Source organism: Nostocoides japonicum T1-X7 (genome assembly GCF_001046855.1).
Classification (GTDB): domain Bacteria; phylum Actinomycetota; class Actinomycetes; order Actinomycetales; family Dermatophilaceae; genus Nostocoides; species Nostocoides japonicum.
The window spans coordinates 625201-682132 of record NZ_HF570958.1; the positions used below are offsets into that span (position 1 = coordinate 625201).

A 56932-nucleotide genomic window follows, 5' to 3' on the forward strand; every position below is an offset into this window, starting at 1 on the left:
CCCGCCGAGGCGACCGTGACGGCGCCCGCGGCGGCGCTCGACGCGTGGCTGTGGCAGCGGGCCGACGACGCCGTCGTCGCCTGGACCGGCGACCCCGCGGCGCGGGCTCGGCTCGAGCGGGTCGTCCGCCAGCCGATCACCTGAGCCGCACGCCCGACGACTAGCCTCGAGCCATGGTGCGTGTGGGCCTCACCGGCGGGATCGGTGCCGGCAAGTCGACGGTGTCGGCCCGGCTCGCCGCGCGGGGCGCCGTCGTCGTCGACGCGGACCGGCTGGCGCGCGAGGTCGTGGAGCCGGGCTCGGAGGGCCTCGCCGCCGTCGTCGACCGCTTCGGTCCGGGCATCCTCACGGACGACGGAGCCCTCGACCGGCCGGCCCTCGGCCGGATCGTCTTCGCCGACGCCGACGCCGAGGCCCGCCGCGCGCTCGAGGCGATCACCCACCCGCGGATCGCCGCCCGCACGACGGAGCTGTTCGACGGGGCCGCGCCGGACGCCGTCGTCGTCCACGACGTCCCGCTCCTCGTCGAGAAGCGGATGGGCCCGGCATACCACCTCGTCGTCGTCGTCGGCGCGCACGAGGACATCCGGGCCGACCGGCTCCGGGCGACCCGGGGGATGTCCGAGGACGAGGCGAGAGCGCGCATCGGCGCCCAGGCGACCGACGCGGAGCGCCGCGCGGCCGCCGACGTGTGGCTCGACAACGACTCGACGCACGATGCCCTCGTCGCCTCCGTCGACGACCTCTGGGAGCACCGCCTGCTGCCGATGGAGGAGAACGTCCGGCTGGGCCGCCGGGCCGAGCGGTCGGCGCTCGAGGTCGTCGAGGCCGATCCGCGCTGGGCCGCCGCGGGCGAGCGCCTCGTCGCGCGGCTCCGGCACGTCCTCGGCGACGACGCCGTGACCGTCGACCACGTCGGGTCGACGAGCGTGCCCGGGCTCGTCGCCAAGGACGTCATCGACGTGCAGGTCGGGGTCCGCGGCCTCGCCGACGCGGACGGAGAGCGGTTCGTCGAGGCGATGGCGCGCGCCGGGTTCGTCCGCGTCGACGGCGTGACGCAAGACCGGGGCAAGGACGGCCGGCCGTGGCCGAAGCGGTTCCATGCGAGCACCGACCCGGGGCGCGCGGCGAACATCCACGTCCGGGCCGTCGGCTCGCTGGGCTGGGAGTGGGCGCTCCGCTTCCGGGACTGGCTGCGGGCCGACCCGACGGCGCGCGAGGAGTATGCGACGACCAAACGTGCCCTCGCGGCGCGGTTCCCGGCGACCGGTGCGTATGCCGAGGCCAAGGAGCCGTGGTTCGACGCCGCCCACCCGCGAGCCCTGGCCTGGGCCGGGGAGCACGGCTGGCAGGCGCGCGTCGAGACACCCCGGTCGAGCTGAGCGACCGCGCCGGCCACGCGGGCGCCGTTCTCATCCGGCGAGCCACTCGTCGAAGGTCGTCGCTCCGCGTGGGCCGTCGGAGTCCGGGAGGAGCCCTCCGGCTCGCATGGCGCGCCCCGCCCTGCCCGGCATCCGGACCGGCACGATCCGCCGGCCGAGCCCCTTGGCCGCGTTGACCCGTCGGGCCAGGTCGAGGAGGTCGAGGACCGCCGGCCCGGCGAGGTCCGGGACCCGACCCGAGGGACCGGACTCGACCTGGTCGAGGAGCGTCGCGGCGACGTCGGCGGCGGCGACCGGCTGGTCGGGGAAGCGGGGGACGAGGGACACCGGTCCGATGGCGGCGAACCGGAGTGCCTGCTCGACGAACTCGTAGAACTGGGTGGCCCGCAGGATCGTGCACGGGACGGGCCCCGACTCGACGACGTGCTCCTGGGCGAGCTTGGCCTGGTAGTAGCCCATGGACACCCGGTCGATCCCGACGATGGACAGCGCGAGGTGGTGCCCGACCCCCGCGCGCCGCTCGGCCTCCTGGAGGGTCCGCGTCACCGTCTCGAAGAAGGCGGTGGCCTTCGTCCGGGACTGGCTGGCGATGTTCGTCACGTCGACGACCGTGGCGACGTCGACGAGCCGGTCCTCCAGGCCGCTTCCGGTCGTGAGGTCCACACCCTCCGAGCGGGCGAGGACCACGGGCTCGTGCCCACGCGCCCGGGCCTCCCGCACGACGTGCTGTCCGATGGCGCCGGTGCCGCCGGCGACGGCGATCCTCATGCTGTCACTCCTCCCGTGTCCGGGTGACCCGTCCGGCCCGGACGGGGTCATCCCCTCACAGGATGGACGAGACGACGCCGGCAGGTGTGACATCTGGGCCGAGGACGCCGGCCCGCCGTCAGCCCGTCGTCAGCGCGTCGGCGATGGCGGGCACGAAGGCCTTGAGGTCCGCGGGGCTGCGCGAGGTGACGAGGGTCCAGCCGTTCGCCGGGCAGGTGGCGACCTCGGTGTCCTCCCACGTCCCGCCGGCGTTGACGATGTCGGTCCGCACCGAGGCATACGACGTGAGGGTCTTCCCGTCGAGCAGCCCCGCCTCGACGAGCAGCCAGGGGCCGTGGCAGATGGCCGCGACGACCTTGCCGGCGTCGGCGAAGCTCCGGGCGAGGTCGACCGCGCCGTCCTGCAGCCGCAGCTGGTCGGCGTTGATCGTGCCGCCCGGGACGAGGAGGGCGTCGTAGGAGGCGGCCTCGACACCGTCGAGGGTCCGGTCCGGGGTGACCGTCTCGCCGGGGTCCTTGTCGCCGACGAGGGTCACGACGGGTGCGTCCTCGACCGCGGCGACGTCGATGGCGGCTCCCTGCTCGCGCAGCTCGCGGACGGGGACGAGGAGCTCGTCCTGCTCGACGCCGTAGTTCGAGACGAGAGTGAGGATGGTCCTGCCGGACAGGTCGGTCATGCGTGCCTCCTGGGAGTCGGGTCAGAGGGCTCCGGCCGCGCTCGCGGGAGCGCCGGCGGGCCACTGTGCTGGACCACGCGAGGCCGGCGGACGGACGCTCCGCCCGGCCCTCTCCCTCCACCCTACGGCGGCCGGAGCCCGTCCGGGACTCGAGGGCGGCCCGGGTGGCACAGGCCCGGCTCAGGCCGGTGGGTGGAGCAGACCGGAGAGCGTCCCGATCGCCTCCTCGAAGCGGCGCACGGCCTCCTCACGGGTCGCCGGCGGCTCGATGTCGCCGGGTCCGTCGTCCTGGAGGAACGGCGCGACGAGGCCCCCGAGGAGCGCGCCGCCGAAGACCTGGACGGTGGGGTCGGTGGCGGGTCGGCCGAGGCGCTGGCCGACGGCCTCGACGACGAGCCGCATGGGCCGGATGAACTCCTCGAGCAGGCCGCGGCGCAGCTCGGGCACCGACCGGATGAGGCGGTTGCGTCGGATCTCGCGCTCCCACTCCTCGTCGCTCAGCGACTCCATCGTCCGGCGCAGTCCGTGGGCGAGCGCCTGGAGCGGGTCCAGCTCGGCAGGCGCTGCGACCATCTCCTCGAAGGTCCGTTCGTCCATGATGTCGGCGACAACCGCCTCGTCCTTGTTCCGGAAGTACCGGAAGAAGGTGCTCGGCGAGACCTCGGCGGCGGCGGCGATCTGCTCGACGGTCGTCGCGGCATACCCCTGCTCCTCGATGAGGCCCATCGCGTGCCGCTGGATGTCCCTGCGGGTGCGTTCCTTCTTGCGTTCTCGCAGGCCGGGTGGGGTCATGTCGTCGATTGTGGGGTAAGCGACGCCTCGGCCGGACCTGACACGGCCGTCCCCTTCTCCGCCGGGCGGGGGTTCGGCAGCTTCCAGACGGTGAGGACGAGTCCGGCGAGCGCGAGACCGAAGGTGACCCACATCTGGGTGCGCAGGCCGGTGAGGAAGGCCGCTCGCGCCGACGTGGCGAGCGCGGTGTCGCCCAGTCGCGCGGCGACCGTGAGGGCTCCGGCGAGGGAGTCGCGGACGGCGTCGGCGGCCTGCGCCGGCAGGCCGGAGACGTCGACATGGGCCCGGTAGGAGGCGTTGAGCACCGACCCCAGGGCGGCGATGCCGAGGACGCTGCTCAGCTGGCGCATCACCTGGACGAGGGCGCCCCCGGAGGCGGACCGCTCCGGAGAGAGCGTGTCGATGGCGAGGTTCTGGCCGGTGATGAGGACGAGCCCGAAGCCCGCTCCGAAGATCGTGAGCCACAGCGTGAGACGGTCCCCGCCGCTCGACACGGTCGTGCGTGCGCCGAGCCACGAGCCGGCGACGAGGAGGACGAAGCCCACCGCCATGGGGGGACGGGGGCCGACGACCGGGACGAGACGCACTGCGAGCGGGAAGCCGACGAGGATGCCGCCGATGAGCGGCAGGAGCCGGACCCCGGTCTGGAAGGCGTCCGTGCCGAGGATCCCGTGGAGGTAGATGGGTGTCGTGAAGAGGGCGACGAAGCCGACGAGGCTGACCGCGCTCGCCGCGAGGGCACCCCAGCGGAACTCGGGGATCCGCAGGAGGTCCGCGTCGAGGAGGGGCTCCACCCGGCCGGCGGCCCGGACGCGCCGCTCCCACCAGAGGAAGCCGACGAGTGCCGCCGCCCCACCGAGGATCGATCCCCCGACGGTCAGGCTGCGCCAGCCGCTCGTGGGGCCCTCGATGAGTCCGTAGGTCAGGCCGACGAGCCCGGCGGCCGACACGATGATCCCGACGACGTCGATGGGTGCACGGGCCGGCAGGCTCTCCCGCGGCAGGAGCCACCACGACGCGACGAGGGCGGCGCACGCGACGGGCACGTTGACGACGAAGACCGACCCCCACCAGAAGTGACGGAGCAGCTCACCGCCGACGATCGGCCCGAGTGGCATCCCCACCATCGTCGAGACCCCGAGCACGGCGAGCGCCTTCGTCCGCTCCTCCGGCTCGAAGAGGACGACGAGGAGGGAGAAGGTGAGCGGGATGAGCATCGCCGCCCCGAGTCCCATGAACGCCCTGGCGGCGATGAGCGACCCGGGGCCTCCCGCATACGCACACCAGGCCGATCCGACGGCGAAGACGACGAGGGCGCCGAGCATGAGGGGCCGGCGGCCGAGGCGGTCGCCGAGCATACCGGCGGGGAGGAGGAGGGAGGCGAGGACGAGGAGGTAGGCGTCGGCGAACCACTGGAGCTGGCTCGTCGACGCGCCGAGGTCCTGTGACAGCGTCGGGAGCGCGACGTTGAGGACGGTCGTGTCGAGCCCGATGACGAGCATGGCGAGGGCCGTGAGGGCGAGGATCCGCCATCGGCGGTGACGGGTGGGGCCGGGGACGGTGACGTGGGTGGCGGTGGACGGCGTCGGCATGGTCTTCACTCCTTTACGAGAGCGACTCGCGAATAGGAGTCTATCGCAAATACGAGTGACTGTCAGACTGTTCGTGTCGGGTCGCGACGTCCCACCCGTTGCCGTGCCCGGGATCGTGGAGGAGAGTCGGGGACCATGCAGGACGGCGAGGGGATGGCCAAGGCGCTCGGGGGGACCGCTGCGACGGGTGGCAGTCCGACGGGCTGGTTCGACGAGCTGTATGCGCGGGCCGAGTCCGGCGAGGTCGACGTGCCCTGGGACCGCGGCGAGCCGCATCCCCTCCTCGTGACGTGGCTCGGCGACCGACGCCTCGACGGGGTTCGCACCGTCGTCCCGGGGACGGGCACGGGATGGGATGCCGAGCTGCTCGCCTCCCGCGGTGCGGACGTCGTCGCCTTCGACGTCTCTCCGGTCGCCGTCGCGGCGGTCCAGCGGACCCATCCGAGGTCGACCGTCGCCTATGTCGTCTCCGACCTCCTGCAGCTGTCACCGGCCTGGTCGGGGGCGTTCGACCTCGTCGTCGAGGCGATGACGGTCCAGTCGATGCCCCGCCGGGTCCGCCGGGAGGCCACCGCCGCCGTCTGCCGGCTCGCCGGTCCCGGAGCCACCCTCCTGCTCATCGGCGGCCGTCACCCCGCGGGAGGCTCGCTCGAGGCCGGGCCACCGTGGCGGCTCACCGAGGGCGAGCTCGCGTCGTTCGAGGCGGAGGGGCTGCACCGGGTCGGCGTCCTCGAGTCGTCGACCGACGAGGTCGTGCGCTATCTCGTCGAGCTGCGGCGGCGGGGGGAGCGCGAGGCCTAGACCCTCGGCCGCGGGAGACGGCGGCGATGACGAGCCTGGCGGGTGGACGGGAGGAAGAGGGTGGGGATGACGGCGAGCAGGGCGAAGGCTGCGATCAACCAGAACGTGTGCGTGAAGGCCAGTGCCTGCTGTGGCGCCGGGTGGGTGGTGAGCTGGTGTTGCAGGACGATCGCGATCACGGCGGCGCCGAACGCGCCGCCGAGTTGCTGCACGATGCGGATCACGCTGCTCGCGTGGGGCAGCTGGTCCGTCGTCAGGTCGGTGAACGCGCCGACCATGACTCCCATGTTCGCGGAGCTGATCCCGAAGCCGAGCACGACGAGGATCCCCGACAGCAGCAGGACGGGTGTGTGCTGGCCGGCGAAGGAGAACGCCAGGGCGGCTCCGGCGGTCAGGGCGAGGCTGGCGACGATGACGGGCCGGGGACCGGTGTGGTCGGCGAGGGCTCCGACGGGCCGGGCGATGAGACTCCCGAGCCCTTGGGGGGCGAGCAGCAGGCCCGTGGCGATGACGGTTTGACCTCGCAGCTCCTGGAAGAAGAGCGGCAGCAGGAGCAGGGAGCCGAACAGGGCCAGGCCGGAGGCGAAGAGGAGGACGCAGGAGGCGGTGAAGGACCGGGTGCGGAGCAGCCGCAGGTCGATCAACGGGTCGGTGGTATGCAGCGCGTGAGCGACGAACGCGGCCGACAGCAGCGCCCCGGCGGCCACCGGGGCGATGACCCGGGCGTGCGCGAAGCCGCCTTGGTCACCGACCTGGGTCAACCCGTAGGTCATCGCGGCCAGCGCGGGGCAGAGCAGCAGGAGCCCGGGCCAGTCCAGACGGGGTGCCCGCCCAGGCCGGTCGGCGGGCACGGCACGCCACGCCAACAGGAACGCGGCGACGCAGAGGGGGACGTTGACGGAGAAGATCCACCGCCAGCTCAGATGGCCCAGGATCAGGCCGCCGATCACCGGGCCGAGGATCGGCCCGAGCAGGGCCGGCAGGGTGATCACCGCGATGAGCTTCCCGACCCGCCGGCCACCAGCGGCCTGCATGATCATCGTGACCATGACCGGCATCATCAGCCCGGCGGCGAAGCCCTGCACCACCCGGAAGACGATCAACGAGCCGATGCTCCAGGCGTTCGCACTGAGCACCGACCCGAGGAGGAACACCACCAGCGCCGTCAGCCAGATGCGCCTGCCGCCATACCGCGCGTGCGCCCACCCGGTGACCGGCACCGCCACCACGAGAGCCAGCAGGTAGGCGCTGGCGACCCACTGCACCGTCGCCAACGACGCGTCCAGGTCGCCGGCCAGGGTGCGCAGCGCCACGTTGACGATCGTGGAGTCCAGGAGCGGGGCCATCGCCCCGAGGACGAGCACGCCGGCGAGCTTGAGGACGGCCGGGTCCAACCGGCCCGAGGACTGTTTCATCGGAACCTCTCTTCGTTAGAGACGATGCGTCTCTAACGCGAGAGATAGTATCACTCCCAAGAGACGCGGAGTCTCTCCAAGGAGGCGCGATGCCCACACCCGTCCGACCGCCCCGCCGGCACGGCGCCGAGCTGGAGCGCGCGCTGCTGCAGGCCGCCCGGGAGGAGCTGGCCGCCGTCGGCTACGCCAACCTGACGATGGAAGGCGTCGCCGCCCGCGCGCATACCGGCAAACAGGTGCTGTATCGGCGCTGGCACAGCCGGGCGGACCTGGTCATCGCGGCCGTCCGCGCCCAGACCGGCTCGATCGCCGACCACGTGCCCGACACCGGCACCCTGCGCGGCGATGTCCTCGGCGTCCTGGCCTGGGCTGCGAGGCGATGGCACGACTTCGGCCCGGACACGATTCATGGTGTGCTGGCCGACCTGCCCGACCTCGACCCACGCACCTTCGTGATGATGGAGGACGTCATGACGACGATCCTGAAGCGAGCGGCCGCGCGGGGCGAGATCGCCACCGCCGACCTCGAGCCCCGCGTGGTCACCCTGCCCTCCACCCTGATCCGCCACGAGATGCTCCTGACCACGACGCCCGTCACCGAGCAGACCTGCATCGACATCGTGGACCACGTGTTCCTCCCCCTCGTCCACGCGGTCGCCGGCCCTGCCCGGGGTCGGCCACCCGGCTAGGAGCCGCGGCGCAGGCCGAGGATCGCGATCGCGGCAGCCACCGCGAGGCAGCCGGCGCCGCATCCGACGGCCAGGTGATAGCCGTGCGCGAACGACTGGGCCGCGGGGTGCCGGTAGGCCGGCCCGAGCGCGCGAACCACGGCGTCGATCCGCGCCCCGGCGACCTGGTGCGCCTGGGCGTGGGCCGCTGCCTGTTCGGCGACGGAGAGGTGGGCCGTCCTCGCGCTCCAGTCGGCGATGGTGGCGCTCACCCCGACCGTCCCCAGGACGGCGAGCCCGACCGAGGTGCCTATCTGGCGGGACGCGTTGAGCACCGCTGACGCCGCGCCGGAGACGCCGGCCGGCACGTCGCGCATCGCACAGTGCGTGAGCGCCGGCACCAGCATCCCGAACCCCGCACCCGAGAGCACGTACCCGACGGCTGTCAGCGCGAACGGCGAGGTGGGGCCGGCACTGGCCAGTGCCGCGATGCCGACGGCGCCGATCGCGCACCCGCTGCTGACGAGCGCGACCGGGGTGAACCGGCGTTCGAGGCGGCCCGCCAGCTGCGCGAGGAGCAGGAACGGTGCGTTCATGCACAGCCAGGACAGTCCGGTCCGCAGCACCGACCACCCGACCACGTCCTGGTACAGGAGGCTGACATAGAACAGGGTGGCGCTGAAGGTCATGTAGCTGAGCAGGTAGACCGTCGCCGCGACCCTGAAGCTGCGCGCCCGGAGCAGCCGCGCCGGTACCATCGCGTCCGGGGTGTGGCGCTGCCAGAGGGCGAACGCCACCAGAAGGCCGATCCCGAGGACGAGCGGCACGGACACCATCGCGGAGTCCCAGGGATGGGACGCGGCCTCGATGAGGCCGAGCGTGGCGCCCACCAGGCCGGCAGCGCTGAGCAGCACCCCGAGGACATCGAGACGTCGCGAGTGCGGGTTCCGCGACTCGCGCACCACCAGCGCGGTGCCGACGATCCCGGCGACGCCGAAGGGCACGTTCACCCAGAACACCGACGCCCAGCCGAAGGAGGTGAGCAGCACGCCTCCCGCGGCCGGTCCGACGCCGAAGCCGGTTCCGCCCACCGCGGCCCAGGTGCCGATCGCACCCGCCCTGCTCGCCGCCGGGAACGTCTCGGTGATGATCGACAGTGTCAAGGCGAGCATGGCCGCGCCGCCGACCCCCTGGACGGCTCGGGCCACGACGAGCTGCATCGGCGTCCGCGCGATCGCACAGGCGATGGAGCCCAGGGTGAACACGCTCATTCCGGCCAGGAACACCCGCTTGCGACCGTAGTGGTCGCCGAGGGCTCCGCCCACCGGGATGAGCGCGGCCAGACTCAGCGCATACGCGCCGATCACCCACTCCAGCCCACCGGTGCCCATCCCCAGACCGTCCTGGATGCGCGGCAGGGCGACGTTCACGACGGTCACGTCCAGCTGGATCATGAAGGTCGCGACGCACATGAGCAGCAGCGTCCAGCGCCGGAACCGACCGGGCGGATCGTCCAGCCGGCGACGTGACCGGCCGGGTGCGGCTGGCATGAACACGCTCATGGAGCTCTCCTCGTAGCGGTGATGCACCGACCACGGGGTCGGGTCGGCGCGCCGGCACCATCCACGCGGTCGCCTCGAGGGGCGTGTTGTTCGCGTGTCGATGGTTGCCTACTGTGTTGACGGGCGCCGACCGACGAAGGGGACCAGTGAGCGATCTGGATGCGTTGGCCGAGCGCTTCGAGCCCCATCGCGGGCATCTGCGCGCGGTCGCGTACCGGATGCTCGGCTCGGCGAACGATGCCGAGGATGCGGTCCAGGAGTCGTGGTTCCGTCTGACGCGCAGCGATCCCGCCGAGGTGCGCAACCTCGGCGCCTGGCTCACCACCGTCGTGTCCCGGGTATGCCTGGACCTGCTCCGCGCCCGCGCCGGGCGACGCGAGGACCTCGTCGCCGGGCATCAGCCCGACGAGCACCCGGACGTGTCCGCCGCGGGCCGACCTGAGCAGGAAGCCGAGTTGGTCGACGAGGTCGGAAGGGCGCTGTTGGTCGTCCTCGACAGACTCTCGCCCCCCGAGCGCATCGCCTTCGTGCTGCACGACATGTTCGCCGTGCCCTTCGACGAGATCGCCCCGGTGCTCGGCCGCAGTCCGCAGACCACCAAGAAGCTTGGCAGCCGGGCCCGGCTCAAGGTGCGCGGCACTCCCGCGGTCGGTACCGCCGAACTCGCTCGTCACCGCCGGACCGTCGAGACGTTCCTCACGGCGTCCCGAGCCGGCGACATCGAGGCGATCCTGGCGGTGCTGGACCCGGACGTCGTCCGCCGCGCCGACCTCGTCGCGATGCCGCCCGGCCGTCCGGCCCGCGTCCAGGGCGCGCGGGTCGTGGCCGAGGAGATCGCGGTGTTCGGGACACGCTCCCGCCACGCCGCGACCGCCCTGGTCGACGGCGATGTCGGAATCGTGGTTGCTCCGAACGGGCGCCTGCAACTCGTGCTCGTCGTCGAGTACGCCGGAGACGTGATCACCGGTTACGAGCTGGTCGCCGACCCGACCCGCCTCGCGACACTCGAGCTGGCCGACCTGCCGACCTGAGTCGGCGAGCCGACTCGAGTCCGGGACCCCACGTGCCCCTCAGGACACGTCGGTCAGGAGATGAGGTGCAACTCGCGGGCGCGGGCGGCGGCTTCGGTGCGGTTGGTCACGGCAAGCTTCAGCAGGATGTGGCTGACATGCTTCTTGACGGTGTCGAGGGTCACCACGAGCGCATCGGCGATGGCCTGGTTGGAGCTGCCGGCAGCCATCAGCTCGAGTACCTCGAGCTCCCGATCCGTCAACGCCTCGATCATGCCGGGCAGCGGGGCCCGCGATCGTTCCTCGTGGTCACCGGCGAACGCGTGATGCAGATCGGCGAGGTATCCGGTCGGGAGGCGCCCGGACGCCTCGCTGCGCCGTTGCGCGCCGATGAGCCGGGTCAGCAGCTCGGCCATCGGTCGGCCTTCGTCGACGAAGACCCTGATGTAGTGCGCGGGATGGGCGTACCCGAGGGCGTCGGTGAGCGCCTCGACGGCGGCGGCGTCGTCACCGCGGGCTGCCAACGCGAGCGCGCGCAGGGCGCCGGTCTCGATGACGCTGGCGATGCGGCCCTGACCCAGAGCCGCGGCATACAGCCGCTCGAGCAGCGCGAGTGCCTGGTCGGGCTGCTGCCGGGCGAGCAGCACTCGTGCGAGCACGACCTGGCCCGGTTCTCGTGGATAGTCGGGCTCGTCCTCCGCGTCGAGCCCGGACTCGCGGGCCCAGCGCGCGGCCGCGGCCACGTCCCCCTGCAGGAGGAGCAGTCGTGCGCGCTGCGCAGGGACCGGGTTGAACAGGCCAGGAGGGCCCAACGACAGGTGCTCGGCCTCGTGCATCGCGTCGAGTGCGCCGTCCGGGTCTCCACGAGCCTGCCGCACGAACGCCATCGTCGTCAGACATGCGGCGAGTGGCGGGGCATAGACGAACTGACGACACACGGCGATGCCGGTGGCGGCGTGCTCACGCGCGGCGTCGAGGTCGTTGCGCTGGTAGGACACGTCCGCCAACCCGGCGTAGGCCGGGCCGGCCGACGGAAGCGGGGACCGGCCGGGCGGCACAGTGAGTCGTAGGGCATCGGCACAGGTCTGGGCCGCGGCGTCGAGATCACCCCGGGCGCATTGGATCCGGGCCAGCGAGTAGCCACCCCACGCCGCATGGGTGAGCTCGCCAGCCGCGCGCCACCGAGCGACGCCGGCCGCGAACCTGCGCTCGGCGTGCCCGAGGCGTCCTCGCATCCACTCGGCGACCGCCTGGAACCCCTCGACGGTCGAGGCCAGCATCACCTCGTCGTCACGGACGAGCGCTGCAGCACGCGCGGCATACGTGCGGGTGCCCTCGACGTCGTTGCGGAACTGGGCGATGTAGCTGCGTTGCAGCTCGATCACCGCGGGCACGTTCACCAGGAGGCTCGACGCCCGCCCCACGGCAGGCTCGAACGGCTCATCGGTCTGAGCGAGCGACTCACGCTCGGCCGCGTCGATCAGCGGCAGCATGGACTCGATGTCACCGCGCATACCGGCCATCTGCGACTGGGCCAGCAGCAATCGCGGTCGCCGCCTCGTCAGCTCCTCGGGCAGCGCCGGTAGCCAGCGGTGGATGGTGGCCTCCTCCCCGCGCAGATTGAACACGCCGTCGAAGTGTCGCTCGATGAGGCGGGCGGCCCGAGTCGTCTCACGCGCAGCCAGTGCGTGCTGGATCGCCTCGTCGGCCAGTCCACGCTGTTCGTACCAGCCGGCCGCGGCCCGGTGTATCTCCAGAGCCCGATCCGGTCGACGGTGCATCAGTCGAGTGCGCAGCACCTCGGCGAACAGGTGGTGGTAGCGCCACCAGCCACGCACCTCATCCAGCGGCATCAGGAACAGCCCGGATCGTTCGAGCCGCTCCAGGAGGGCTTGGCTGTCCGTGCGGCCGGTGACGGCATCGCACAGCGGCCCGCTGACCCGTTCCAGCAGCGCCGTCTCCAGCAAGAAGCTGCGCACCCGCTCGCTCTGGCGTTCCAACACCTCCTCGGTCAGGTAGTCCAGGATGTACCGGTGGCTGCCGGTGAACGCCGCCACGAAGCTCTGGACGTCCTCGTGGCCGCGCAGCGACAGGGCGGCCAACTGCAGCCCGGCCGCCCACCCCTCCGTGCGTGCCGTCAAGGCGGCCACGGCGGTCTGCGGAAGCGTCGTCACCGTGCAGCGCAACAGCGCCGCGGCCTCGTCGGTGGTGAAGCGCAGGTCGGCCGCGCGCAGCTCGGTGAGCTCGCCGCGCGCCCGCAACCGGGCCAGCGCCACGGGCGGATCGCTGCGACTGGCCAGCACCAGTCGCAGGTGCGGCGGGCGATGCTCGAGCAGGAACTCGATGCCCGCATGGACCTGCGACGAGTCGATCAGGTGGTAGTCGTCGAGGACAAGACGCATCTGCGCGCTGGTGGGCGGTGTCGCGAGCTCGTTGACCAGCGCCGTCACGACCGGCTCGAACGACCGTGGCGTCGGAGGCCCGAGCATCGGATCCAGCCGGTCGCCAAGGCGGGGACGTACCGCGCTCAACGCGGCCGAGACGTGCCGCCAGAAGCGGACCGGATCGTTGTCCCCGACGTCCAGCGACAGCCACGCGGCCTGCTCCGCACCGCGGACCCAGTCGGCCAGCAAGGTGGTCTTGCCATAGCCGGCCGGCGCGCAGACTGCCACGACGCCGCTCTCGTCGAGCCTGTCGATGAGGCGCGACCGCGTCACCGAGCCCGCTCGCGTCGCCGGTGCGTGCAGCTTGGTGGCGAGCAGCGTATCCCGCTCGGCAGTACCAGCCAGGATCACGCCCGTCGGCTCAGGCATCACAGATCCACGTGCTCATCACTCCAACGCGTCAACGCTATACCTCCTGCGGCGCATCGACGTTCCACCACGGTTGGCACCATCGAGTGATGCGGGAACGGGGTGCCGATACGTAGCGTGCACGCATTCGGACCGACGCAGGGAGACCTCATGAACAGCGTGCTCGCACCTGCAACCGCACCAGATGTCGTGATCGACCCGCTGGTGCGCTGCGCACCGATCCACCTGCCGTGTCAGACCCACGACGCGGACCTGTGGTTCGCCGACGACCCGGCCGGGCTGGAGGCGGCCAAGGCCCTCTGCGGCGACTGCCCGGCGCGACTGGGGTGCCTGCTCGGCGCGCTGCACCGGCGGGAGCCGGCCGGGGTCTGGGGTGGGCAGATCTTCGACGGCGGCGCGATCCTCAGGGTCAAGCGCCCCCGTGGTCGCCCACGCAAGCACCCCCGGGACCCGGGATGCTCCGGGGCCGGGTCGCCCGAGGTCCTCCTCGGCCTGCAGGAACGCGTCGACAGGTGCCTCCGTGAGGAATCGTGGTCGGCTATCTCGTGAGCGTCGTCATCCTGGCGGTGCCGACGGCTCTGGCGCTGGCTCCGATGCGTGGCTCGTGGACCAGAGGCCAGCTGAGCTGGCGCCTGGGGTTCCAGATCAACGAGCTGCCGTTCGTCGCCGCGGCCTGGCTCCTCGCCTCGACGGCCCTCGCGATCTGGGACGGCAACCTCGCGACACCCGTGGGTGCGACAGCGGCCGGCCTGGCCACGTCGGTGCTGGCGGGCCTGACGCTGATCGCCGTCCGCGGTGCGCACGCCGGCCGCGCGATATCGGAGGCGCTGGAGGGCGGGCTCGGTGCCGACTGGCCGTCCCACCTGTCGCCGGAGCTGGCGCGAGGTCTGCGTCGCCGCCGGCCGTGGCTTCGGATCGTCGTGGCGCCCCTCGGCCTGCGACGACGTGACGTCGTCCATGAGCGCAACCTCGGGTACGGGCCGGAGGGCCGGCAGAACCTGCTCGACTGCTACCGTCCCCGCGGTGCGACGAAGGGTCCCTGCCTCGTCTACTTCCACGGGGGCGGGTATCGCAGCGGAGCCAAGAACCGCGAGGCGCGCGCGCTGCTCTATCGTCTCGCCAGCGAGGGCTGGTTGTGCGTGAGCGCGAACTACCGGTACGGGCCGGGGGCACGATGGCCCGACCAGCTCGTCGACGCGCACCGGGCCATCGCCTGGACGCGCACGACCGCCTCCGAACACGGTCACTCCGACGCGGACGTCTTCGTCGCCGGCAGCTCTGCCGGCGCCCATCTCGCGTCGATGGCGGCGCTCACCGCACGGTACGAGCCCGGGCGGCCCGACACACGAGTCGCGGGAGCGATCTGCCTGTACGGCTTCTACGGCACGCCGAACTGGATCGACCGCGACCCCACTGCGCCGTGCGCCCCGATCGACCTCATCGACTCCGACACCGTCCCGTTCTTCATCGCTCACGGCACGCTGGACTCCTTCGTCCCGGTCAGCGAGGCGCGTCGGTTCGTCGAACGACTGCGGCGAACCTCCCGGCAGCCGGTGGTGTATGCCGAACTCCCCGGCGGTCAGCACACCTTCGACCTCTACCGCTCGATGCGCTTCGAGGCCGTGGTCGACGGCATCGAGGCGGCCACCGCCTGGATTCGCTCCTCCCACGCGAGCCCGCCGCCCGCTCGGCCCGACTGAGGCGCCGACGTGGCGGTCGACCGGGTCCTGGTCGGCTCCGCCGTCGCGGGTGGCCGGCCCCCGGGAAACCCGGCGTCGTTAGGCTCGCGAGATGGCCCGGAGGAGACCCGTCGTGTTCGACATCGGCAACGTCCTCGTCCGGTGGGACCCCGGTCCGGCGATCGCGACGGCGGTGGGGAGCCGGCGGGCCGAGGCCTTCCTCGCCGACGAGGCCTTCGGCTTCGCGGGCTGGAACCACGCGATGGACGAGGGGAGGGGACCGACGTGGGCGGAGGCGGAACGCGACGCGATGCGGAGGTTTCCCCACTATGCCGAGGAGATCGTGGCATACCGGCGGAACTTCACCACGTCCCTCGTCGGCGCCGTCGACGGGACCGCGGAGATCGTCCATGAGCTGCACCGCGGCGAGGTGCCGCTCTATGCGCTGACGAACTGGTCCGCGGAGCTCTGGCACCACGCTCCGGAGCGCTTCGAGGTCCTCCACCTGTTCGACGACATCATCGTGTCCGGGGTCGAGGGTGTGGCGAAGCCGGACCCGAGGATCTGGGAGGTCCTCGCCGACCGGATGGGGCGTGGCGTCGCGGGCGTGACGTTCGTCGACGACTCGCCCCGCAACGTCGAGTCGGCACTCGCCGCGGGCATGGACGCGATCCTGTTCACCGGCGCGGTCGACCTGCGCGCGGCGCTCCGGGCCCGGGGCCACGCGCTGTAGCGGCGGACGTGCCCGCACCGCGGTCGGTGGCGGGCCGGTCGAGCGTGACGGCATACCATGCACCCGTGGCGAACGGCGTCCAATGGGTGGACTCGGGCACGGGTGAGGCACGACGCCTCGAGGAGTCGGAGATTCCGGACGTCCTCGGTCGCGACGACGGGTGGCTGTGGCTCGACGTCCCGGAGCCGGACGACACGGTTGCACGGCTGCTCACCGAGACGTTGGGCATCCACCCCAAGGCGGTCGCCGACGGCCTCACGAGGAACCACATCGCCCGGCTGCACCACTATCACGACGGGCTCTACCTGGCCCTCCACCGGCCGTTGCCGGGGGAGGCCGGCCACGTCCACTACCTCGAGCTCGACCTCTACATCGCCCCCGGCTACCTCGTGACGGTCCACGGGCCGCGCAACCCGATCGTCGACGTCGAGACCCTGCTCGTCGAGACCGACGAGGTCCGGCAGCGCCTCATCGCGGGCCGGCTCCGGCCCCGGACCCCCATGGCGCTGGCCTACGCCCTCGTCTCCGCTCTCACGAACGCCGAGGAGCGGATCGTCAACACCTTCGCGCAGGAGGTCGGGCTCCTCGAGCAGCGGGTCATGCGGCAGGCCGACGAGGAGAATCCGCAGGACTTCCTCGACGAGCTCTTTACGGTCCGCCACACCCTCCTCACCGTGCGGACGATGGCCGCCCAGGGCGCGGAGGTCATGGGCCGGGCGGCCAACCTGATGACCGACCTCGACGCCGACGACCAGCGGCGCCTCCGCGACATCTACGACCAGTACCGCCGCCTCGACCGCGTCACCGGGAGCCAGCTGGAGTTCCTCGAGGGTGTCACGGCGTTCTACCGGGCCCGCACCGACACCCGGATGACGATCGCCGCCGAGCGGCTCGCCGTCATCGCCGCCGTCACCCTGCCCGTCGCCGCCATCTCCGGCGTCATGGGGATGAACGTCATCGTCAACGCCTCGACCCACTGGACCCTCCTCATCTCGCTCCTCGTCGTCATGGGCTGCCTGTCCGGCTGGCTCCTGCGGTGGGCCCACCGCCAGGGCTGGTGGTGAGCGGCCCGGCCGTCGGGAATGCGGTGTCGGAGGTCGGACTTACCCTCTTGGTATGCGACCTGTCACCGACCTGAAGCGCCGTGTCGCCCCGTTCGAGGTGATCTCGGAGTTCGAGCCTGCCGGCGACCAGCCCGAGGCGATCGCCGAGCTCGCCCGGCGGGTCACCGCCGGTGACACGGACGTCGTCCTCCTCGGTGCGACGGGCACCGGCAAGTCGGCGACGACCGCGTGGCTCATCGAGAAGGTCCAGCGCCCGACGCTGGTCCTCGCGCCGAACAAGACGCTCGCGGCGCAGCTGGCCAACGAGTTCCGCGAGCTGCTGCCCCACAACGCCGTCGAGTACTTCGTGTCCTACTACGACTACTACCAGCCCGAGGCATACATCCCGCAGACGGACACCTACATCGAGAAGGACTCCTCGATCAACGACGAGGTCGAGCGGCTGCGGCACAGCGCGACGAACTCGCTCCTCACCCGCCGTGACGTCATCGTCGTCGCGTCCGTGTCGTGCATCTACGGCCTCGGCACGCCCCAGGAGTACGTCGACCGCATGGTGCCCCTGCGCGTCGGGGACGAGGTCGACCGCGACGACCTGCTGCGCAAGTTCGTCCACATGCAGTACACCCGCAACGACCTGGCCTTCACACGCGGCACGTTCCGGGTGCGCGGCGACACCGTCGAGATCATCCCCGTGTACGAGGAGATGGCGCTGCGGATCGAGTTCTTCGGCGACGAGATCGAGCGGCTCTACACGCTGCACCCCGTGACCGGCGAGGTCGTGCGGGAGGAGGACGAGATGTACGTCTTCCCCGCGTCGCACTACGTCGCCGGGCCGCAGCGGATGGAGCGTGCCATCGCCGGCATCGAGAAGGAGCTGGAGGAGCAGCTCGCGCTCTTCGAGAAGCAGGGCAAGCTCCTCGAGGCGCAGCGGCTGCGGATGCGGACGACCTACGACATCGAGATGATGCGGCAGGTCGGGTCGTGCTCCGGCATCGAGAACTACTCGATGCACATCGACGGCCGCAGCCGGGGCTCGGCGCCCAACTGCCTCCTCGACTACTTCCCCGAGGACTTCCTCCTCGTCATCGACGAGTCGCACCAGACCGTCCCGCAGATCGGGGCCATGTACGAAGGCGACATGTCCCGCAAGCGGATGCTCGTCGAGCACGGCTTCCGGCTGCCGAGCGCCATGGACAACCGGCCGCTGAAGTGGGAGGAGTTCCTCGACCGGATCGGACAGACCGTCTACCTGTCGGCGACCCCGGGTGACTACGAGGTCGCCAAGAGCAACGGCGTCGTCGAGCAGGTCATCCGGCCGACCGGCCTCGTCGACCCCGAGGTCGTCCTCAAGCCGACGAAGGGCCAGATCGACGACCTGCTCCACGAGATCCACGAGCGGACCGCCCGCAAGGAGCGCGTCCTCGTCACGACGCTGACGAAGAAGATGGCCGAGGACCTCACCGACTACCTCCTCGACAAGGGCGTCGCCGTCCGCTACCTCCACAGCGAGGTCGACACGCTGCGTCGCGTCGAGCTGCTCCGCGAGCTGCGGCTCGGCGAGTTCGACGTCCTCGTCGGCATCAACCTCCTCCGGGAGGGGCTCGACCTGCCCGAGGTGTCCCTCGTCAGCATCCTCGACGCCGACAAGGAGGGCTTCCTCCGCTCGACGCGCTCCCTGATCCAGACGATCGGCCGCGCCGCCCGCAACGTCTCCGGCCAGGTCCACATGTATGCCGACCAGGTCACCCCGTCGATGGCCGACGCCATCGAGGAGACGCAGCGCCGGCGCGAGAAGCAGATCGCCTACAACCGGGCGAAGGGGGTCGACCCCCAGCCGCTGCGCAAGCGGATCGCCGACATCACCGACATGCTCCAGCGCGAGGACGCCGACACGGCGACCCTGCTCGGCTCGGGCCGCTCCCAGTCCCGGGGCAAGGGCCGCGGCGGGCGCGGCGCGCTGAACGCCGACACGGCCGTCGCGACCGACACGGTGAAGGCGCTGCCGGCGAGCGACCTGGCCAACCTCATCCAGGAGCTCACCGACCAGATGCATCAGGCCGCCCACGACCTCCACTTCGAGCTCGCGGCCCGGCTCCGCGACGAGATCTCGGAGCTGAAGAAGGAGCTGCGCCAGATGTCGGCGGCGACCGGATGACCACGCTGAGACCGGACCGCAGGACGGTGAGGCCATGACGCCCGAGGAGCTCTCCGCATACTGCCTCGCCAAGTCCGGCGCCTGGCCGGACACCCCGTGGGAGGGCGACCGGGTCGCGAAGGTCGCCGACAAGATCTTCGCCTTCCTCGGGCAGGACACCGTCGGGCTGAAGTGCGGAGCGACCCGCGACGAGGCCGACGAGTGGCTGCGGGCCTACCCCGACGACGTGACGGTCATGGCCTACATCGGGCGCAGCGGCTGGAACACCCTGCGCATCGGCGGGACGATCCCCGACGACGAGCTGCGGGAGGCCATCGACACGTCGTACGAGACCGTCGTCGCCAAGCTGCCGAGGTCGCGCCGACCCTGACCGCTCGGGGAGGCCGGGTCCTCCACCGAGGGTGAGGCGCGCGCCGGGCCGGGCGCCTACCGTCGAACCCGTGACCGAGCCCTCGCCGCGCGACGGCGGCCGCATCGTGCCCGCCCTGCCCCGCGAGTCCATCATCGTCGTGACCTTCGCGGCGATCCTCGGGTCGGCGCTCGCCGTACGGGAGTTCTCCGGCATCGTCGCGCCCGTCCTGCTGGCCCTGGTCCTCGTCATCGCCGTCCAGCCGCTGCGTGACGCGGTCGTCCGCCGAGGGCTGCCGGCTTGGGCCGCCACCCTCGTCCAGTTGGTCGCGGTGTATGCGATCGTCGTCGGGTTCTGGCTGTCCCTCGTCGTCGTGGGGGCTCGCTTCGCCGCCCTGCTCGGGTCCTACGAGCCGCAGTTCGAGGACTTCATCGACAACCTCGGCGAGGAACTGGAGAAGCTCGGCGTCGGCGCGGACCAGGTGCACTCGCTGCTCGGCTCGCTCGACCTCGGCAAGCTCGTCGGCATCGCGACGAACCTCATCGGCGGGGTCGCCGGCATGCTGAGCAGCATCTTCTTCATCGTCATCCTGCTGTTCTTCGCGGCGACCGACGCGGGGACGTTCGCCCGGCGGCTCACCGCCCTTCCCGAGGGCGGCACCCGGATGGCCCAGGCGTGCGGCATCTTCGCCCAGGGCACCCGCTCCTACCTCGGGGTCTCCACCGTCTTCGGCCTCGCCGTCGCCCTCGTCGACGTCGGCATGCTCTACGCCCTCGACATCCGCGACCCGTGGCTGTGGGGGCTGCTCGCGTTCCTCACCAACTACATTCCCAACGTCGGCTTCATCATCGGCCTCGTCCCCCCGAGCATCATCGCCCTCCTCGACCACGGAGTGGGTGACGCCGTCGCCGTCGTGGCCGGCTACTCCATCATCAACTTCGTGCTGCAGACCCTCGTCCAACCGCGAGTTGTCGGCGTGGCGGTCGGGCTGTCAGGGAGCGTGTCCTTCCTCTCCCTCGTCGTCTGGACGGCGATCCTCGGGGGTGCCGGGGCCATCCTCGCCGTTCCGCTGACGATCTTCGTCAAGGCGATGCTCGTCGACGTCAACCCCGACCGGCAGTGGGTCGGCGGCCTGCTGTCCGGCGGCGACCCGGCCCCGCGCACGCGGGGCCGGCGAGACAGGCGGAAGAAGACCCGGGACTCCGAGCGCGCCTCGGAGCCCGCCGAGCAGGAAGGCTCAGCATGAGCGACACCGACGACCTCCTCCTGTCCTCGTGGCGGGACACCCCGACCCGGGCCGCGCTCGTCGAGTTCGTCGAGCGGGTGACAGGCGACGGTCCCGACGCGATCCCACCCGAGGAACGGATCGCCACCTTCGACAACGACGGCACCCTGTGGTGTGAGAAGCCACTGCCGATCCAGCTGTCCTACATCCTGGGCCGGCTGGCCGGGATGGCGACGGAGGACCCGACACTGCGTGAGCGGCAACCGTGGAAGGCGGCCTACGAGCACGACAACGCCTGGTTGGGCGGGGTCGTGGCGAAGCACTACGCCGGCGACGACAGCGACGTCAAGGTGCTCATGCGGGGCATCCTCGCCTCGGTCGGCGGGGTCGCCGTCGACGACTACGCCCAGGGTGCCGCGGACTTCGTCAATGGCACGCTGCACCCCACCCTGGGCCGCAGCTTCCGCGACTGCGCCTACCTGCGCATGGTCGAGCTGCTGCGCTACCTCGAGGCGAACGGCTTCACGACGTTCATCGCCTCCGGTGGCGACCGCGACTTCATGCGGCCCTTCGCCTCGGACGTCTACGGCATACCGCCGGAGCGAATCATCGGGAGCTCGAACGCGCTGCGCTACGACGCGGACAGCGACGTCCTCGCCTACCTCGCCGAGCCCGATGTGTTCGACGACGGGCCGGTCAAGCCGATCCGGATCTGGAGCCGCACCGGCCGACGGCCGATCGTCGCCGGAGGAAACTCGAACGGCGACATCCCGATGCTCCAGTTCGCCGGCGGCGGCCGTCCGGCGCTGCGGCTCCTCGTCCTCCACGATGACGCGGAGCGGGAGTTCGACTATACGACGGGGTCCGAGACGGCTCTGGGGCGCGCGGCGGACGACGACTGGACGGTCGTGAGCATCAAGGACGACTGGTCCACCGTCTTCGCCGACCGGTCGGCATGACCGGGACGCGGCGGGCCTGACATGGGCGTCTCCCTCTGGTGGGGCGCGGTCGCCGCCTCCTCGCTCATCCTCGGAGCCTGGCTCGGGGTCCTGCGGCCGTGGCCGGAGAAGGCGATCGGTCTCGTCCTCGGGTTCGGTGCGGGAGCTCTCATCGCGAGCATCTCCTTCGAGCTGGCAGGGGAGGGCTTCCAGGTCGGCGGGCCGTGGCCGCTGGCGCTCGGCCTGACCGCTGGCGCGCTCGCCTTCTTCTTCGCCGATCGCGCGGTGGAGCGTTGGGGTGCTCGACGGGCCGGTGGCGGTGCGGGTCTGCCGCTGGCGCTCGGGGCACTGCTCGACGGCATTCCGGAGCAGGCGGTGCTCGGCATCGGCTTCGCGCAAGGAGAGGGTGTCAGCCTCGCCCTGCTCGTCGCCATCTTCGTGTCCAACCTCCCGGAGTCGGTCGGGTCGTCGACGCAGATGGTGGGCGGCGGCACTCCGCGCCGGACGGTGCTCGCCCTGTGGCTCGTCGTGACCGGCGTCTGCGCTCTCGCGACGACTGGTGGGTATGCCGCGGCGCGGGTGACGGCCGAGCGGTTCGAGGGTGCGGTCGACGGGTTCGCCGCCGGGGCGCTCCTCGTCATGCTCGTCGCGTCGATGGTCCCCGAGGCCAAGGAACGAGGCGGCAATGCCGCCGGGCTCGCGACGGTCCTCGGGTTCGCCGTCGCCGCGGGTCTCTCCGTGCCCTCCTGACCGACGCGCCCGGTGGTCAGAGGCTCGCGAGGCCGTCGCCGAGGATCTTCACTCCGAGGACGAGCATGAGGACGGCCATGATCACCGCGTTGTTGTCGATCATCCACGTCTTGATGCGGTCCAACGGCTGGGCCGCCCGGTCGCCCATCGAGACGTAGATGCCGTAGGGGATCGCGACACCGAGGCTCGCCACGACGGTGAAGACGACCATCGCGACGACGCGGTCGCTCGTCGACATCGTCGCCGCCGCGATGGCCGCGCCACCCGACACGACGAGGAGGAGGTTCTTGGGGTTCACGGCCCCGAGGGCGAAGGCGAGGCCGGCCGCCTTGACCGGCGTGAAGGAGTCGATGCTGGCCATCCAGGTGGGCGTCGTGACGGTGGCGCCCTTCGCCGGTCGTCTCCGCCACCCTCTGACGCCGACGAGGAGCAGCAGGAGGCCGAGGACGATCTTCAGCCAGCCGACCCAGGCCGGCGTCGAGGAGTCGTCGGTGGTCGCCGCGCCCGCGAGGAGTGCGACGACCGTCCCGACGACGAACACCCCGACGACCCAGCCGAGGAGGAATGCCAGTCCGTTGGACCGCGCCCGCCGGCTCACGAGCATCAGCACGAGCGCCACGATCGGCATCGGGCTGACGAGCACGCCGACTGCGATGGGGAGGGACTGGCCGATCGCCGCACCCATGTCAGATGACGAGGCCGTGAGGAGTCAGGCGTCCATCGCCTCGCGGAGCTTCTGCTCCTGCTCGGTCGAGAGGTTGGTCGCGATGAGCTCGGGCTTGAGGCCCGCGTCGGCGAAGGCACTCTTGACCCGGTCCTCGACGGCGCCCGAGGTCATCGCGAAGAGCGCCGACGTGCCGGGAGTCACCTTGGCCTTGACCGACGCGATGAAGTCGTCGTCGATGCCGACGTCGCCCATCGAGCCCATGAGGGCACCCGCGGCCGCGCCGACGGCTGCCCCGAGGAGCGGCACGAAGAAGAGCAGGCCGAAGAGCAGGCCCCAGAACGTTCCGCCGAGCGCACCGGCGGCCGTGAGGTTGTTGGCCTGCTTGGTCTTCGGGCCCTTCTTGCCCTCCTCCCACGCGACGATCGCCGCGTCGTGGACCTGGATGAGCTCCTGCTTCTGAAGGGTGACGAGCAGGTCTTCGGCCTGCTGTGCACCCCCCGTGGAGTCGAACTTCCAGACGGACAGGGTGGCCATGACATCTCCTAGGGACGTGGACATCTCGCCCGTCCATCTAGCCACAGGGGACCGGTCGGGCCGTCACCCCGACAGGGTGAAGTGTGACGCCCGCCGTCAGGCCTCGGCGAACCGGTGGGCCACGCGGCGGAAGAGGATGACGGCGGACACGGCGCCGACCCAGATGGGCAGGACGAGGACGACGGCTCGGACGTAGCTCAGGGCGACCATCAGGACGAGCGCCGCGACGTAGCTGACGAGCGCGAACCACCGGGGGAAGAGGCCGGCGCGCATCGCCCGGGTCGTCGTGGCGATCATGAAGACGGCCGCGATGCGCAGCCCGTAGATCATCAGCATCGCCTGCCCGAATGCCGTCATCGTTCCCGAGAGCGCCGGGTCGACGACTGCATCGTCGCCGGCGAGCCGCACCGATGCCACGCTCGCGACGGCTGCGGCCGCGGCGACGTAGAACGACGCGACGAAGAGGATGCCGGTCGAGAGCTGCACCGTCGCGAGGAGGGCGTCCTCGCGCAGGGTGAGCTGGCTGATCCGGTGGCGCGTCGCGGCGAGGAACCAGATGAAGCAGATGCCGGCGAACGGCACGAGATAGCCGCCCGCGAGGAGGATGGCGGTCCCACCGGCGCCGGAGTAGAAGGCCGTGAGGTCGGCGGCGGACTGGTCGACCTGATAGTCGAGGAGGTAGAAGCCCCAGACGAACAGGACGGCGAAGAGGACGCCGGCGAGCGCGGCGCCTGATCCCTGGATCCGGCGGCGCCTCGGTGCTCCCGGCTTCTGCTCGACCGCGCGCAGCGCCACAGGACGACCGTACCGGCGACCGACGCCCAGGGCTCACCCTGCGGGGATGATTCGCTCGCGCCGCACCGTGGTGATGCTGGCGTCGTAGGCATCATCGACGTACGTCTCGGGAGGGATGCACCGTGAGCCCCGCATCGACCTCGACGAAGGTCCGCGCCTGGACGACCCTGTTCGCCGCCGTCCTGCTCCTCGTCGTCGGGTTGTTCCAGTTCCTCCAGGGTCTGGTCGCCGTCGTCGACGGGACGGACTTCTTCGTCGCGACCCCGCGCTACCTGTTCCGGTTCGATGCCTCGACCTGGGGCTGGATCCATATCGTCCTTGGCATCGTCGCCTTCGTCGTCGGTGTGCTCCTGCTCGCCGGGAACACCGCCGGCCGGTTCGCCGCCGTCGTCATCGCCGGGTTCCAGGCGGTCGTGAACTTCGTCTGGCTGCCCGTGTACCCCATCTGGGGCATCATCATCATCGCGATCGACGTCCTCATCATCTGGTCGGTCTGCACGGTCCGCCTCGACGAGGTGTGACCGGGCTGCGAGCCTGGTGGATTTCACCCCTCCGGGATGACGGGGGTGCAGGTACGTTCGAGCCGTGACGACCGAGGTGCGGGCGGACCGGTGGTGGCCACGGGCCTACCAGCCGTCGTGGCTGCGGTTCGACCTCGTCGCGGGGCTCACGGCGGCGGCGGTCGTCATCCCACAGGCCATGGCATACGCCGCGATCGCCGGCCTGCCCGTCGAGGTCGGCCTCTACAGCGCCTCGGTGCCGATGGTCGCGTATGCCCTGGCCGGCACGTCGCGTCCGCTGAGCGTCAGCGTCACCTCGTCGATCGCCGCGGTGACGGCGACGGCGATCGCCGGCACACCGGACCCCCGCGCCGCGGCCGCGGCGCTCGCCGTCTTCTCGGGTCTCTTCCTCGTCCTGGGCTACCTCTTCAGGCTCGGGTTCGTCGCCGAGCTCATCTCCGCACCCGTGCTCACGGGGTTCAAGGTCGGTGTCGGGGTGTCCATCGCGATCGGTCAGCTCCATGCCCTCCTCGGGGTGGACAAGGAGGGCAGCCACCTCGTCACCCAGCTCTGGGACGCGGTCGTGGCCCTTCCCCACGCGAGTGTCGCGACGATGGCCCTCGCCGCGGCCTGCATCGCCGTCCTCCTCGGGCTCAAGCGGCTCGTGCCCGCGGTTCCCGGACCGCTCGTCGTCGTCGTGCTCACCATCGCGGCCACCGTGCTCCTCCGCCTCGACGACCACGGCATCGCCCTCGTCGGCCAGGTGCCCTCCGGCTTCCCGACTCCCCAGCTGCCGGCGATCGGGAAGAACCTAGACCTGGTGCTGCCCGGCCTCGGCGTCGCCCTCATCGCCTTCGTGGAGTCGATCGCGGCCGCGCGGGCGTTCCAGGCCAAGGACGACCCGCCCGTCCAGGCGACTCGGGAGATGGGAGCCCTCGGGCTGGCCAACGTCGTCTCCTCGCTGCTGCGCGGCATGCCGGCCGGCGGCGGGATGTCGCAGACGGCCATCGCCGACGGTGCCGGAGCGAAGAGCCCGCTCACCGGGATGGTCGGTGCCGCAACGGTCGTGGTGACGCTCCTGTTCCTCGCCCCCGTCTTCAGCGACCTCCCCGAGGCCGCCCTCGGTGCCCTCGTCTTCGTCGCGGCCATCGGGCTCGTCGACCTCGGCAAGGTCGGTCGCATCCTGCGGACGAACCGACGCGACGGACTCCTCACCATCGGCGCGGCCCTCGGGGTCGCGTCGATGGGGGCGCTCGACGGCATCGTCGTCGCCGTCCTCATCAGCGTCCTCACCCTGCTCTACGAGACGAGCCGCCGGCCCGTCGAGACGATCACCGCCGTCCCGCGGCGCGCGCCGCAGACAGGGCCGGTGCCGGAGGGCCTGCTCGTCCTGCGCCCGGGCAGCGACATCTACTTCGCCAACGTGCAGCGGGTGCGCCGGGACATCGACGCCATCGTCGCGGCCGCCCCGGTCCGACCTCGGGTCGTCCTCTTCGACGTCCCGGACGTGTCGATGTTCGAGTACACCGCCCACGAGGGGCTCCGGCAGATGGTGGACGACCTGCTCGCGCAGGGGATCGAGGTCTGGGAGGTCGAGCCGCGCCCGGACGCGAGGGAGGCGGCCCTCCGGTACCGCCGTCACCACGGCGGCGGCCCGCCCCCGCGATCGTTCCCCGACCTGCCCGCCGCCGTCGCCACCTACCGAGCGGAGCATCCGCAGGTCGTCGACCCGCCGGTGACGCAGGGGGAGGAGGGCTAGTGCAGAGACCGACGCCCGGGATGGTTGGGCTCCCTGGTGCGGCGTTCCTCATGGGCAGCAACGCCTTCTACCCCGAGGAGGGCCCCGTCCACGAGCGCCACGTGGAGGCGTTCGAGATCGACGTCCACCCCGTGACGAACGAGCAGTTCGCGCGGTTCGTCGAGGAGACGGGATACCTCACGACGGCGGAGCGGCCCCTGGATCCCCGACAGTTCCCCGACCTGACCGCCGACGAGCTGACACCCGGCGCGCTCGCCTTCACGCCTTCGTCCGGTCCGGTGGACCTCGGCGACTGGCGGCAGTGGTGGCGGTGGCAGCCGGGGGCCTCCTGGCGTCACCCTCAGGGGCCGGGAAGCGGGATCGAGGAGAAGGCCGACCATCCGGTCGTCCAGGTGTCGTATGCCGACGCGACCGCATACGCGACGTGGGTCGGGAAGTCCCTGCCCACCGAGGAGGAGCTCGAGTACGCCGCGCGGGGAGGACTCGAGGGCGCCACCTACGCCTGGGGCGAGGACGCCCGTCCCGGCGGACGCCTCATGGCGAACACGTGGCAGGGCCGGTTCCCCTACGACAACCGCGGTGCGGACGGATGGGTCGGCACGTCGCCGGTCGGCTCGTTCCCGGCCAACGGGTACGGGCTCGTCGACCTCATCGGCAACGTGTGGGAGTGGACGACGAGCGACTACACGCTCCGTCACGAGGAGCGGGTGCGGCACTGCTGCGCACCGACCGCCCCCCGGAGCCGGTACGCGGACCCGCAGGGGCGACGGGTCCTCAAGGGCGGCTCCCACCTGTGCGCCCCGGAGTACTGCCTGCGCTACCGGCCCGCCGCGAGGTCGCCGCAGAGCGAGGACACGTCCACGACGCACATCGGGTTCCGCTGCGTCCGCCGGCCGGGCCGGACGGAACGGTCCACCGGGACATGAGCGTGCTGCCTGCCACGGGCCGGCTGGCGCCCACCCTGCGGCCCTACCGCCGTGCGTGGGTCGGTCGGGACCTCCTCGCCGGCGTGGCGGCGGGCTGCGTCGTCATCCCGCAGGCGATGGGGTATGCCACGATCGCCGGCCTGCCCGTCGCGTTCGGCCTCTACACGTGCATGCTGCCGATGGTGGTCTACGCGCTCCTCGGCGGCTCGCACACCCGGTCGGCTGGAGCACGGTGGAGTGTCCCGACCCCATGGAGGGTGGGCCCACTCCGTGGATGGGGGAACCTTCGGTCGCGCGATGCACGGTAGGGTGTCCCCATCCATGGAGGGGAGTATCCCCGTCGCGGCGTCCTCGTCATCACGGCACCGGCTGATCGACTGCCCGGTTCCCGGGGACCCGGTCCGGCCTCAGCATCCGGGCGGGAGAGACCTCCGGACCACCTACGCGTGTCCGGAAGGAATCACCATGAACGTTCCCCAGTGGGCCTGGTGGCTCACCATCGGCCTCATGTCCCTCATGTTGGTCATCGACGTCTATATCGTCGCGAAGCGCCCGCACGTCCCCTCGACGAAGGAGGTGACGGTCGCTCTCATCGGGTATGTCGGTGCCGCCGTCGTCTTCGGCCTCGGGGTGTGGTTCCTCGCCGGTGGCCGCTTCGCGGGCGAGTTCTACGCCGGATGGCTCACGGAGTACTCGCTGTCCGTGGACAACCTGTTCATCTTCCTGCTCATCATGGCCAAGTTCGCCGTGCCCGAGAAGCTCCAGCAGTCCGCGCTGCTCATCGGCATCATCATCGCGATCGTCCTGCGTGGCATCTTCATCGCCCTCGGCGCGGCCGCCATCAACAACTTCTCGTGGGTCTTCTACATCTTCGGCGCCTTCCTCATCTACACGGCGGTCAAGCTCGCGAAGGAAGGGGAGAGCGACGACGACGAGTTCGAGGAGAACCGCCTCATGAAGTTCGTCGAGGCGCGGTTCCCCGCGACGAAGGAGTGGCACGGCAGCGCGCTGTTCATCAAGGAGCAGGGCAAACGGCTCGCCACCCCGATGTTCATCGTCATCATCGCGCTCGGCACGACCGACCTGCTCTTCGCGCTCGACTCGATCCCGGCGATCTACGGGCTCACCAAGGAGCCCTACCTCGTCCTCACGGCGAACCTCTTCGCCCTCATGGGTCTGCGGCAGCTCTACTTCCTCATCGGCGGTCTCCTCAAGCGCCTCGTCTATCTCACGATCGGCCTGTCGGTCCTGCTCGCGTTCATCGGCGTCAAGCTCCTGCTCCACGCGCTCCACGAGAACGAGCTGCCGTTCATCAATGGGGGAGAGAACGTCCACGTCCCGGAGATCCCGATCGCGGTGTCCCTCGGTGCGATCGTCGTCATCCTCGGCGTGACGACGATCGCGAGCCTCCTGAAGACCCGTCGCGACTCCCGGCTCGAGGCGGCCTAGGTCAGACCGGAACGTCCGTCGTGAAGTGGACGGACCGGAACCGCTGGCGCCATGCCGCGACCTCGGGGGCGACGGACTCCGGCGCGTCCCCGAGGCCGCGGGCGATGAAGGCGGCGAGCTGCGGCATGTCGGCGGTCGTCATACCGAGCCGGGCGAGCTCGGGGGTCCCGATGCGCAGGCCGTTGACGTCGCCCTCGACCGGGTCGACGGGCAGCCCGATGCCGCAGGCGAGGAGGTTCGCGCGGCGCAGCCGGGCGGCAGCGGCCTGGCCACCGCCGTAGCGTGCGGCCTCGACGGCGAACTGGTGGGAGGACGTGAGCTCCGGACCGCGCCGGAAGACGGGCACGCCCGCGGTCGCCAGGTGCTCGGCGAGGGCTCGGGCCGTCTCGACCATCGTCGTGGCGTAGGCGGCGCCGGCGACGGTCCAGTCCAGCAGCGTCTGGGCGAGGGCCGCCGTCTTCCCGGCGTCGAAGTTGGCCGTGAGACCCGGGTATGCGATGGCCTCGATCCGCTCCGCGAGCTCGGCCTCCGTCGTGAGGAGCAGGCCCCCGGGCGGCCCCCCGAGGCTCTTGTACGTGCTCATCGACATGAGGTGGGCGCCCTCGTCGAGCGGGTTCGGCCAGGCGCCCCCGGCGATGACGCCGCACAGGTGCGCGGCGTCGAACAGGAGCGTGGCGCCGACGTCGTCCGCGATCTCCCGGATGCGCGCGACGGGGTGCGGCGTGAGGTTGAGGCTGCTGCCGATCGTGATGAGTCGTGGGCGGACGCTCCGCGCGAGGTCGGCGAGCGCGTCGACGTCGACGGTGTAGTCGGTGGGTGACACCGGTGCGGGGACCGTCGTGAGGCGGTAGAGCCCGGCGGCACCGGCGAGGTGATGCGTCACGTGGCCCCCGATCGTCGCCGGTGGCGCGATGATCGTGTCGCCGGGGTCGCACGTCGCCATGAAGGCATACAGGTTGGCGAGCGCGCCGGAGCCCACCCGCACCTCTGCGTAGTCGGCGTGGAAGACGCGCGCGGCGAGCGCGGCGGCGAGGACCTCGATCTGCTCGATGGCCTCCAGGCCCATCTCGTACTTGTCCCCGGGGTAGCCGAGGGAGGGGCGCGACCCGAGCCCGGCGGAGAGCAGCTGCTCGGCGCGGGGGTTCATCCGGTTCGTCGCGGGATTGAGGTTGACGCACGTCTCGTCGTGGATGGCCCGGTTCTCGGCGACGAGGTCGGCGAGCCAGCCCTGGATGCCGGCGGCGTCGAGCCCCGCCAGGGTCGTCGTCGCCGTGGCGACGCGTCGTTCGGTCGACGTGGGCGGCAGCCAGGGGCGGGTGGCGAGCGGGCTGATCACGGAAGGGCTCCCTCGACGAGCGATGGCGGTGACGGGCGGAGGTTGTCGGCTCAGGCATGACGATAGGGACGCCTCCCGGCTCCCGTCTTCGGAGGGGCGCCGGACGTCGGACCCGCCGGTCTCCTACATTCGTCGGATGGTCGAGCGTCGGATGGTCGGGCCCGGAGGCGGTCCGGGCGGCATGCAGCGCGAGCTGGACGACCTGGCGTCCCGCCTCGGTCACTCGGTGAGCCTCGACGGCCCGGACGGCACGGTGCTGGCCCACAGCGCCCAGGGCCCCGACGTCGATCCCGCGCGCGTGGCGGCGATCCTCACCCGACAGGTGCCCGACGCCGTCCTCGCCTACCAGCGCAGCCACGGGGTGGACCGCGCGACCGGACCGGTGCGGGTGCCGGCCAACCCCGGCCTCGGCATGACCGCCCGCACGTGCCTCCCGCTGTGGCGGGACGGCCGGCTCGTGGGCCTCCTCTGGGTCCTCGACGCGGAGGCGACGCTGGACGCGGGCGCGCTGCCGATCCTCCGGGCGGCCGGCCGGAGGATCGCGACCCTCCTGCCGTCCCCGGCGGGCCCGGACCTCACCGGCCTCCTCGGCAGGCTCCTCGCGGGCGAACCCGGACGGGATATCGTCGACCTGCTGGAGGAGCTGGCCCCCCGGTCCGGCTCGGAGACGCTGCAGCTCGCCGCGGTGGCACCCGCGACGACCGACGACGGTGAGCGGCTGCCGGCGCGACGTGGGACGGCGCCGCAGATCAGGTCGACACGCGGCGTCCTCGGAAGTGCCTGGGCCGACGGCCACCAGCTCGTCCTGCTCGGCGCGCCCCGGCCCGCCGACGACGTCGGCGAGCTCGTCCGCCGGATCGTCGACGCGTCGTCCGCGGAGCAGCTCGTCGTCGGCCACAGCGACCCGTTCCGTCTCGCCGGCACCGAGCGCCCCGGCGCGGCACCGCGTGTCGACCCGGCCCGGCTGGCCCGGCTCGCCGCACGGGCCGTCGTGGCGGCCGACTGCGCGGCCGTCGACGGAGCCCTCCCGGCGACCATCGGGTGGGAGGGCCTCGGTGCCTACCGCTGGTTGCTGCGCCATACCTCCTCCGACTCCTGGCCGGTCCCCGGGCCGATCCCGGACGGCGACCGGTCCGGCCCCATGCTGCGCCGGACGCTCGAGGCATACCTCGACCGGGCCGGCGACGCGGCGGCGACGACCGAGGCCCTCGGGGTGCACCGCACGACGTTCTACTACCGGTTGGAACGGCTCACGGCCGTCCACGGGCTGCGCCTCGACGACGGGCTCGCCCGGACCGACCTCCACCTCGCCCTCAAGACCCGGCGCCTCGCCCTGGCGCGGGACGCCTTCGGGTGGACCGACCGGCTCCTCGGCCACCTGGGCTGACGGGGGTCAGCTCCCGGGCGTCGTCAGGCGGCCCCGATCTCGGCGGCCTGCGCGCGCCCGGAGGCGACCGCCGCGGAGAGGGCGGCGTGGTCGCGGACCGTCTGGTCGGCATACGCGACGGCGAAGTCGGTGAGCGCGTCGTCGAACCGCTCCGACCCCCCGAGGTAGGAGGCGATGGCGACGCGATCCCCGGTCTTGGCGTGCGCCCGTGCGAGGGTCCAGCCGCAGATCCGGGCGTAGGCCAGGAGGTTGTCCGGCCCCAGGGTCGCGATGTCCGCCGAGGCCTTCCAGTCCTTGAGCTGCCGGACGTAGAAGTCGCGGGGGACGCCGTCGAGGCCGGCGGCCCGCACCCACCCGAGGAAGACGTCGCTCGCGGCCTGTGTCGCGCGCTGGCCGACGACGACGCGGCGCCCCTGGTTCTCGTACTCGGAGGGGGCGAGGAACCGGCTGAGGACGGACGCCTCCGCCTGCTTCGCCTGGAGGATGAGCGGCGTGTCGCCGTCGTCGGCCTCGAGGAGCAGGATCCAGGCGCGGGTGCCGACGCTGCCGACGCCGACGACCTTGTGGGCCACGTCGCGCAGCGCGAAGTGGCCGAGCAGGTCGCGGCGGTCGACGCTCAGCGTGAGGCGGTACTCCTCGAGGAGCGACTCGAGGAAGGCCCGGCGCTCCGCCGCCGGCTGGTCGGTCATCTGGTCGAGGGGCACGATGAGCGGTGGGTCGGCGACGATCCGCCGGTGGCCGTCGACGATCTCCGTGAGCTTGCGAGCCGCCCTGGTGCTGTCCTGCCGGCGGGCCTTGGCCATCGCCTTGTCGAAGGAGCTCAGGCGCTGGACGACCCGCTTGCGGGCCTTCTTGCCGGGCTTCTTGCCGGAGGTGCGCTCCGTCCCGAGAACCTCGCCGCGGAACTCCTCGAGCCTGGCCTCGATGTCGCCGACCGTCCCCCAGACGTCGAGGATCGACGTGCGGGCGAAGTCCCGCATCGCCTCTCGGTAGGACGCCACCCCGGCCTTCGCCGCGCGTCGGGCGGCCTTGTCGCTGAACCCGTTGTCGCGGGCGGCGACGACGACGCTCGCCGCGAGTCGCTTGACGTCCCACTCGAACGGCCCGGGGAGGGTCTCGTCGAAGTCGTTGATGTCGAAGACGAGCCGGCGCTCGGGGGAGGCGAAGGCGCCGAAGTTCGACAGGTGGGCGTCACCGCACAGCTGCACCGTGAGGCCGGAATGCGGGGATGCGGCGAGGTCCGCAGCCATCGGCAGGGCCGCTCCCCGGAAGAAGGTGAAGGGGGAGACGAGCATCCGAGCGTGCCGGATCGGGACGAGGTCCGGCACGCGGGTCGTCGACTGTTCGAGGAGGAGGCCGACGGGGTCGCGGTCGGGTCCGGGCTCGAACCGGGCCTGGTCGGCCAACGGGGCGCGGTCGCGGGCCGACGTGCCGGCCGCCTTCCGCTCGGCGCGGGTGGGGAGGGGGTCGATGAACGACGTGGGCGGCATACCGTGAGCTCCGGTTCGTCGGGGACAGGGCGCGCCCGGTCCGGGATGTGGTGCTCCTGTCATATCGTCCTCGACAGCGGTTGGGAAGGTCGACACGAGGAGGTGTTCCGCGCGATGGGTCGGGTCGTCGTCATCGGTGCGGGGATCGTCGGCGCCTGCTGCGCCCTGTATGCCGCGCGCGCCGGCTGGGAGGTCGTCGTCGTCGACCGCGAGGGCGTCGCCGCCGGGACCTCGAGCCACGGCGAGGGGAACCTCCTCGTGTCCGACAAGGGGGCCGGTCCCGAGCTCGATCTCATGCTCTCCTCGCGCCGCCACTGGCTGGCCCTCGGGGACGAGCTGGGCAGGGAGGGGCTCGAGCTCGACGAGAAGGGCGGCCTCGTCGTCGCCGCGTCCGAGGCGGCGGCCGACGTCTGGCGCGCCTTCGCGACCGGCCAGCGCGAGGTCGGCGTCCTCGCGGAGGAGGTCGACCCGGTCGACCTCGAGCCGCGGATCGTCGACGGTCTCGCCGTCGGCGTCCACTACCCGCAGGACCTCCAGGTCCAGCCGGTCCTCGCGTCCCAGACGATCCTCGAGGCGGCGACGCGGCTCGGCGCGGTCCTCCGGTCCGGCAGCCCCGTCGTCGCGGCCCAGCGGACGGCCTCGTCGTCGACCTGGCGCCTCCGGCTCGGCGACGGCACGGCGGTCGAGGCGGACAGGGTCGTCAATGCCGCCGGCCCCTGGGGCGGTGAGGTGTCCGCGCTCCTCGGAGGGCCCGTCCCGGTCCTGCCGAGACGGGGCTTCGTCCTCGTGACCGAGCCCGTGGGGCCGATCGTCCGTCACAAGGTCTACTCGGCGGACTATGTCGACAACGTCGGCTCGAGCGACGCGGGGCTGCAGACCTCCTGCGTCGTCGAGGGCACCCGCGGCGGGACGATCCTCATCGGCGCGAGCCGCGAGCGCGTGGGCTACGACCGGTCTATGGACCCCGACGTCGTCCGCCGCCTCGCCGCCCAGGCGGTCGCGCTCTTCCCCGTGCTCGCCGACGTCCGCATCCTGCGGACCTACCGGGGGTTCCGGCCCTACTGTCCGGACCACCTGCCCGTCATCGGCCCGGACCCCCGGTGTCCGGGGCTCGTCCACGCGTGCGGCCACGAGGGAGCCGGCGTCGGGCTCGCGCCGGCGACCGGCGCGTTCGTGGCCGCCATGCTGTCCGCGGACCACGGCCGGGCACCCGTGGAGGTCGACGGCGTGGCGACAGCGCCCTTCGCGCCCGGCCGGTTCGGCGAGGCGGTGCCGGCATGACTGCCCTGACCACCTTCCGGTTCGACGACCGCGACGTTCCCTACCGGCCCGGACAGAGCGTCGGCGCCGCCCTCACCGCGTGCGACATCCGGTCCTGGCGGACGACACCGCGGGAGGGGCGACCCCGGGGACTCTTCTGCGGCATCGGGATCTGCTACGACTGCCTCGTCACGGTCGACGGGATGCCCAACCAGCGGGCCTGCCTCGTCCTCGCCGCGGACGGTATGCGGGTGACGACCCAGGAGGGGGTGGGGGAGCGATGACCGGCGCGGATGTCGTCGTCGTCGGGGCCGGACCTGCCGGCCTCGCGTGCGCCGTGACGGCGGTCCGGCACGGCCTGACCGTCGACCTCGTCGACGCCGGCTGGGCCGTCGGGGGGCAGTACTGGCGCCACCCCGCACCGGTGGAGGGAGCGGACGGCGCGGGCGCGGTGACGGCAGGGGAGGTCGCGCACCTCCACCATGACCTCCCGACCTACCGGGCGCTGTGCTCGCGACTCGAGGAGGCGGTCGCGGCCGGCCGCGCCCGGACCTTCCTCGGCCACGAGGTGTGGACGGTGGGGCGCCGCGACGGGGGGTGGGAGGTCGCCGCGACCCAGCGTCGTGCCGCCGGGGGCCGGCACGCTCCCGGCGGGGGTGAGCTGCGCGTCGCCGCGCCCGCGCTCGTCGTCGCCACCGGCGCGTACGACACGTCCCTGCCCTTCCGGGGCTGGGACCTGCCCGGCGTCATGACCGCCGGGGGTCTCCAGGCGCTCCTCAAGGGGCATGCCGTGGCCGCCGGGCGGCGCGTCGCCGTCGCGGGCTCGGGCCCCTTCCTCCTCCCGGTCGCGGTCGGGCTCGCCGAGAGCGGGGCCGAGGTCGTCGGCGTCTACGAGGCGAACCCGCCCACGCGCTGGGGCCGGCACCTGCCCGCCGTCGCGCGCAACGTCGCGAAGCTCGCCGAGGGAGCCGAGTATGCGGCCGCCCTGGCCCGGCACCGGATCCCCCTCCGGACCGGACGCATGGTCGTCGAGGCGCTCGGCACGGACCGGGTCGAGGCGGTGACGGTCGCGCGGCTCGACGCCACGGGGCGCCCCCGGCCGGACGGTCGCACGACGGTCGCCGTCGACGCCGTCGGTGTCGGCTGGGGCTTCACGCCGGTCGTCGACCTCGCCGTGACGGCCGGCTGCGCGACGACCCGCACCGACGACGGACGCCACGTCGTCGCGGAGACCGAGGGGCGCACGAGCGTCGAGGGCGTCTACACCGCCGGCGAGACGACGGGCGTCGGCGGGGCGGCGCTCGCCCTCGCCGAAGGCGAGCGGACGGCATACAGCGTCCTCGCCGACCGGACCGGCCACGACCCGGACGCCGCCCGGCTGCGACACCTCGACCGGCGCATCGCGGCCCTGCGCTCCTTCGCGGCCGCGATGGCCCAGGCTCACGCCGTCCCGGCGGGCTGGGTCGACGCGACCGCCGCGGAGACGCTCGTCTGCCGCTGCGAGGAGGTTCCGCGCGCGGCCGTCGACCACGCCCTGCGGGACCGGGAGGCGAGGGACGCCCGCCAGGTCAAGCAGCTGACGCGCGCCGGGATGGGCTGGTGCCAGGGGAGGGTCTGCGAGGCGGGATGCCGCGCCCTCGTGGCGGACCGGATCGGACGCCCCGACCGGTCGGCGGCCACCGAGCGCCTCGTCGCGATGCCCGTCCGGATGCGCGACCTGCTCGGCACGCCCTGAGTGGACGAGGGCTAGTGCAATGTAATATATTACTGGCCATCGCCCCGCCATCGACCCCCGGAGGACGTCCATGACCACTGCCGCCACCCCGACCGCCGACCGCCAGCCGTGGCACGGCGTCCTCGTCGCCGTCGGCCTGCCCTTCACCGACGCCCTCGAGCCCGACCTCGCCGCCTTCGGCGAGAACGTCGCGTGGCTCGCCGAGCAGGGGGTGAACGGCGTGGCCCCCAACGGGTCGCTCGGGGAGTACCAGACGCTCTCGTGGGAGGAGCGCGACGCCGTCGTCCGCACCGCCGTGGAGAACGCCCCCGAGGGGTTCACCGTCATGCCGGGGGTCGGCGCCTACGGTGGTCTGGAGAGCAAGCGGCACGCCCAGGTCGCCAAGGACCTCGGCTGCCAGGCCGTCATGGCCCTCCCGCCCAACGCCTACCGCGCCGACGAGCGCGCGATCCTCGAGCACTTCGAGCTCGTCGCCTCCGCCGGGCTGCCCGTCACGGCCTACAACAACCCCATCGACACGAAGGTCGACCTGAGGCCGCAGATCCTCGCGAAGCTGCACGCCGAGGGGTTCATCGTCGGGGTCAAGGAGTTCTCGGGCGACGTCCGTCGCTGCTACGAGATCAGCGAGCTCGCGCCCGACCTCGACCTCATGATCGGCACCGACGACACCGTCCTCGAGGTCGGGATCGCCGGGGCGAAGGGCTGGGTCGCGGGCTACCCCCAGGTCTTCCCCAAGGCGTGCGTCGAGCTCTACGAGGCGAGCGTGGCCCGCGACGTCGAGCGCGCGCTGCCGCTCTACCGAGCCCTGCACCCGGTGCTCCGGTGGGACAGCAAGACCGAGTTCATCCAGGCCATCAAGCTCGGGCAGGACCTGATCGGCCGACGCGGGGGCAGCTGCCGGCCGCCGCGCCAGCCGCTCGACGCCGCAACCGAGGCCGTCGTCCGCGAGGCGACGCAGCGGCTCATCGACGCCGGGGTCGAGTAGCGCCATGCGGAGCCGGCTCGTCCTCCACGCCGTCGACTCCCACACGGAGGGTATGCCGACGCGCGTCATCACCGGCGGCGTCGGGGTCCTCCCCGGCACCACCATGCTGGAGCGCCGGGAGCGCTTCCTCGCCGAGCGCGACGGTCTGCGGACCCTCCTCATGTACGAGCCGCGCGGCCATGCGTCGATGTCCGGGGCCATCCTCCAGCCACCGACCCGGCCGGACGCGGACTACGGCGTCCTCTACATCGAGGTGTCCGGGTGCCTGCCGATGTGCGGTCACGGGACGATGGGCGTCGCGACGGTCCTCGTCGAGACGGGGATGGTCGAGGTCACCGAGCCCGAGACCGTCATCCGGCTCGACACCCCCGCCGGGCTCGTCGTCGCCCGCGTGGCCGTGGAGGACGGCGCGGCCGTCGGCGTGACGCTGGAGAACGTCGCGTCGTACTCCCACGCCCTCGACCAGACCGTCGAGGTGCCGGGCCTCGGGACCGTGCCCTACGACATCGCCTACGGCGGCAACTTCTACGCCATCGTCCGCACCGAGGACATCGGCGTCGAGTGGGACCGGGCCAACAAGGACGCCATGCTCCGCGCCGGACTGGGCATCATGGCGGCCGTCAACGAGCAGAACCCCGTGACCCACCCCGAGGATCCGCGGATCACGGGCTGCCGTCATGTGTACCTCCAGGCGCCGGGGTCGACGCCCCAGCACTCCCGCCACGCGATGGCGATCCACCCCGGGTGGTTCGACCGCTCCCCCTGCGGGACGGGGACGTCCGCACGGCTCGCGCAGCTCCATGCGCGAGGCCTCCTCGGCGTCGGGGACGTCCTGCTCAACGAGTCGTTCATCGGCACGACCTTCCGCGGGGAGATCCTCGCCGAGACGACCGTCGGCGACCGTCCCGCGATCCGGCCGGCCATCACCGGGCGCGCGTGGGTCACCGGCACGGCGCAGTACCACCTCGACCCGACCGACCCCTTCCCCCGAGGATTCCTCCTGTGAGCGAGCAACCCGCATACGAGACGGTCGACTACCACACGGCCGGTGAGCCCTTCCGCATCGTGACCGACGTGCCGGACCCGGTCGCGGCGCCCGGACTCACCGTCGCCGAGCGGCGGATGGTCGCCATCGAGTCCACCGAGGTCCAGTGGCTGCGCGCCCTCCTGTGCAGCGAGCCCCGGGGTCACGCGGACATGTACGGCGGGTTCATCGTGCCGGCCGACGACGACGGCGCGCACTTCGGCGTCCTCTTCTGGCACAAGGACGGCTTCTCGACGGCGTGCGGCCACGGGACGATCGCGCTCGGCGCGTGGGCGGTCGAGACCGGCCGGGTCGCCGCGCCCTCCGACGGCGTGACCGACGTCGTCGTCGACGTGCCCTCCGGTCGCGTCACCGCCTCGGTGACGACGCGCGACGGCCGCGTCGAGTCCGTCGCCTTCACCAACGTCCCCTCCTACGCCTTCCGCCGCGGCGTCGAGGTGGCCTCGCCCCGGGGACCGGTCACCGTCGACATCGGCTACGGCGGCGCGATGTATGCCGTCCTCCCGGCGTCCGCCGTCGGCCTGCGGGTCGTGCCCGAGGACTACGCCGACCTCATCGCCGTCGGCCGGTCGATCCGCGCCACCCTCAACGACGCCGGGGCGGCGGAGCACCCGAGCGACCCGCGGCTGTCCGGCATCTACGGGGTCATCCTCACCGAGGAGACCGCCCCGACGGTCACCGACGACGCGGGGGCGCGCCAGCTCTTCCAGCGCAACGTCACGGTCTTCGTCGACGGCGAGGTCGACCGGTCCCCCTGCGGGTCGGGCACGTCGGCCCGGGTCGCGCTCCTCGCCGACAGCGGCGACCTCCGTCCCGGGGACACCCTCGTCCACGGGTCGATCGTCGGGTCGACGTTCCGCGCCCGCGTCGTCGCCGAGTCCGAGGCGGAGGGCCGGCGCGCGTTCCGGCCGGAGGTGACGGGCATGGCATACCGCACGGGATCCTCGCGGTTCACCGTCGACTCCCGTGACCCGCTCGTCCCCGGGTTCGTCCTCCGATGACCGTCGTCCTGGAGGCCGCGGAGGTCCTGGCCCTCGGCGCGCCCGGCGCCGTGTCGGCCCTGCGCGAGGCGCTGCGCGGCGGGCTCGACCCGGACGCCGGCGTCCCGCGCACCATCGTCGACCTCGCCCACGGCCAGTCCCTCCTCATGCCTGCCGAGCACGGGGACTGGTTCGGGGTCAAGGTGGTCAACGTGGCCCCCGAGAACCCCTCGCTCGGGGAGGAGCGGATCAACGGGCTCTTCCTCCTCCATGACGCGCTCACCCTGCGGCCCGTCGCCGTCATGGACGGGGTGGCCCTCACGAACCTGCGGACCCCCGCGGTGTCCGTCGCCGGCGTGCTCGACGTGCTGCGCCGCCGGTTCGGGGACTCCGAGGGCGTCCGGCTGGTCATCTTCGGGTCGGGGCCGCAGTCCCGCGGTCACGCCGACACGATCCGGGCCCACCTGCCCATCGCCGGGACGACGGTCGTCGCGCGGTCGGTGGAGTCCGCGTCCCGGGCGGGGATCGAGGGGGCCGTCGCCCTGGCGGCCGCCGAGGTCGACGCCGTCGGCCGGGCGGTCGCATCAGCCGACGTCGTCGTCGCCGCGACGACCTCGCGGACGCCGGTGTTCGACGGGAGCCTCGTGCGCGACGACGCCGTCGTCCTCGCCGTCGGCTCGCACGAGCCCGACGTGCGGGAGCTCGACTCCGCCCTCATGGGGCGCGCCACCGTCGTCGTCGAGTCCGTCGCGACAGCGCTGCGGGAGTCGGGCAACGTCGTCCTCGCCATCGACGACGGCGTCCTCACGGCGGACCGGCTCGTCACGATGAGCGGCATCCTCGACACCGACCCGGCGACCCTCGACGGGCGCCCCGTCGTCCTCGCCTCGTCCGGGATGGCCTGGGAGGACCTCGTCGTCGGCGTTGCGGCATACCGGGCCGCGGTGGGGCGGGCCGAGGACCGGGCGTGACCGAGGACGCCTCGCCGGGTCTCGGTCTGCCGTCGCTCGGTGGCCGGAGCAGCCTGCGGGAGCAGGTGGCCGACGCGCTGCGGGCCCTCCTCGTGTCCGGGCGGCTGCGCCCCGGCGAGCTGTACTCCGCGCCCGGTCTCGCCGCGGAGTTCGGGGTGTCGCCGACCCCCGTCCGGGAGGCGATGCTCGACCTCGTCCGGGAGGGGCTCGTCGAGCCGGTGAGGAACAAGGGCTTCCGGGTCACCGCGATGAGCGACGCGGAGCTCGACGCGCTCGCCGAGCTCCGTGGCCTCATCGAGGTGCCCGTCATGACGGCCGTCGCCCGCGACGCCGACGCCGACACCTGGCGGCGCGTCGAGGAGCTGCGGCCCCTCGCCCGGTCGATGGTCGACGCGGCCGCCGCGAAGGACCTCGCACGGTACGTCGCCCTCGACACCGAGTTCCACCTGCGCTTCCTCGCCCTCCACGGCAACGACTACGTCGTCGAGGTGGTCCGGGACCTGCGCGGTCGGTCCCGGCTCTTCGGGCTCGCCGAGATGGCCGAGCGGGGCACGCTGCCCGGCAACGCCGTCGAGCACGAGGAGATGGTCGACCTCGTCCTGGCCCGCGACGCCGACGGGATGGCCCGGCTCATGCGCGACCACCTCGGCCAGATCCGGCAGGCCTGGGCCGGCCGCGATCCCTCGCCCACCTGACGCGCGCGTCACCTCCCGTGGTGTGGGTCAGGTGCCGATGGCCGCCTCGATGTCGGGTGGTCGGTCCCGGGGGCCCGCCGTCCCGAGCACGGCCGCGCTCGCCCCGACGACGAGCGCCATGCCGAGGAGCTGGAGCCCGGCGAGGCGCTGCCCGAGGATGAGCAGGCCGGCGAGGGCCGCGACGGCGGGCTCCAGGCTCATGAGGATCCCGTAGACCGACGGGTCCATCCGGCGCAGCGCCATGAGGTCGAGGGTGTAGGGGACGACCGAGGACAGGACGGCGATGCCGAGGCCCCGGGCCACGTCGCCCCACGTCCACTGCGGGATCGACGGGAGGCCGAGCGGGATGACGACGCAGCTCGCGATGACCATGGCGATGCCGAGTCCGTCGAGCTGGGGGAAGGCGGCCCCGTGCGGCGGCTGAGGACGATGTAGCAGGCCCACAGTGCGCCGGCCGTGAGGGCGAGCCCGAGGCCGAGCCAGCTGAGGTCGGCGACCGGGACGGTGAGGACCTCGGAGATGAGGACGACGCCGCCGCCCGCCGCCGCCGCGACCGCGAGGAGGTCGACGGGGCGCCGCGAGGTGAGGGCGGCGAGGGTCAGCGGCCCGACGAACTCGACGGTCACGGCCACCCCGATGGGCAGGTGCGCCAGCGCGCCGTAGAACGCCGAGTTCATGAGTCCGAGCGTCAGCCCGAACGCGCCGACGACGAGCCACGCCCGTCGATCATGGCCGCGCCACCGGGGCCGGACGAGGAGCAGGAGCATCGGCGTCGCGAGGGCGAGCCGCATGAGGACCGAGCCGCTCGAGCCGATCCGGGGGATGAGCGTCTGGGCCAGTGCGGCGCCGACCTGCACCGAGACGATGCCTCCGAGGACGAGCGCCGGCGCCGGCACGGTCGCGGGGCGAGACACGGGCGCCAGGGTATGACAGCCTCGGAGGATGGCTGCTTCGGTGATGCATTTCGAGATCCCCTTCGACGACGGAGAGCGGGCGACGACCTTCTACCGGGATGTCTTCGGGTGGACGATCAACGCGATGCCGCAGATGGAGTACGCGCTCGTCACGACCGGGCCCACCGGTGACGCCGGGCCCACCGAGCCGGGATTCGTCAACGGAGGGATGCTGCAGCGCTGCGACGTGGTGCCGACGACCGTCGTCACGCTCGTCGTCGACGACATCGTCCGGACCCTCGCCCAGGTCGAGGCGGCGGGGGGCCGCACCGTCCGCGACCGCCAACCCGTCGGCGACATGGGGTTCGCCGCCTACGCGACGGATACGGAGGGCAACGTCATCGGGCTGTGGGAGGACGCCTGACCGATGGACTCCGCCCCCCATGACCTCGACCGCTTCGTCTCCGCGCAGGACGAGGGTGGGACGTACGCGACGGCCCTCGCCGAGCTGCGCGCGGGACGCAAACGGAGTCACTGGATGTGGTTCGTCCTGCCGCAGGTCGCGGGGCTCGGGCACAGCCCGATGGCGCAGCGGTATGCGGTGAGCGGGCTTCCCGAGGCGCGCGCCTACCTCGCGCACCCGGTGCTCGGCGACCGGCTCCTGGAGTGCGCGCGTGCTCTCCTCGACCTCGGCGCCCACGACCCCGTCGCCGTCCTCGGCGGCATCGACGCGGTGAAGCTGCGGTCGTCGATGACGCTGTTCCGCCGGGCCGTGGCGAGCGACGACCCCCGCGCCGAGGTCTTCGACGCCGTCCTGGCCGCCTACTTCGACGGACACGAGGACGAGGCGACGCTCGCCCTCCTCTAGCGGAGCGGTCGTCGCATACGCTCGGGCCAGGACCTCCGCCCCTGCCGCGGGTGGTCAGCCCGCCGCACGAGCGAAGGACGAGTGTGCCCCAGCCTCCCGACGTCCCGGCCGCACCGGCCTCCTCGGACGACCCGTCGACCGTCGGCCTCGTCACGGCATACCTCGACGACCAGCGCGCGGCCCTCATCGCCGGCGACGCTGCCCTCCGCACGGGGGACCTGGCGGCCGTCCATCCGACGCGGGTCGCCTCGCGCCGTTTCCGCAGCGTCCTCCGCGCGCTCACCCCGCTCTTCGACGAGAACGAGGCGATGGTCCTCGAGGAGTCCCTCCGCTGGTGGGGCCGGGTGCTCGGCCGGGCGAGGGACGTCGAGATCATCTCGGGGCAGTTCGCCGAGGCCCTCGATCAGCTGCGGGCCCCTGACGAGCTCACGGCCACGGGGGACGGGCCGATCCAGGAGCACCTCGCGTCCCGTGCGGAGCAGGCGAGGGCCGGGATCGCGAAGGCGCTGGCCCGTCCCCGGTATGCGACGATGATGCGCCGGATCGAGGCCCTCCACGACGACCCCGCGGTCGCCGGCGCACAGGTCTCCGCGGGGGAGCTCGTCCGTCACGTCGCGCGGGCCGTCGAGCGCCACCGCGAGCTGCTCCGGGTGGCGGCCGACGACGAGGAGCGGCTCCACGACGCGCGGAAGGCGGCCAAGGACGCGCGGTACCTCGCGGAGCTCGCGCGACCGGCCCTCGGGGCACCGGCCGAGGACGTCGTCCGGGAGATGACCGAGGCGCAGGACCGGCTCGGTGCCCGGCAGGACCGGGTCACCGTGCGCGCGTTCGTCCGCGAGCTCGACGACGCCGCCGAGCGGGGGGAGATCGTCCTCGACGGGCCGGACCGACGCGTTGTCGACCTCCTCCGCTCCGGCTCCGCGGTGGACGGGCCCGCGCCGCGCTGATCCGGCATCGGACAAGGCTTTTTCGGACACTCCCTGCCATCCCGGACGTCGCGCCGACACGCCACCCGGGGACTCGGCGCGTTCGGGTCCTGACCCGAGCCCCGAGTCGCTAGCGTGATCGAGCCGGCACTCCCACCGGCGTCAGCGAACAAGAGGAGGACATGTGAAGAAGCGAGTTGCGGTGGCGGGTCTCGTCGCCGCGGGTCTCACGGTCGTCGCCACGGCTGTCCCGTCGTCCGCCGCGCCGGCGGAGTCCGTCGCCTCCAGCGGCGGCGGTCTGCACGCCACCAGCTCGGCCAAGGCCGCCAACGTCGCGGCGAAGGCCGCGGTCGGGTTCTCCATCACCGGCGCGAAGTGCTACTCCAACGCGATCACATTCACGGCGGAGACGTACGAGAACGGCCGCTCAGGGGTTCAGCAGTTCCGGCAGCAGGCCCGGCTCCAGGAGTACACGACACGGGGCTGGGTCAACGCGACCCCGCTGTCGAAGGTCAAGTCGACGAAGTTCCCGAACGACGCGCGGAACTTCAGCTTCACGAGGGACTGGAAGGCCACGCACGCCGTGACCGGCACGTCCTACCGGGTCATCTGGCAGGGGTTCTACCTCAACGGATCCGGCAAGGCCCTCTTCAAGACCAAGCAGATCAAGGTGAACTGCCTGTAGTCGACCGCCATCGCGGCACCGGGCCCGACACTCCCCACGGCGTCGGGCCCGGTGCCGTTCGCCGTCCGTGCGGTCAGGGGACGAGGTCGGCGAGCGGGACGCCGGGGTCGGCGAGCCGCACGAGGTCGACCGGCCCGGAGGCCCGGACGAGCGCCTTGACGTCGTCGATGACATCCCACATGTTGACGGCGAGACCGGCGAGGACCGAGCCGTCCGCGACCCAGAACGCGACGAACTCGCGGCCGGGGACGTCGCCCCGGTAGACGATCTCGGTCGTCGTGCCCCGGGGGACGTCGCCGCTGTACTCGAGGCCGAGGTCGTACTGGTCGCTGAAGAAGTAGGGGAGCAGGTCGTTCTCCACGGCCGTCCCCGCGATCGCCTTCGCGGCGATCGGCCCGGTGTTGAGGGCGTTGGCCCAGTGCTCGACCCGCAGCGGATAGCCGAGCGTCGGGTTGAACCACCGCGCGACGTCGCCGACGGCATACACCCCGTCGACGGAGGTGCGCATGAGCTCGTCCGCGACGACGCCGTTGTCCACCTCGACCCCCGCGGCCGCGGCGAGCTCGGTGTTCGGGAGGATGCCGACCCCCACGACGACGGTGTCGGCCGGCAGGCGCGCTCCGGAGGGCGTGACGACCGTCGTCACGCGACCCGCGTCGCCCTCGAACGACGCGACGCCCTCGCCGAAGCGGAACCTCACCCCGTGCTCCTCGTGGAGGGCGGTGAAGACGGACCCGAGCTCCGGCCCGAGGACGCCGTAGAGGGGCGTCGGCTGGGGCTCGAGGACGACGACGCGGCACCCGGCCAGGACGGCCGCGGCGGTCGTCTCGAGGCCGACCCACCCGGCCCCGACGACGACGACGTCGCCGCCCCGCGCGAACGCCTCCTTGAGCGCCATCGAGTCGTCGACGGTGCGCAGGTAGTGGATGCCCTCGAGGTCACCGCCGGGGACGTCGAGCACGCGGGGTCTCGATCCCGTCGCGAGGACGAGGACGTCGTAGGACAACGTGCCGTCGGACAGGGTGAGGGAGCGGGCCGCCGTGTCGACGGCCGCCACGGTCGTGCCGGTGCGCACGTCGATGGCGTGGTCGGCATACCAGGCCTCGTCGTGGAGGGAGGCCGTCGCGACCTCCTTCTTGCCCTGGAGGACCTCCTTGGACAACGGTGGCCGGTCGTAGGGCAGGTGCGGCTCGGCGCCGACGATCGTGATCGCCCCGTCGAAGCCCTCCTCCCGGAGCGTCTCTGCGGTGCGAGCGGCGGCCAGGCCGCCTCCGACGATGACCACGGCGTCCGACATGGACCCACCGTATGCCGTGCCGCCCCGCGCAGTGCGACGGCCCCCTCACCGGGCGGAGGTCACCAGCCGCGGTCGCGCCACTCCCCGAGGTGGGGCCGCTCCGCACCGAGGGTCGTGTCGGACCCGTGGCCGGGGTAGACCCAGGCGTCGTCGTCGTAGACGTCGAAGATGCGGGAGACGACGTCGGCGTAGAGGGACGCGAAGCTCTGGCCCGGGCTCTTCGTGTTGCCGACGCCGCCGGGGAAGAGCGAGTCGCCGGAGAAGATGTGGGCGTGCCCCTCGGGATCGTCGTAGACGAGGGCGACCGAGCCGGGGGTGTGCCCGCGGAGGTGGACGACGGCGAGGTCGACGTCGCCGACGACGATGTGGTCGCCGTGCCGCAGCCGGACGTCGGGCGCGACGGGGAGGGCGTCCGCGTCCTCGGCACCGGCATACGTCCGGGCGCCGGTGCGGCGAGCGACCTCCGCCAGGGCGCGCACGTGGTCCCAGTGCTGGTGCGTCGTCACGAGGTGGCGACGGCCGCCCCCGCCCTCCTCGATGAGCGCGAGGATGCGGGGCGCGTCGTCCGCGGCGTCGATGAGCAGCTGCTCGCCGGTCGCCCTCGAGGTGAGGAGGTAGACGTTGTTGCTCATGTCGGAGACGGCGAGCTTGCGGATCGTCAGGTGGGGCAGCTCCCGGAGGGACGCCGGGTCCCCGGGGTGGACGTCGGGCTCGTATGCCATGCGCTCACACTCCTGTCGGCAGGACGGGGAGGTCGTCGGAGTGGACTCCCGAGGCGTCCTGTCGGGCCAGCCAGAGGAGGATGCCGCCGCGGGACCCGGTGACGAGGGGGCCGCCCGCGCCGACGTCGAGGGTGTCGCCCTCGTCGGTGCGGATCCGCAGGGCCGGGGCGTCGTCGCGACGGCGCTGCCGGCCCACCTGGTCGGCGAGCAGCTCGGACAGGACGTCGGAGTCGAGGTCGTCGAAGGCGAACCCGGCGTCGAGGTCGACGTGGTGGAAGACGACCTCGCGCAGGCGCATCTCCGGCACGGCCCCGGCGGGGAAGGACGGGCCGCCCGGCGTCCGCTCGACCGGCACCCGGTCGTGCTCCGCGGTCAGCCGGGTCAGCGCGGCGGCGAACCGCTCCGCGGACGCGTGGACGTCCTCGACGAGCACGTCGAGGGGCCGGTCGGCCCCGGCGTCGATGTCGGCGTCGCGCGCCTCGTCGCTCAGGTACATCGTCTCCCCGGTCCCGTCGACGGCGCTGCGGATGCACGTGGCGAGGGCGTCGGCGTTGCGGGCGACGTGGGTGAGGACGTGCCCACGGGTCCAGCCGGGGCATCGGGACGGCAGGCTCGGGTCGTCGAGAGCGCGGGCGGTCCGCAGGAGCCGCTCGGTCTCCTCGGCGAGCCGGTCGGGGTCGGTCATCGTCCGACCGTACCGGCCCGGCTGCCCTCGATGGTCGTCGCCTCGCGCCCCTCCGCCGCCGCATGGGCCGAGTCGAGGGCGAAGGCCGCGTCGACGAGGGCGAGGTGGGAGAACGCCTGGGGGAAGTTGCCGATCATTCGCTGCCGGATGGGGTCGTACTCCTCGGAGACGAGGCCGACGTCGTTGAGGAGGCCGACGAGCCGGTCCATGAGGGCGTCCGCCTCGTCGAGACGGCCCGACATCGCATACGCCGTGACGAGCCACCACGAGCAGGCGAGGAAGGGGTGCTCGTCGCCGGTGAGGCCGTCGACCCCCGACCCGGTCCGGTAGCGCATGAGGAGCCCCTCGTGGAGCAGGTCCTCCTCGACGGCCGCGATCGTGCCGACGACCCTCGGGTCGTCGGGCGGGAGGAAGCCGACGATGGGGATGAGCAGGAGCGAGGCGTCGACCTCGGTCGTGTCGTAGTGCTGCGTGAAGGTGTTGCGCTCGGTGTCGAAGCCCTTCTCGAGGATCTCCGCCCGGACCCGGTCGCGGGCTGCCCGCCACTTCTTCAGCGGACCCTTGTAGCCGTGGACCTCGATGCCCCGCACCGCCCGGTCGAACGCCGCCCAGACCATGACCCGGGAGTGGGTGAAGTGGCGCTTGGGACCGCGGATCTCCCAGAGGCCGTTGTCCGGCGCGTCCCACCGGGTGAGGAGGTTGTCGATGAGCGTCTTCTGGACGGCCCACGACTGCTTGGACTCCTGGAGCCCCTTGGACCGGGCGTTCTCGAGGGCGATCATCACCTCGCCGAGGACGTCGGTCTGGGTCTGCCCGACGGCCGCGTTGCCGACGCGGACGGGGCGGGACCCGGCATACCCGGGGAGGTGGTCGAGCTCGTACTCCGAGAGGTCCCGGCCGCCGTCGACGCGGTACATGATCTGCATGTCCTCGGGGTCGCCGGCGATCGCGCGGACGAGCCAGTCGCGCCAGAGCTTCGTCGACCGGACGTGACCGGACGACAGGAGCGCGTCGAGGGTGAGGGAGGCGTCGCGGAGCCAGCAGTAGCGGTAGTCCCAGTTCCGCTCGCCGCCGGGATCCTCGGGCAGGCTCGTCGTCGGTGCCGCGACGATCCCGCCGCTCACCGCGTCGGTGAGCAGGCGCAGGGTGAGGAGGCTGCGGACGACGACGTCCCGGTACGGCCCGTCGTAGATGCTGTGCTCGGCGAAGTCGCGGGCGAAGTCGAAGGTCTCGCGGATCCGGTCGCTCGTCGAGATGTCGTCCGGGATGCCGCTGTATGCCGGGACCCAGGTCAGCGAGAACGTGTAGACCTGCCCCTTGGAGACGGGGAACTCGTCGCGGTGCACCCCCGCGACCCCCGTCTTGGAGCGGGACTTGTCCGGGCGGGGGAGCCGGGTGCCCCGCAGGACGAGCATGTCGGGTCCGGCGATCGCCGTGAGCACGTCGTCGTGCATGCCGAACCCCGACCCGCGCGTCACCCAGGGCCGGATCCGGCCGTACCCGAAGCGGACGATCCACTCGTGCCGCATCCGGACGGTCCCGTCGAGCCCCTCGACGATCCGCAGGATGTCCGACCTGCCGTCGCCGATCGGCATGAGGTCGGTCACCTTGACCGAGCCGGTCTCGGACGTGTGGACCGTCTCGAGGATCGAGGAGGTGTCCCGGTAGGAGCGATGCGTCGTCGCGTCGTCGACCGGCGTGAGGAGCCAGCGGCCGTGGTCCGGCTCGCCGAGGAGGGCCGCGAAGCAGGCCGGGGAGTCGAACCGGGGGAGGCACAGCCAGTCGATCGAGCCCTCCCGGCTGACGAGCGCAGCCGTCCCCAGGTCTCCGATGAGGGCGTAGTCCTCGATGGGTGTCGTCACGCTAAGTGACTGTATGCGCCGAAGCCCCGCTCGGCAGGTGCTGGCTTTCCGTGGTCACCTGACAGCCATGGTGCGGGAGGGGTGCGGGGGAAGGCGACCACCTACGGCCGGGGGGTGCGGGGGGCGGAGCCCCCTGCCGGGGGCACCCGGGGGCGGAGCCCCCAGGTGATCCCCGCTGTCGGTGGCGGCACCTAGGCTTGGCAACGTGACTTCTGCGACCCGTCATGTCCCCTCGGCATCGCGTGACCGGCTCGTCGTCCGCGGTGCGCGCGAGCACAACCTCAAGGACCTGTCGGTCGACCTGCCCCGCGACGCGCTCGTCGTCTTCACGGGCCTGTCCGGGTCCGGGAAGTCCTCGCTCGCCTTCGACACGATCTTCGCCGAGGGCCAGCGCCGCTACGTCGAGTCCCTCTCGGCATACGCCCGGCAGTTCCTCGGTCAGATGGACAAGCCGGACGTCGACTTCATCGAGGGGCTCTCGCCGGCCGTGTCGATCGACCAGAAGTCGACGAACCGTAACCCCCGCTCGACCGTCGGCACGATCACCGAGGTCTACGACTACCTCCGGCTGCTGTTCGCCCGGGCAGGGCGTCCGCACTGCCCGGTGTGCGGCGCGCCCATCGCGCGGCAGAGCCCCCAGCAGATCGTCGACCGGCTCCTCGAGCTGCCCGACCGCACCCGGTTCCAGGTCCTCGCACCGGTCGTCCGGGCGCGCAAGGGGGAGTATGTCGACCTCTTCGCCGAGCTCCAGTCGAAGGGCTTCGCCCGGGCCCGGGTCGACGGGGAGGTCGTGACCCTCACCGAGCCCCCGAAGCTCGAGAAGCAGGTCAAGCACTCCATCGAGGTCGTCGTCGACCGGCTCGTCGCGAAGTCGGGTGACCGGGGCGCGAAGCGTCGGCTCACCGACTCGGTCGAGACGGCGCTCGGACTCGCCGGAGGGGTCGTCGTCGTCGAGCTCGTCGACAAGGAGCCCGGCGATCCGGAGCGGGAGCGGCGCTTCTCGGAGCGCATGGCGTGCCCCAACGACCACCCGTTGACCATGGACGAGATCGAGCCGCGGTCCTTCTCGTTCAACTCGCCGTTCGGCGCCTGCCCGGTCTGCACGGGGATCGGCACCGAGCTCGAGGTCGACCCCGAGCTGCTCGTCCCCGACGAGGACCTCACCCTCGCCGAGGGGGCCATCGCGCCGTGGGGGAGCGGGAGCGGGTCGGCGGAGTACTTCCAGCGGGTCATGGCCGCCCTCGGCGAGGATCTCGCGTTCTCGATGGACACGCCGTGGCGGGCCCTTCCGGAGCGGGCCCGGCAGGCGCTGCTCCACGGCCGCAACCACAAGGTCCACGTCCGCTACCGGAACCGGTACGGCCGGGAGCGGTCGTACTCGACGGGCTTCGAGGGCGTCGTGCCGTGGGTCAAGCGACGGCATGCCGAGACCGAGTCGGACTGGAGCCGGGAGCGCTACGAAGGGTACATGCGCGAGGTGCCCTGCCCGGCGTGCCGGGGGACCCGCCTGAAGCCGGAGTCGCTCGCCGTGACGATCGGCAGCCGGTCGATCGCCGAGGTGTGCGCGCTCGACATCCAGCAGACGAAGGACTTCCTCGCGACCGTCGAGCTGACGGCGCGCGAGCGGGCCATCGCCGAGCGCGTCGTCAAGGAGATCGACGCGCGGCTGGGCTTCCTCCTCGACGTGGGCCTCGACTACCTCTCGCTCGACCGACCCGCCGGCACGCTCTCGGGCGGCGAGGCGCAGCGCATCCGGCTCGCGACCCAGATCGGGTCCGGTCTCGTCGGCGTGCTCTACGTCCTCGACGAGCCGAGCATCGGGCTCCACCAGCGCGACAACCACCGGCTCATCGAGACGCTGACCCGGCTCCGCGACCTCGGCAACACCCTCATCGTCGTCGAGCACGACGAGGACACGATCTCGACGGCCGACTGGGTCGTCGACATCGGGCCCGGCGCGGGGGAGCACGGGGGCCAGGTCGTCCACTCCGGGCCCGTCAAGGGTCTCCTCGAGCATGCCGACTCGCTGACCGGCCTCTACCTGTCCGGGCGCCGCGAGATCCCGACACCGCCGGTCCGCCGGCCCCGGGAGGCGGGACGGGCCGTGACGGTCGTCGGCGCCAAGGAGCACAACCTCGACAACGTCACGGTGTCCTTCCCCCTCGGCACGTTCGTCGCCGTGACGGGCGTGTCCGGGTCGGGCAAGTCGACGCTCGTCAACGACATCCTCTACAACGTCCTCGCCAACAAGCTCAACGGCGCCCGGCACGTCCCCGGCCGGCACAAGACGGTCACCGGCCTCGACCAGCTCGACAAGGTCGTCCACGTCGACCAGTCGCCGATCGGGCGGACGCCGCGGTCCAACCCGGCGACCTACACCGGAGTCTTCGACCACATCCGCCGCCTGTTCGCCGAGACGACGGAGGCGAAGATCCGCGGCTACCAGCCCGGCCGGTTCTCCTTCAACGTCAAGGGCGGCCGGTGCGACAACTGCTCGGGCGACGGGACGATCAAGATCGAGATGAACTTCCTCCCCGACGTCTACGTCCCCTGTGAGGTATGCCACGGGGCCCGGTACAACCGCGAGACCCTCGAGGTCCACTTCAAGGGCAGGACGATCGCCGACGTCCTCGACATGCCGATCGAGGAGGCGGCCGAGTTCTTCGCGGCCGTTCCGGCGATCGCCCGGCACATGACGACCCTCAACGACGTCGGCCTCGGCTACGTCCGCCTCGGGCAGCCGGCCCCGACGCTCTCGGGCGGGGAGGCGCAGCGGGTCAAGCTCGCCAGCGAGCTGCAGAAGCGCTCGACGGGGCGCACCGTCTACGTGCTCGACGAGCCGACGACCGGGCTGCACTTCGAGGACATCCGCAAGCTGCTCGGCGTCCTCCAGGGCCTCGTCGACAAGGGCAACACCGTCATCGTCATCGAGCACAACCTCGATGTCATCAAGAACGCCGACTGGGTCATCGACCTCGGGCCCGAGGGCGGCCGGGGCGGCGGCCGGGTCATCGCCGAGGGCACCCCCGAGGAGGTCGCGAGGCTCGAGGACTCGCATACCGGCCGCTTCCTCGCCCCCATCCTCGCCCGGACCGCGCGGACGACGTCACGCACCGGGACCGGTCGCCGGAAGGCGGCGTCCGGCGGCTCCTCGGGTGCGACGCGCGTGCGCAGCACCTCCGCCGCCGCCAAGCGGGCCTGCTCCGCCTAGGGACCGCCCGGAGACGGCCCACCCGACCGGGACCGGCGTCCACGGCTCGTCACATGAACCTCACAGGCCGCTCCTACGTGATGTCGTCATGCTGGTTCGCACCGGGGTCGTGAGCGTCAGCCACGACATCCGGGCCGTGAGCACCACGACCTCGAACGCCGACCACCTGGAGACGTCATGACCGAGAGCACCCCGTTCGTCTGCGGCCGCCGCGCCGCGCTCGTCGCCGCGGGGGTGGTGGGCGTCGGCACGGTCGCCGCCTGCTCCGGGGGTGGGTCCTCGGGCACGGCGTCCGACTCCGGTGGCGGGAGCTCCTCGGCCGCCGCCAGCGGGTCGGCCGTCGGCGCGACGACCGACGTCCCCGTCGGCGGCGGCACGGTCTTCGCCAGCCACGGGGTCGTCGTCACCCAGCCGGAGTCGGGCACCTTCAAGGCGTTCACCGACATCTGCACCCACCAGGGCGGGACGATCAGCGAGGTGGAGGACAAGGTGATGGTCTGCCCCGTCCACGGGAGCGAGTTCAGCATCACCGACGGCTCCGTCGTCCAGGGGCCCGCGACCGAGGCGCTCCCCGAGAAGTCGATCACCGTCAAGGACGGCACGATCACCCTCGCGTGAGAGGCCGACGCGGCCGCCCGACGGGGCACGGTGGGGGGATCCGGGGTGTCGGCGGGCGCGCATAGGGTTGTCGTGTGGCTGACCCGTCGACCTACCGCCCGGCGCCGGGGACGATCCCGGTCGACGCCGGCGTGTACCGGTTCCGCGACAAGGACGGCCGGGTCATCTACGTCGGCAAGGCGAAGTCGCTGCGGCAGCGGCTCTCCTCCTACTTCCAGGACATCTCCGCCCTCCACCCGCGGACGGCGACGATGGTCCGCACCGGCGCGAGCGTCGAGTGGACCGTCGTCACCAACGAGGTCGAGGCCCTCCAGCTCGAGTACAGCTGGATCAAGGAGTTCGACCCCCGCTTCAACGTCAAGTACCGCGACGACAAGTCCTACCCCTACCTCGCGGTGACGATGGGGGAGGAGTTCCCCCGGGCCCAGGTCATGCGCGGCGCCAAGCGCAAGGGCACCCGCTACTTCGGTCCGTATGCCCACGCCTGGGCGATCCGCGAGACCCTCGACCTCCTCCTGCGGGTCTTCCCCATGCGGACGTGCAGCGGCGGCGTCTTCAAACGGGCCGGGCAGGTCGGCCGGCCGTGCCTCCTCGGGTACATCGACAAGTGCTCCGCGCCCTGCGTGGGCCGGGTCAGCGCGGAGGAGCACCGGGCCATCGCGCGCGACTTCTGCGACTTCATGAACGGCGACACCGGCCGGTTCGTCAAGCGGCTCGAGCGGCAGATGAAGGAGGCTGCCGACCAGCTGGAGTTCGAGCAGGCGGCCCGGGTCCGCGACGACCTCGAGGCGCTCCGCAAGGCCCTCGAGCGGTCCGCCGTCGTCCTGCCCGACGGGACCGACGCCGACGTCTTCGCACTCGCCGACGACGACCTCGAGGTGGCCGTGCAGGTGTTCCACGTCCGGGGCGGCCGGGTCCGCGGGCAGCGGGGCTGGGTCGCCGAGAACGCCGAGGCCGAGCCGATGCCCGCCATCGTCGAGCACCTCCTCCAGCAGGTCTACGGCGGAGAGGCGGGGGAGGCCGTGCCGCGCGAGGTGCTCGTCCCCGTCCTTCCCGAGGACGCCGACTCCGTCGAGGCGTGGCTCAGCGCGCTCCGCGGGTCGCGGGTGCACCTGCGCGTGCCCAGCCGGGGGGACAAGCGCACCCTCATGGAGACGGTGCGCCGCAACGCCGACCAGGCCCTCGCCCGCCACAAGGTGGCGCGCGCGGGGGACCTCACGGCCCGCGGGCAGGCGCTGGAGGACCTCCAGGAGCATCTCGAGCTCGGCGACGCGCCGCTGCGCATCGAGTGCTACGACATCAGCCACGTCCAGGGCACCCAGATGGTCGGGTCGATGGTCGTCTTCGAGGACGGCCTGCCGCGCAAGTCGGAGTACCGCCGGTTCGTCATCCGCGGCGACGGCGCGGGGGGCGGCATGGACGACACGTCGGCCATGCACGAGGTCCTCACCCGCCGGTTCCACCGCTACCTCGAGGACCGCGAGCACGCGGCGGACGGCGCGGCGAGCGCCGGGGGTGAGGTGCCGGCCGAGACCGGGCCGGAGCGGATCGACCCGGAGACCGGACGGCCCAGGCGGTTCGCATACCCCCCGAACCTCGTCGTCGTCGACGGCGGCCTCCCGCAGGTCAACGCGGCCGCCACGGCCCTCGCGGAGATCGGTGTCCACGACGTCGCGGTCGTCGGCCTCGCGAAGCGGCTCGAGGAGGTGTGGAAGCCCGGGGAGGAGTTCCCCGTCATCCTCCCGCGGACCAGTGAGGGCCTCTACCTCCTTCAGCGCGTCCGCGACGAGGCGCACCGGTTCGCCATCACCTTCCATCGGCAGCGCCGGAGCAAGGCGATGACGGCCAGCCAGCTCGACGGCATACCGGGGCTCGGCGAGGCGCGGCGCAAGGCGCTCCTGAAGCATTTCGGCTCCCTCAAGCGGATCCGAGCCGCGAGTGTCGAGGATCTCCAGTCCGTCGAGGGCATCGGTCCCGCACTCGCCGCGACGATTGCGGCAGAGTTGTCCACGCAGGAGCGGCCCGAGCCGGCCGTCAACGTGATGACCGGAGAGGTGTTGAGCCAGACGTGACCGATGAGGGCGCGACGTCCCCCGACGCGGCGCGGGCCGGCGGGCCGCCCGGATCCGGCGGGCCGGCCGGATCCGACGCGTCGTCGGGACCCCCCGGACCGGCCGGCTCCGGCGACGGCGAGCGTCCGCCGCGGGAGTTCGTCATCCTCACCGGCATGAGCGGCGCCGGGCGCTCGACCGTCGCGAAGGTCCTCGAGGACACCGGTTGGTTCGTCGTCGACAACCTCCCGCCCCAGCTGCTCGCCCCGATGGCGGAGCTCGCCGTGTCCGGCGGCGACGGCACGAGCGAGCCGCTGCGGATCATGGCCGTCGTCGACGTCCGCAGCGGCGGGTTCTTCGACCAGCTGAGCCAGGCGACCGAGGGCCTCGCGGCCCAGGGCTGGGAGCCGACCGTCGTGTTCCTCGACGCGACCGACGAGGCCCTCGTGCGGCGCTTCGAGAGCGTCCGCCGGCCGCATCCGCTCCAGGGCGACGGCCGGCTCCTCGACGGCATCGCGACCGAGCGCGAGCGCCTCGCCGACCTCCGGGCGGAGGCCGACGTCGTCGTCGACACCTCGGGGTTCAACATCCACCAGCTGGCCCAGAAGGTCCGGCCCATGTTCCCGGGGTCGAGCGGGCCTGCGCTGCGCCTCGCGCTCATGTCGTTCGGCTTCAAGTACGGCGTCCCCCTCGACGCCGACTTCGTCCTCGACCTGCGGTTCCTCCCCAACCCCTTCTGGATCCCCGAGCTGCGACCCCTCACCGGGCAGGACGAGGCCGTGGCGGACTTCGTCTTCAGCCAGCCGGGTGCGACGGAGTTCGTCGACCGCGTCGTCGCTCTCATGGAGCCGGTCACCGAGGGGTACCGCCGCGAGGGACGCCGGTATGCGACGGTGGCCGTCGGCTGCACGGGCGGCAAGCACCGGTCGGTGGCCATGGCCGATCGGCTGGCCGCCGCCCTTGTCGCCCCGACGGTCGAGACGTTCGTCGTCCACCGAGACCTGGGGCGCGAGTGAGCCCCGTCCGCGGCGGGCGCTCCGTCCCGCCGAGAGCCGGCGGCGTCGGGCCGTCCGTCGTCGCTCTCGGCGGCGGTCACGGTCTCGCGGCGTCGCTCGCGGCGCTCCGGCTCGTCACCGAGAACCTCACGGCGGTCGTCACGGTGGCCGACAACGGCGGCTCGAGCGGACGCCTGCGCGACGAGCTCGGCGTCCTGCCACCCGGCGACCTGCGGATGGCGCTCGCCGCGCTGTGCGACGACACCGAGTGGGGGCACACGTGGCGGGACGTGCTCCAGCACCGGTTCGACAGTGCGGGACCGCTCGCCGGCCATGCCCTCGGCAACCTCCTCATCGTCGCGCTGTGGGAGCTCTACGACGACCCCGTCGCCGGCCTCGAGCTCGTCGGTCGGCTCCTCAACGCCCGCGGCCGGGTGCTCCCGATGGCGAGCGTGCCGCTCCAGATCTCCGCCGAGGTGCGTGGGCTCGACCCGGCCGACCCGCGCGCGGTGTCGACGGTCGTCGGGCAGGCCCAGGTCGCGACGACGCGCGGTGAGGTCCTCTCCGTGCGGCTCGACCCGTCGGACCCTCCGGACTGCCCGCCCGCGGTCGCCGCCGTCGAGGACGCCGACTGGGTCGTCCTCGGCCCGGGATCCTGGTTCACCTCGATCATGCCGCACCTGCTCGTCCCCGGCCTGCGCGAGGCGCTCCGCAGCACCGAGGCGCGGCGCATCCTCACCCTCAACGTCGAGCTCGACACCGACGAGACGGCCGGCTTCTCGGCGGTTCGCCACCTCGAGACGCTCGCGATCCACGCCCCGGACGTCGCATACGACATCGTCCTCGCCGACCCGAGCATCGTCGAGGACGAGTCGGGGCTGCGGGCCGCCGCCGAGGGTGTCGGCGCACGCCTCGTCGTCTCACCCGTCGCGAGCCAGGGCCGGCCGGGCACCCACGACTTCCTCCGGCTCGCCGCGGCCTACCGCGACCTCATCGGCCCCGCCCTCGCCTGACGCCACCGCCCCTCCTGCCCGGCCGGGTCGAGGTATGGGGTGCCCGTCTGGTGGTGTCTTCCTACCTCGACTCTGAAGGGCCCGGCTGGGTCGAGGTGCGGGGTGACCTTCTGGTGGGGTCGGCGTACCTCGACCCCGAGAGTCCCGGCCGAGTCGAGGTATGCGGTGACGTTGTGGTGGCGTTGTGGTGGCGTGTTGACGGTCTGGTGGTCACCTTGTA

The 56932-nt window shown here is 72.4% G+C and carries 53 protein-coding genes; 36 read left to right on the top strand and 17 right to left on the bottom strand.

The window, feature by feature from the left end:
- Nucleotides 1–173: 173 nt before the first annotated feature.
- Complete coding sequence (coaE, locus tag BN12_RS02810; RefSeq protein ID WP_048549931.1) at nt 174–1382, top strand: dephospho-CoA kinase; 1209 nt, start codon at nt 174–176, stop codon at nt 1380–1382.
- A 30-nt stretch (nt 1383–1412) separates the two neighbouring features.
- Here coaE and BN12_RS02815 read toward each other — a convergent pair whose 3' ends face one another.
- From BN12_RS02815 to BN12_RS02830, 4 genes are all read right to left on the bottom strand, one after another.
- The gene (locus BN12_RS02815; RefSeq protein WP_048549932.1) at nt 1413–2150 is read right to left on the bottom strand and encodes an SDR family oxidoreductase; all 738 of its coding nucleotides are present in this window, start codon (nt 2148–2150) and stop codon (nt 1413–1415) included.
- A 118-nt stretch (nt 2151–2268) separates the two neighbouring features.
- Nucleotides 2269–2826 (bottom strand): type 1 glutamine amidotransferase domain-containing protein, encoded by a 558-nt coding sequence (locus BN12_RS02820; RefSeq protein WP_048549933.1) that lies wholly within the window; start codon nt 2824–2826, stop codon nt 2269–2271.
- A gap of 180 nt (nt 2827–3006) precedes the next feature.
- Nucleotides 3007–3618, bottom strand: coding sequence for a TetR/AcrR family transcriptional regulator (locus tag BN12_RS02825; protein ID WP_083454367.1), 612 nt, complete (start codon nt 3616–3618; stop codon nt 3007–3009).
- On the bottom strand, nt 3615–5210 hold the full coding sequence (locus BN12_RS02830; protein ID WP_083454368.1) for an MFS transporter: 1596 nt from the start codon (nt 5208–5210) through the stop codon (nt 3615–3617). Before BN12_RS02830 ends, BN12_RS02825 begins: the two co-directional genes overlap by 4 nt.
- Before the next feature lie 135 nt (nt 5211–5345).
- On the opposite strand from BN12_RS02830, the gene BN12_RS02835 reads away from it, so the two are divergent.
- Nucleotides 5346–6011: a class I SAM-dependent methyltransferase gene (locus tag BN12_RS02835; protein WP_048549934.1), complete on the top strand. Its 666-nt coding sequence runs from the start codon at nt 5346–5348 to the stop codon at nt 6009–6011.
- On the opposite strand, the gene BN12_RS02840 is transcribed toward BN12_RS02835, so the two are convergent.
- Complete coding sequence (locus tag BN12_RS02840) at nt 6008–7426, bottom strand: MDR family MFS transporter (RefSeq protein ID WP_048549935.1); 1419 nt, start codon at nt 7424–7426, stop codon at nt 6008–6010. The two genes, BN12_RS02835 and BN12_RS02840, sit on opposite strands and share 4 nt — an antisense overlap.
- A gap of 89 nt (nt 7427–7515) precedes the next feature.
- Here BN12_RS02840 and BN12_RS02845 point away from each other — a divergent pair, with 89 nt between their 5' ends.
- A complete protein-coding gene (locus BN12_RS02845) occupies nt 7516–8115 on the top strand; it encodes a TetR/AcrR family transcriptional regulator (RefSeq protein ID WP_048549936.1) in 600 nt (199 codons plus the stop codon).
- On the opposite strand, the gene BN12_RS02850 is transcribed toward BN12_RS02845, so the two are convergent.
- Complete coding sequence (locus BN12_RS02850; protein WP_048549937.1) at nt 8112–9656, bottom strand: MFS transporter; 1545 nt, start codon at nt 9654–9656, stop codon at nt 8112–8114. The genes BN12_RS02845 and BN12_RS02850 overlap by 4 nt on opposite strands.
- Before the next feature lie 146 nt (nt 9657–9802).
- Here BN12_RS02850 and BN12_RS02855 point away from each other — a divergent pair, with 146 nt between their 5' ends.
- Nucleotides 9803–10687: a sigma-70 family RNA polymerase sigma factor gene (locus BN12_RS02855; protein WP_048549938.1), complete on the top strand. Its 885-nt coding sequence runs from the start codon at nt 9803–9805 to the stop codon at nt 10685–10687.
- 53 nt (nt 10688–10740) lie between these two features.
- On the opposite strand, the gene BN12_RS02860 is transcribed toward BN12_RS02855, so the two are convergent.
- Nucleotides 10741–13479 carry a LuxR C-terminal-related transcriptional regulator gene (locus BN12_RS02860; protein ID WP_048549939.1) on the bottom strand — a complete coding sequence of 913 codons (2739 nt, stop codon included), beginning with the start codon at nt 13477–13479 and terminating at the stop codon, nt 10741–10743.
- 150 nt (nt 13480–13629) lie between these two features.
- Here BN12_RS02860 and BN12_RS02865 point away from each other — a divergent pair, with 150 nt between their 5' ends.
- The 9 genes from BN12_RS02865 to BN12_RS02905 all read left to right on the top strand — a co-directional run bounded on the left by BN12_RS02865 (nt 13630) and on the right by BN12_RS02905 (nt 22372).
- Nucleotides 13630–14028 (top strand): WhiB family transcriptional regulator, encoded by a 399-nt coding sequence (locus BN12_RS02865; RefSeq protein ID WP_083454914.1) that lies wholly within the window; start codon nt 13630–13632, stop codon nt 14026–14028.
- Nucleotides 14010–15179, top strand: coding sequence for an alpha/beta hydrolase (locus tag BN12_RS02870; protein ID WP_200901128.1), 1170 nt, complete (start codon nt 14010–14012; stop codon nt 15177–15179). The genes BN12_RS02865 and BN12_RS02870 overlap by 19 nt, the downstream gene beginning before the upstream one ends.
- Before the next feature lie 91 nt (nt 15180–15270).
- Nucleotides 15271–15891, top strand: coding sequence for an HAD family hydrolase (locus tag BN12_RS02875; protein ID WP_048549941.1), 621 nt, complete (start codon nt 15271–15273; stop codon nt 15889–15891).
- A gap of 65 nt (nt 15892–15956) precedes the next feature.
- Nucleotides 15957–16955, top strand: coding sequence for a magnesium transporter CorA family protein (locus tag BN12_RS02880; RefSeq protein ID WP_200901129.1), 999 nt, complete (start codon nt 15957–15959; stop codon nt 16953–16955).
- Nucleotides 16956–17007: 52 nt separating this feature from the next.
- Nucleotides 17008–19110, top strand: coding sequence for an excinuclease ABC subunit UvrB (uvrB, locus tag BN12_RS02885; protein ID WP_048549942.1), 2103 nt, complete (start codon nt 17008–17010; stop codon nt 19108–19110).
- A gap of 34 nt (nt 19111–19144) precedes the next feature.
- Nucleotides 19145–19480, top strand: a complete 336-nt coding sequence (locus tag BN12_RS02890) for an MmcQ/YjbR family DNA-binding protein (protein WP_048549943.1) — start codon at nt 19145–19147, stop codon at nt 19478–19480.
- Between the two features lie 70 nt (nt 19481–19550).
- Nucleotides 19551–20705, top strand: coding sequence for an AI-2E family transporter (locus tag BN12_RS02895; protein WP_162233027.1), 1155 nt, complete (start codon nt 19551–19553; stop codon nt 20703–20705).
- A complete protein-coding gene (locus BN12_RS02900; protein ID WP_048549944.1) occupies nt 20702–21643 on the top strand; it encodes an HAD family hydrolase in 942 nt (313 codons plus the stop codon). The genes BN12_RS02895 and BN12_RS02900 overlap by 4 nt, the downstream gene beginning before the upstream one ends.
- 21 nt (nt 21644–21664) lie before the next feature.
- Nucleotides 21665–22372, top strand: a complete 708-nt coding sequence (locus BN12_RS02905; RefSeq protein ID WP_048549945.1) for a ZIP family metal transporter — start codon at nt 21665–21667, stop codon at nt 22370–22372.
- A gap of 16 nt (nt 22373–22388) precedes the next feature.
- Here BN12_RS02905 and BN12_RS02910 read toward each other — a convergent pair whose 3' ends face one another.
- The 3 genes from BN12_RS02910 to BN12_RS02920 all read right to left on the bottom strand — a co-directional run bounded on the left by BN12_RS02910 (nt 22389) and on the right by BN12_RS02920 (nt 24368).
- Nucleotides 22389–23057 (bottom strand): GAP family protein, encoded by a 669-nt coding sequence (locus tag BN12_RS02910; RefSeq protein WP_048549946.1) that lies wholly within the window; start codon nt 23055–23057, stop codon nt 22389–22391.
- 24 nt (nt 23058–23081) lie between these two features.
- Nucleotides 23082–23573 carry a DUF1269 domain-containing protein gene (locus tag BN12_RS02915; protein ID WP_048549947.1) on the bottom strand — a complete coding sequence of 164 codons (492 nt, stop codon included), beginning with the start codon at nt 23571–23573 and terminating at the stop codon, nt 23082–23084.
- 96 nt (nt 23574–23669) lie between these two features.
- On the bottom strand, nt 23670–24368 hold the full coding sequence (locus tag BN12_RS02920) for a hypothetical protein (RefSeq protein WP_048549948.1): 699 nt from the start codon (nt 24366–24368) through the stop codon (nt 23670–23672).
- 122 nt (nt 24369–24490) lie between these two features.
- Between BN12_RS02920 and BN12_RS02925 the strand changes: the two genes are divergently transcribed.
- From BN12_RS02925 to BN12_RS02945, 5 genes are all read left to right on the top strand, one after another.
- The gene (locus BN12_RS02925; protein WP_048549949.1) at nt 24491–24889 is read left to right on the top strand and encodes a DUF7144 family membrane protein; all 399 of its coding nucleotides are present in this window, start codon (nt 24491–24493) and stop codon (nt 24887–24889) included.
- A gap of 64 nt (nt 24890–24953) precedes the next feature.
- Nucleotides 24954–26627, top strand: coding sequence for a SulP family inorganic anion transporter (locus BN12_RS02930; RefSeq protein WP_048549950.1), 1674 nt, complete (start codon nt 24954–24956; stop codon nt 26625–26627).
- A gap of 20 nt (nt 26628–26647) precedes the next feature.
- On the top strand, nt 26648–27553 hold the full coding sequence (locus tag BN12_RS02935; protein ID WP_048549951.1) for a formylglycine-generating enzyme family protein: 906 nt from the start codon (nt 26648–26650) through the stop codon (nt 27551–27553).
- Complete coding sequence (locus BN12_RS02940) at nt 27550–27861, top strand: SulP family inorganic anion transporter (RefSeq protein WP_048549952.1); 312 nt, start codon at nt 27550–27552, stop codon at nt 27859–27861. The genes BN12_RS02935 and BN12_RS02940 overlap by 4 nt, the downstream gene beginning before the upstream one ends.
- Before the next feature lie 157 nt (nt 27862–28018).
- The gene (locus tag BN12_RS02945) at nt 28019–29002 is read left to right on the top strand and encodes a TerC family protein (RefSeq protein ID WP_048549953.1); all 984 of its coding nucleotides are present in this window, start codon (nt 28019–28021) and stop codon (nt 29000–29002) included.
- Nucleotide 29003: 1 nt separating this feature from the next.
- Here BN12_RS02945 and BN12_RS02950 read toward each other — a convergent pair whose 3' ends face one another.
- On the bottom strand, nt 29004–30338 hold the full coding sequence (locus BN12_RS02950; protein WP_235432281.1) for a serine hydroxymethyltransferase: 1335 nt from the start codon (nt 30336–30338) through the stop codon (nt 29004–29006).
- Between the two features lie 136 nt (nt 30339–30474).
- Between BN12_RS02950 and BN12_RS02955 the strand changes: the two genes are divergently transcribed.
- Complete coding sequence (locus BN12_RS02955; RefSeq protein WP_048549954.1) at nt 30475–31725, top strand: PucR family transcriptional regulator; 1251 nt, start codon at nt 30475–30477, stop codon at nt 31723–31725.
- Between the two features lie 23 nt (nt 31726–31748).
- Here BN12_RS02955 and BN12_RS02960 read toward each other — a convergent pair whose 3' ends face one another.
- Complete coding sequence (locus tag BN12_RS02960) at nt 31749–33215, bottom strand: DUF2252 domain-containing protein (protein ID WP_048549955.1); 1467 nt, start codon at nt 33213–33215, stop codon at nt 31749–31751.
- A 114-nt stretch (nt 33216–33329) separates the two neighbouring features.
- Between BN12_RS02960 and BN12_RS02965 the strand changes: the two genes are divergently transcribed.
- From BN12_RS02965 to BN12_RS03000, 8 genes are all read left to right on the top strand, one after another.
- The gene (locus BN12_RS02965; RefSeq protein WP_053079933.1) at nt 33330–34496 is read left to right on the top strand and encodes an NAD(P)/FAD-dependent oxidoreductase; all 1167 of its coding nucleotides are present in this window, start codon (nt 33330–33332) and stop codon (nt 34494–34496) included.
- Nucleotides 34493–34759 carry a (2Fe-2S)-binding protein gene (locus BN12_RS02970; RefSeq protein WP_048549956.1) on the top strand — a complete coding sequence of 89 codons (267 nt, stop codon included), beginning with the start codon at nt 34493–34495 and terminating at the stop codon, nt 34757–34759. The genes BN12_RS02965 and BN12_RS02970 overlap by 4 nt, the downstream gene beginning before the upstream one ends.
- Nucleotides 34756–36210 carry an NAD(P)/FAD-dependent oxidoreductase gene (locus BN12_RS02975; protein ID WP_048549957.1) on the top strand — a complete coding sequence of 485 codons (1455 nt, stop codon included), beginning with the start codon at nt 34756–34758 and terminating at the stop codon, nt 36208–36210. The genes BN12_RS02970 and BN12_RS02975 overlap by 4 nt, the downstream gene beginning before the upstream one ends.
- 70 nt (nt 36211–36280) lie before the next feature.
- Nucleotides 36281–37195 carry a dihydrodipicolinate synthase family protein gene (locus tag BN12_RS02980; RefSeq protein ID WP_048549958.1) on the top strand — a complete coding sequence of 305 codons (915 nt, stop codon included), beginning with the start codon at nt 36281–36283 and terminating at the stop codon, nt 37193–37195.
- A gap of 4 nt (nt 37196–37199) precedes the next feature.
- Nucleotides 37200–38201, top strand: a complete 1002-nt coding sequence (locus tag BN12_RS02985; protein ID WP_048549959.1) for a proline racemase family protein — start codon at nt 37200–37202, stop codon at nt 38199–38201.
- Nucleotides 38198–39241 (top strand): proline racemase family protein, encoded by a 1044-nt coding sequence (locus tag BN12_RS02990; protein ID WP_200901130.1) that lies wholly within the window; start codon nt 38198–38200, stop codon nt 39239–39241. The genes BN12_RS02985 and BN12_RS02990 overlap by 4 nt, the downstream gene beginning before the upstream one ends.
- Nucleotides 39238–40191 (top strand): ornithine cyclodeaminase family protein, encoded by a 954-nt coding sequence (locus BN12_RS02995; protein ID WP_048549960.1) that lies wholly within the window; start codon nt 39238–39240, stop codon nt 40189–40191. The genes BN12_RS02990 and BN12_RS02995 overlap by 4 nt, the downstream gene beginning before the upstream one ends.
- The gene (locus tag BN12_RS03000; protein ID WP_048549961.1) at nt 40188–40886 is read left to right on the top strand and encodes a GntR family transcriptional regulator; all 699 of its coding nucleotides are present in this window, start codon (nt 40188–40190) and stop codon (nt 40884–40886) included. The genes BN12_RS02995 and BN12_RS03000 overlap by 4 nt, the downstream gene beginning before the upstream one ends.
- Nucleotides 40887–40913: 27 nt before the next feature.
- On the opposite strand, the gene BN12_RS26550 is transcribed toward BN12_RS03000, so the two are convergent.
- Nucleotides 40914–41258, bottom strand: coding sequence for an EamA family transporter (locus BN12_RS26550; protein WP_327152695.1), 345 nt, complete (start codon nt 41256–41258; stop codon nt 40914–40916).
- A 570-nt stretch (nt 41259–41828) separates the two neighbouring features.
- Here BN12_RS26550 and BN12_RS03010 point away from each other — a divergent pair.
- The 4 genes from BN12_RS03010 to BN12_RS03025 all read left to right on the top strand — a co-directional run bounded on the left by BN12_RS03010 (nt 41829) and on the right by BN12_RS03025 (nt 44258).
- Nucleotides 41829–42203: a VOC family protein gene (locus BN12_RS03010; RefSeq protein ID WP_048549962.1), complete on the top strand. Its 375-nt coding sequence runs from the start codon at nt 41829–41831 to the stop codon at nt 42201–42203.
- A 3-nt stretch (nt 42204–42206) separates the two neighbouring features.
- Nucleotides 42207–42647, top strand: coding sequence for a DUF1810 domain-containing protein (locus BN12_RS03015; RefSeq protein WP_048549963.1), 441 nt, complete (start codon nt 42207–42209; stop codon nt 42645–42647).
- A gap of 83 nt (nt 42648–42730) precedes the next feature.
- Complete coding sequence (locus BN12_RS03020; protein WP_048549964.1) at nt 42731–43594, top strand: CHAD domain-containing protein; 864 nt, start codon at nt 42731–42733, stop codon at nt 43592–43594.
- Nucleotides 43595–43757: 163 nt separating this feature from the next.
- The gene (locus BN12_RS03025) at nt 43758–44258 is read left to right on the top strand and encodes a hypothetical protein (RefSeq protein ID WP_157635318.1); all 501 of its coding nucleotides are present in this window, start codon (nt 43758–43760) and stop codon (nt 44256–44258) included.
- 73 nt (nt 44259–44331) lie between these two features.
- Here the strand turns inward: BN12_RS03025 and BN12_RS03030 are convergent, their stop codons facing one another.
- Genes BN12_RS03030 through BN12_RS03045 form a run of 4 tightly spaced genes read right to left on the bottom strand, consistent with a single transcriptional unit; the run spans nt 44332 to nt 48824 of the window.
- Nucleotides 44332–45555, bottom strand: a complete 1224-nt coding sequence (locus tag BN12_RS03030) for an NAD(P)/FAD-dependent oxidoreductase (protein ID WP_048549966.1) — start codon at nt 45553–45555, stop codon at nt 44332–44334.
- 59 nt (nt 45556–45614) lie between these two features.
- Nucleotides 45615–46277: an MBL fold metallo-hydrolase gene (locus tag BN12_RS03035; RefSeq protein ID WP_048549967.1), complete on the bottom strand. Its 663-nt coding sequence runs from the start codon at nt 46275–46277 to the stop codon at nt 45615–45617.
- Nucleotides 46278–46281: 4 nt separating this feature from the next.
- Entirely contained in the window at nt 46282–46962 is a 681-nt protein-coding gene (locus BN12_RS03040) for a maleylpyruvate isomerase family mycothiol-dependent enzyme (RefSeq protein WP_048549968.1), read from the bottom strand.
- Entirely contained in the window at nt 46959–48824 is a 1866-nt protein-coding gene (locus BN12_RS03045; protein WP_048549969.1) for a glycoside hydrolase family 15 protein, read from the bottom strand. Before BN12_RS03045 ends, BN12_RS03040 begins: the two co-directional genes overlap by 4 nt.
- A gap of 205 nt (nt 48825–49029) precedes the next feature.
- Here BN12_RS03045 and uvrA point away from each other — a divergent pair, with 205 nt between their 5' ends.
- The 5 genes from uvrA to BN12_RS03070 all read left to right on the top strand — a co-directional run bounded on the left by uvrA (nt 49030) and on the right by BN12_RS03070 (nt 56712).
- Nucleotides 49030–52035 carry an excinuclease ABC subunit UvrA gene (gene uvrA / locus BN12_RS03050; RefSeq protein WP_048549970.1) on the top strand — a complete coding sequence of 1002 codons (3006 nt, stop codon included), beginning with the start codon at nt 49030–49032 and terminating at the stop codon, nt 52033–52035.
- Nucleotides 52036–52212: 177 nt separating this feature from the next.
- Nucleotides 52213–52653, top strand: coding sequence for a Rieske (2Fe-2S) protein (locus BN12_RS03055; protein ID WP_048549971.1), 441 nt, complete (start codon nt 52213–52215; stop codon nt 52651–52653).
- 74 nt (nt 52654–52727) lie between these two features.
- Nucleotides 52728–54725, top strand: a complete 1998-nt coding sequence (uvrC, locus tag BN12_RS03060) for an excinuclease ABC subunit UvrC (protein ID WP_048549972.1) — start codon at nt 52728–52730, stop codon at nt 54723–54725.
- Complete coding sequence (rapZ, locus tag BN12_RS03065; RefSeq protein ID WP_083454372.1) at nt 54722–55720, top strand: RNase adapter RapZ; 999 nt, start codon at nt 54722–54724, stop codon at nt 55718–55720. Before uvrC ends, rapZ begins: the two co-directional genes overlap by 4 nt.
- Nucleotides 55717–56712 (top strand): gluconeogenesis factor YvcK family protein, encoded by a 996-nt coding sequence (locus BN12_RS03070; protein WP_048549974.1) that lies wholly within the window; start codon nt 55717–55719, stop codon nt 56710–56712. Before rapZ ends, BN12_RS03070 begins: the two co-directional genes overlap by 4 nt.
- Nucleotides 56713–56932 lie beyond the last annotated feature (220 nt).

Bases quoted from the DNA above. Each gene is read 5' to 3' on its own strand.
- coaE (WP_048549931.1), top strand. From the start codon at position 174: ATGGTGCGTGTGGGCCTCACCGGCGGGATCGGTGCCGGCAAGTCGACG.
- BN12_RS02815 (WP_048549932.1), bottom strand. From the start codon at position 2,150: ATGAGGATCGCCGTCGCCGGCGGCACCGGCGCCATCGGACAGCACGTC.
- BN12_RS02820 (WP_048549933.1), bottom strand. From the start codon at position 2,826: ATGACCGACCTGTCCGGCAGGACCATCCTCACTCTCGTCTCGAACTAC.
- BN12_RS02825 (WP_083454367.1), bottom strand. From the start codon at position 3,618: ATGACCCCACCCGGCCTGCGAGAACGCAAGAAGGAACGCACCCGCAGG.
- BN12_RS02830 (WP_083454368.1), bottom strand. From the start codon at position 5,210: ATGCCGACGCCGTCCACCGCCACCCACGTCACCGTCCCCGGCCCCACC.
- BN12_RS02835 (WP_048549934.1), top strand. From the start codon at position 5,346: ATGCAGGACGGCGAGGGGATGGCCAAGGCGCTCGGGGGGACCGCTGCG.
- BN12_RS02840 (WP_048549935.1), bottom strand. From the start codon at position 7,426: ATGAAACAGTCCTCGGGCCGGTTGGACCCGGCCGTCCTCAAGCTCGCC.
- BN12_RS02845 (WP_048549936.1), top strand. From the start codon at position 7,516: ATGCCCACACCCGTCCGACCGCCCCGCCGGCACGGCGCCGAGCTGGAG.
- BN12_RS02850 (WP_048549937.1), bottom strand. From the start codon at position 9,656: ATGAGCGTGTTCATGCCAGCCGCACCCGGCCGGTCACGTCGCCGGCTG.
- BN12_RS02860 (WP_048549939.1), bottom strand. From the start codon at position 13,479: ATGCCTGAGCCGACGGGCGTGATCCTGGCTGGTACTGCCGAGCGGGAT.
- BN12_RS02865 (WP_083454914.1), top strand. From the start codon at position 13,630: ATGAACAGCGTGCTCGCACCTGCAACCGCACCAGATGTCGTGATCGAC.
- BN12_RS02875 (WP_048549941.1), top strand. From the start codon at position 15,271: ATGGCCCGGAGGAGACCCGTCGTGTTCGACATCGGCAACGTCCTCGTC.
- uvrB (WP_048549942.1), top strand. From the start codon at position 17,008: ATGCGACCTGTCACCGACCTGAAGCGCCGTGTCGCCCCGTTCGAGGTG.
- BN12_RS02890 (WP_048549943.1), top strand. From the start codon at position 19,145: ATGACGCCCGAGGAGCTCTCCGCATACTGCCTCGCCAAGTCCGGCGCC.
- BN12_RS02900 (WP_048549944.1), top strand. From the start codon at position 20,702: ATGAGCGACACCGACGACCTCCTCCTGTCCTCGTGGCGGGACACCCCG.
- BN12_RS02905 (WP_048549945.1), top strand. From the start codon at position 21,665: ATGGGCGTCTCCCTCTGGTGGGGCGCGGTCGCCGCCTCCTCGCTCATC.
- BN12_RS02910 (WP_048549946.1), bottom strand. From the start codon at position 23,057: ATGGGTGCGGCGATCGGCCAGTCCCTCCCCATCGCAGTCGGCGTGCTC.
- BN12_RS02915 (WP_048549947.1), bottom strand. From the start codon at position 23,573: ATGGCCACCCTGTCCGTCTGGAAGTTCGACTCCACGGGGGGTGCACAG.
- BN12_RS02935 (WP_048549951.1), top strand. From the start codon at position 26,648: ATGGTTGGGCTCCCTGGTGCGGCGTTCCTCATGGGCAGCAACGCCTTC.
- BN12_RS02940 (WP_048549952.1), top strand. From the start codon at position 27,550: ATGAGCGTGCTGCCTGCCACGGGCCGGCTGGCGCCCACCCTGCGGCCC.
- BN12_RS02945 (WP_048549953.1), top strand. From the start codon at position 28,019: ATGAACGTTCCCCAGTGGGCCTGGTGGCTCACCATCGGCCTCATGTCC.
- BN12_RS02955 (WP_048549954.1), top strand. From the start codon at position 30,475: ATGGTCGAGCGTCGGATGGTCGGGCCCGGAGGCGGTCCGGGCGGCATG.
- BN12_RS02960 (WP_048549955.1), bottom strand. From the start codon at position 33,215: ATGCCGCCCACGTCGTTCATCGACCCCCTCCCCACCCGCGCCGAGCGG.
- BN12_RS02965 (WP_053079933.1), top strand. From the start codon at position 33,330: ATGGGTCGGGTCGTCGTCATCGGTGCGGGGATCGTCGGCGCCTGCTGC.
- BN12_RS02970 (WP_048549956.1), top strand. From the start codon at position 34,493: ATGACTGCCCTGACCACCTTCCGGTTCGACGACCGCGACGTTCCCTAC.
- BN12_RS02975 (WP_048549957.1), top strand. From the start codon at position 34,756: ATGACCGGCGCGGATGTCGTCGTCGTCGGGGCCGGACCTGCCGGCCTC.
- BN12_RS02980 (WP_048549958.1), top strand. From the start codon at position 36,281: ATGACCACTGCCGCCACCCCGACCGCCGACCGCCAGCCGTGGCACGGC.
- BN12_RS02985 (WP_048549959.1), top strand. From the start codon at position 37,200: ATGCGGAGCCGGCTCGTCCTCCACGCCGTCGACTCCCACACGGAGGGT.
- BN12_RS02995 (WP_048549960.1), top strand. From the start codon at position 39,238: ATGACCGTCGTCCTGGAGGCCGCGGAGGTCCTGGCCCTCGGCGCGCCC.
- BN12_RS26550 (WP_327152695.1), bottom strand. From the start codon at position 41,258: ATGGTCATCGCGAGCTGCGTCGTCATCCCGCTCGGCCTCCCGTCGATC.
- BN12_RS03010 (WP_048549962.1), top strand. From the start codon at position 41,829: ATGGCTGCTTCGGTGATGCATTTCGAGATCCCCTTCGACGACGGAGAG.
- BN12_RS03015 (WP_048549963.1), top strand. From the start codon at position 42,207: ATGGACTCCGCCCCCCATGACCTCGACCGCTTCGTCTCCGCGCAGGAC.
- BN12_RS03030 (WP_048549966.1), bottom strand. From the start codon at position 45,555: ATGTCGGACGCCGTGGTCATCGTCGGAGGCGGCCTGGCCGCCGCTCGC.
- BN12_RS03035 (WP_048549967.1), bottom strand. From the start codon at position 46,277: ATGGCATACGAGCCCGACGTCCACCCCGGGGACCCGGCGTCCCTCCGG.
- BN12_RS03040 (WP_048549968.1), bottom strand. From the start codon at position 46,962: ATGACCGACCCCGACCGGCTCGCCGAGGAGACCGAGCGGCTCCTGCGG.
- BN12_RS03055 (WP_048549971.1), top strand. From the start codon at position 52,213: ATGACCGAGAGCACCCCGTTCGTCTGCGGCCGCCGCGCCGCGCTCGTC.